Origin of the sequence: Pseudomonas monsensis (genome assembly GCF_014268495.2) — a bacterium.
Taxonomy (GTDB): domain Bacteria; phylum Pseudomonadota; class Gammaproteobacteria; order Pseudomonadales; family Pseudomonadaceae; genus Aquipseudomonas; species Aquipseudomonas monsensis.
In genome coordinates this window covers 1,286,699-1,343,319 of the sequence record NZ_CP077087.1, presented here as the reverse complement: position 1 = coordinate 1,343,319, position 56,621 = coordinate 1,286,699, and the positions used below count along the sequence as shown (strand labels likewise).

Genomic DNA, 56,621 nt, shown 5'->3' with positions numbered 1-56,621 from the left:
CCCTGGCTGAAATCCACGGCGATGGCGCTGTCGGCGTCCAGAGTCACTTGCGACTGATCGGCGAGGGTCACGGTGCGGATTTCGCCGGGCGCCGAGACATAGTCAGCGCCCAGATCAGCGATCCAGCGCTGCGGTTGCCAGCCGGTTCCAAGGCTGACCATCAACAACAGGCTCGCCGCCAGCGCCAGCACGCCGGCCCCGCGAACGAGCGACTTGCGGCGCGGGCGATCCATCGCGTTGAGGTAACCCTGAAGTGCAAAAGCATCTTCATCGGCCAGAGTGCGTGCCGGGCCTTCACTCAGTTCCCAGATCACCTGAGCCTGAGCATACGCCCGGGCGTGGGCCGGATCGGCGCGCAGCCATTGGCTGAACGTGAGTTGATCGCCAGCACTCGGCCGGTCGTGCAACAGGCTCAGCCAGGCCAGCGCAGCCTGCTCCTGCGCGGGCGTCGGGGGAATAGAATCGGATCGGTTCACGGTGCTTTCCCTGGCAGGCGTGGCGCGGGTTCGCGCAGGCTGGCCTTGCAGGCCTCAAGGGCGCGCATCATATGTTTTTCAACAGCGCTTTGGGACAGGCCCATGGCTTTGGCGATGTCCGCGTACTTGCGGCCGTGGATGCGATTGAGCAAAAAAATCTGCCGGGTGCGCTCGGGCAAGGCGCGCAACGCCGCTTCAACGTGGCGCAGATCGTTGCCGGCTTCGAGTGCGGCTTGCGGTTCGCTGCCGTGGCTGTGCGGTTCCTCCGGTTGCCAGCCTTCGTTGACCCGCACCCGCGTGCCTTCGCTGCGCAAATGGTCGATGGCGATGTTGCCCGCGCAGCGCAACAGATAGGTGCTGAGTTCTTCGACCTGCACCAGCGGCCGCCGCCAGAAACGCAGAAACAGATCCTGCACCAGGTCCGCCGCCGTCGCCCGGCACCCGACGCGGCGGTTCACCAGCGCTTCCATTTGCGAACGCTGGGACAGAAACACCTGAAGGAAATGCGCACGGGCGCCCTGCGGTTCGTCGTCGCGCGATTCCGGTGGATGACTGATCAGCATGTCAGACCAACGCCCATGCGGCGGCCGGGCTGGCCAACAGGCTCAGCCAGATCCTGCTGGCCAGCCCGGCCATCAACGGGTGCAAGCTCTCTTTCATGCGTAACCCAAGCCGCGCGCCGCGCCGGAGATGGTCGCGAGCATCACGCTCGGCACCAGCAAGCCGACCCACGCCGACCACGCCGTGCGGCAGGCAAAGCACCAGAGCACGGCAACCAGGTAGACCAGGAAGGAAATGGTCATGCCGGTCACCACCACTTCGGCACGGCTCAACGGCAGCCAGAGGGTCAGGGTGACACTGGCCAGTGCCGCGACCAGATAGCCGCCAAACACCGCGGCCAACACCCGCGAGGTGATAGCCAGACGATAGGACAATGGGAGTGCGGCGAGTTTGCCTTTCATGTTTCGACCCTGAAACGAAAAACGTCCGACCGATCGACCGAACCTACAGGCGAGCAATATTAATGATAAATATTCTCATACGCAAAAGCATCTGATTGCCGGCCGACAGCTTGAACCCCTACAATGCGAACAGTTCTTGTTCTCTAACGCATGCTCTTTACCGCGTCCCCCAGGCGCCCGGAGTCATACCGTTGTCGTCCGCCCATCCTGTCGAATCGCTTTATCAGGCCCACCACCCCTGGCTGACCGGCTGGCTGCGGCGCAAACTCGGCTGCCCGGACAGCGCGGCGGACCTGGCACAAGATACTTTCATCAAGCTGCTCAGCGCCCGCGAACCGCCGTTGATCATCGAGCCACGGGCCTTTCTCACCACGCTGGCCAAGCGAGTCCTGTTCAATCATTACCGTCGTCAGGACCTCGAGCGTGCCTACCTCGACACGCTGGCGCAGATGCCGCAAATGCTCGCGCCGTCGGAAGAAGACAAAGCGATCATCCTGCAAACCCTGATGGAGCTGGATCAGTTGCTCGACGGTTTGCCGCGCCCGGTCAAACGCGCCTTCCTGCTGGCGCAGGTCGATGGCCTGACGTATCCACAGATCGCTGGCGAATTGGGGATTTCCGTGGCCACGGTCAAACGCCATCTGAACAAAGCGGCAATGCGCTGCTATTTCGCCCTGTGAATCGCGTCCCGGATTTCTCTTCGCAGGTGGCCGAGCAGGCCGTGCACTGGCTGCTGGAAATGCAGCAAGGCACCTTTACCCCGCGCCAGCAGCAGGCGCTGCAACAATGGCTGGATGCACACAGCGAACACCGCCGCGCATGGGAACACATCCAGCGGGTCAACCAGCGCTTGCGCGGGGTGTCTTCGCCGCTGGCCCACGCGGCATTGAATGCGCCGCCATCCGCCGGCCGTCGTCAGGCGCTGAAACTGCTGGTGCTGCTCGGCGCCGGATCGGCACTCACCTGGGGGATGCGCGAGCACACGCCGCTGCCGGCGCTGCTCGCCGACTACCGCAGCCCGGTGGGGCAGCGGCGCAAGATTTCCCTGGGCACGGGGGATCAACTGCAACTCAACACCGCCAGTGCTGCCGATGTCGACGGTTCACAGCGATTGATCCGTCTGCTCGAAGGGGAAATGCTGCTGAACGCCGTGCAGGCATTCGAAGTGCGTACCGCGCAGGGCGTCCTGAAGACCCAGGGCGCTCGACTCAACGTGCGCCAGTTTGCCGATCGCACCCAGGTGGCATTGTTTGAAGGCCGGGTCGAACTGACCACCAACGATCGTGCGCCAATGTTGTTGCCGGTGGCCCGGCAACTGAGTTTCAGCGCGACTGCGGTCAGCGAGGCCACACCACTGGACGCCAACAGCGGCGCCTGGACCGACGGTATGTTGGTCGCGGCGCATATGCGCCTGGGCGACTTCCTCGATGAACTGAGCCGCTACCGTCGCGGGCAGCTGAACTGCGCGGCGACAGTTGCCGACCTGCTGATTTCCGGGACTTATCCACTGGATGACAGCGAACGGATTCTGGATGTGCTGGAAATCAGTTTGCCGGTGAAAGTCAGGCGCTTTACCCGGTATTGGGTAACCGTAGAAGCCAAAGCCTGAAAAGCTCCCTCGCCACAAAAACAGTCGAAAAAATGTTTGTAAACCATGAGCCGTTTTTCAGATCTGACGTGACAGAGAAGGAAAGCCCCTAGATTCAACCTTCTCAGGATCATCCGTCATGCACCCCACCCGCCTCACACCCCTGGCCCGCAGCCTGCGCAACCTCGTCCTCGGCGCCAGCCTGAGCTTCAGCGCCCTGCCCGCCCTGGCAGCCGAAACCAGGGTTTACCACATCGCCCCGGCGTCGCTGGAAAACGCCCTCAACCAGTTTGGCCGTGAAGCCGGCGTGCTGATTTCTTTCGGTTCGCAAGTCACCAGCGGTGTGCCAAGCCGTGGCCTGGAGGGCAGTTACACCGCCGCGCAAGGTCTTGATGCACTGCTCGAAGGCACCGGCCTGCAGGCCCGCGCCGAGGGCAACAATGCCTTCAGCCTGCAACCGGTGACCACCGGTGCTATTGAGCTGGACACGTCGAAAGTCGTCGGTGACTGGCTGGGCGATGCGGCGCAGGTCAACGTCTTCGAGCATCCGGGCGCCCGCGACGTGATCCGCCGCGAAGACTTCGAACGCCAGGGCGCGACGCAGGCGCGGGACGTGCTCAACCGCATTCCCGGGGTCAACGCCCCGGAAAACAACGGCACCGGCAGCCACGACATGGCGCTGAACTTCGGCATTCGCGGTTTGAACCCACGACTGGCCGCGCGCTCGACCGTGTTGATGGACGGCATTCCCGTGCCCTTCGCACCTTATGGCCAACCGCAGTTGTCCTTCGCGCCGATCAGCATGGGCAACATGGATGCGGTGGACGTGGTACGGGGTGGTGGCGCGGTGCGTTACGGCCCACAGAACGTCGGCGGCGTGGTCAACTTCGTGACTCGCGCCATTCCTGATGAGCCGACGGTCAAGGGCGGTTTCCAGACCGAAACCAGCCCGTCGTCGAGCCATGACGGCTTCAAGACCAGCGCCAATCTGCTGGCCGGCGGCACCAACGCCAATGGTCTGGGTGGCGCTTTGCTGTACTCCGGCACCCGTGGCGGCGACTGGCGAGAACACAGCGACACCGAGATCGACGACCTGATTCTCAAGGGCAAATACCAGCTCGATGAGGCCAACAGTTTCAACGCCATGGCCCAGTATTACGAAGGCAAGGCGGACATGCCGGGTGGTTTGAGCGTCGCCGATTACGACGCCGATCCGTATCAGTCGACGCGGCTGAAAGACCAGTTCTGGGGCCGGCGGACGATGTTCAACTTCGGCTATCGCTATCAGGAAGATCGACGCGAATTCACCGCCAACACCTTCTTCACCAAGACCCTGCGCAGCGGTTATCTCGATCAGGGCAGCTTCCTCTCGCTGTCGCCACGTGAGTATTGGGTGCGCGGTTTCGAAACCCGTTTCGCCCAGGGCTTCGACCTCGGCCCGACCAGCCATGAAGTCGGCGTTGGCTACCGCTACATCAACGAGGCCGGCCATGAGTTGCGCTATCGCACGCCGATCAGCAGCAACCAGTACCCGACCAGCAACAGCCGCAACGACCGCGACACTCGGGGCGGTACCGAGGCCAATGCGTTCTTCGTCGACGACCGCATCGACATCGGCAAATGGACCATCACCCCGGGCGTGCGCTACGAGATGATCGAGTCGCAGCAGACCAACAACCTGACCAACGCCAAATACCAGGGCGATTACAACACCGCGCTGCCGGCGCTGAACGTGCTGTATCACCTGACCGACAGCTGGAACCTGTACGCCAACACCGAAGGTTCGTTCGGCAGCGTGCAGTACAGCCAGATGCCCAACCGCGTGAGCAGCGGCGAAGTGAAGCCGGAAAAGGCCCGCACCTGGGAACTCGGCACCCGTTACGACAACGGCGCATTGCGTGCGGAAATCGGCGCGTTTTTGATCAACTTCGACAACCAGTATGAAAGCAACCAGACCAACGATTCGGTGATTGCCCGTGGCGAGACCCGCCATCAAGGCATCGAGACCAGCGTCAATTACGCGCTGGATGACGTGAGCCCGGCACTGGCCGGTTTCGATGTGTACGCCACTTACGCCTACGTCGACGCGACCATTCGCGAAGACGGGCCGAACAAGGGCAATCGCGTGCCGTTCTCCTCGAAACACAAAGGCACGATCGGCGTCGGTTACACCGAGGGACCGTGGAAACTCAACTTCGATAGCAGCTTCCAGAGCGACCAGTTCGCCGACAATGCCAACACCTCAAAAGAAAGCGCCGATGGCAGCACCGGCAAGATCCCGGGCTACATGCTGTTCAGCAGCCGTGCGGGTTATGACTTCGGCCCGCAACTGTCGGACCTGAATGTGGCGGTGGGAGTGAAGAACATCTTCAACACCCAGTACTTCACGCGTTCGTTCGATGACAACAACAAGGGCAAGTACGTGGGTGAGCCGCGCACGGTGTATGTGCAGACTTCTGTAGCGTTCTGACAGCGACACAAACAAAAACGGGCCTGCATTCGCAGGCCCGTTCTCATTCGGTGGCTTATGAAATCAGCGCATCAACTGTTGATCGCTGCCTGTTCGTTCTCGTCAAACTCTTCTGCCAACAGCTTGTCGTTGGCCTTGGCGGTGAAGGGCACGATGGCGGCGCGGGGTTTGCCTCGCAGTTTGCCAAACAGGTGCTCCAGCGCGTGTTCCAGTTTTTCGGCTGCACCGTCGATCGCCTGTTCCAGCGAATCGGCTTTATGAGTGACGGAGATCGGTTGATGGCCTTTTGGCCGCGCTTCCAGCTGGCAGCGCATGTCATGGGGACCTGGTTTGTCACCGTTCTCGTCGGCCAGATGGACTTCGACGCGGGTCAGGTCTTCTTCATAACGTTCGAGCGTGCTCTCAATGGTTGTACGTACCCACTCCTCCAGTCGTTGACTACTTTGAATATGGTTATCGCTGTTGACTTGGATTTGCATAGTTCATCCCTTATTTCAGCTAGCTCGCAAGAGGCCTTGAACAGGATTTCGTGACCTCTTGATTACAACAATCGGCCCGACCGACGAACATTTCAACCCCTGGAAAAAGATAAATATTCATTCGCAAAAAAAGCCGGACAACCGAGCAAGTCACTGGTAAGGTCGGGAGTTGGGTCGCCTCGCAACCCTGCAAAATCTGCTCACAATTGCCCGTCGTTCAACGGGTGCAAACTGCGGAAAATCCCCGCCTCCTCCACCAGCCAGTCATGCACCGCACGCACGCCCGGATGGCTCAGCGCCCCCGGCGCGTAGAGCAACACGTAGCGTTTGTGATTGGGCACCGACAGCCCGAACGGCACGATCAAGGTGCCGCGTTCCAGCTCATCATTGAGCAGTGTGCGCCGGGCAATCGCCACGCCCATGCCGGCGATCGCGGCTTCGATCGTCAAGTGATTGCGATTGAAGGTATGGCCGCGCCGGACATCGGCGCCCTCGAAGCCGATCGCGTTCAGATAAAACTCCCATTCCGCATATTCGTAACTGCCGCGCCAGGCCGTGATGTCGTGCAGCAGCGGGAAATGCACCAGATCCGCCGGCCCATGCAGCGGCGGGCGTCCACGCAGCAGACTCGGCGCACACACGGGGAAAATCTGCTCATCGAGCAAGGCTGTGGATAGCAGCCCCGGGTAGCTGCCGTCGTTCAGGTCAATCGCCAGATCAAAATCGCCCTCGTGCAACGGCACGCTGCTGTCCTCGGCCACCAGGCGTAATTGGATGTCGGGATAGCGCTGCTGCAGGCGCGGCAGACGCGGGGTCAGCCATTTGCTGAGGAACGATGGAATCGAACGTACCCGCAGAATCCCGCTGATCATTCCGGCATCCAGTCGGCGCAGTTCGGCATCGATGCTGCCGTAGGCCTCATTGACCGTAATCGCCAGCCGCTGCCCTTCCGCGCTCAGCTCCACACCCCGCGCCCGGCGATGGAACAGGCGAAAACCGAGGCGCTCTTCCAGTTGCCGGATCTGCTGGCTGACCGCCCCCGGGGTGATGTGCAGCTCTTCTGCACAGCGGGTGAACGACAAGTGCCGCGCGGCACAGGAAAACACCTGCAGCCAGACGTAGGTCTGGGCATGCAATTGACGGCTCATCGTTTAGTCCTGCTAAAGGCTTTCTTAGGAAGTTTCGTTGGTCACGTAGTACCGAGGTAGGCAGTATCGCCGACATTGCGCTTGGCCTACAAAAAATGGCAGCGATTCCTACTCCATTGCTTGTAAGGCTTTAGCATGGCTATCAGTGTTTTCGATCTATTCAAAGTCGGCATCGGCCCGTCCAGCTCCCACACCGTCGGCCCGATGCGCGCCGCTGCGACCTTCGCCGAGGCGCTGATTGATCAGCGTGTGTTGAACGATGTCCGTCGTGTGGAAATCCGTTTGTACGGTTCGTTGTCGGCCACCGGAGTCGGTCACGCCACCGACCGCGCCACGATCATGGGCCTGATGGGCGAATGGCCGGACCGTATCGATCCGTCGACCATCGACCCACGTATCCAGCAACTGCGCGAAACGGGCCGCCTGTCACTCGCCGGGCAAAGAGAAATTGCCTTCAACTGGCAGACCGATCTCCTGCTGCTCGACGAGAGCCTGCCCTACCACCCCAACGCCATGTCGCTGACAGCCTTCGGCGAAACCGCCGAGCTGTTCGCACAAACCTACTACTCGGTCGGCGGTGGTTTCATCATCGAGGCCGCAGAGGCGGAATCCGGTGTGGCGCCGGCTGGCGATGTGGTGTTGCCGTACGATTTTTCCAGCGCCGCCGAACTGCTGAGCCTGTGCAGGCAGCACAACCTGCGTGTGTCCGAGCTGATGATGGCCAACGAACGTGCCTGGCGTAGCGACGACGAAATCCGCCAGGGCCTGTTGCACATCTGGTCGGTGATGCGCGAGTGCGTCGAACAAGGCCTGCGCCACGAAGGGATTCTGCCTGGTGGCCTGAACGTGCCGCGCCGGGCGGCGAAACTGCACCGCAGCCTGCTGGAAATCGGCAAGCCGAATGTGATCAGTTCGACGCTGTCGGCAATGGAATGGGTCAACCTGTTCGCCCTCGCCGTCAACGAAGAAAACGCTGCCGGCGGGCGTATGGTCACCGCGCCGACCAACGGTGCAGCCGGGATCATTCCGGCAGTTCTGCACTACTACATGAAATTCAACCCGGACGCGTCTGACGATGATGTGGTCGCGTTCTTTCTCGGTGCCGCCGCCGTCGGCATTCTGTGTAAGAAAAATGCCTCGATCTCCGGCGCCGAAGTCGGTTGCCAGGGCGAAGTCGGTTCGGCCTGCGCCATGGCCGCAGCGGGCCTGGCCGATGTGCTCGGCGCCACCCCGGAGCAACTGGAGAACGCCGCCGAAATCGGCCTGGAACACAACCTCGGCCTGACCTGCGACCCGGTCGGCGGCCTGGTGCAAGTGCCGTGCATCGAGCGCAACGCCATCGCGGCGGTGAAGGCGATCAACGCCACGCAAATGGCCCTGCGCGGCGACGGCAAACACTTCATTTCCCTCGACCGGGTGATCCGCACCATGCGCGATACCGGCGCCGACATGCATGACAAATACAAAGAGACTTCACGGGGCGGCCTGGCCGTGAGCTGGGTGGAGTGCTGACGCGCATTCCCTGACCGCCCCGGCAGACCGCGCACAACGGTCTGCCAAACGTGAGCCCGAGCAAAAATAATAACGAGGCAAAAACGATGACCGATGTACGCACACCTGCTGCCGAAAATCCCGCTGTAGATCGCACACACAACACCGAAACGGCCCACAAGGGCTGGAGCAAATCCGACACCACCTGGATGCTCGGCCTGTACGGCACCGCGATTGGTGCCGGCACCTTGTTCCTGCCGATCAACGCCGGTGTCGGTGGTTTCTGGCCGCTGCTGATTCTGGCCGTGCTGGCCTTCCCGATGACGTTTTTCGCCCACCGTGGCTTGACCCGTTTCGTGTTGTCCGGACGCTCCGGGGACATCACCGAAGTGGTTGAAGAACACTTCGGTATCGGTGCCGGCAAGCTGATCACGCTGCTGTATTTCTTCGCGATCTTCCCGATACTGCTGGTGTACAGCGTCGCGCTGACCAACACCCTGAGCAGTTTTCTCGAACACCAGTTGCACATCGCTCCACCACCCCGGGCCATTCTGTCGCTGGTGCTGATCCTCGGCCTGATGGCGATCGTGCGTTGCGGACAGAACGTGATCGTCAAAGCCATGAGCGTGCTGGTCTATCCGTTCGTTGCCGCCCTGTTGCTGCTCGGCATGAGCCTGATCCCCAACTGGAACGGCGCGTTCTTCGCCAGCGCTCAAGAGGCGATGCCGCTGTCGGTGTTCCTCAAGACCTTGTGGCTGGCGATCCCGGTGATGGTGTTCTCGTTCAACCATTCGCCGATCATCTCGGCGTTCGCGGTCGACCAGAAACAGCGCTACGGCGCACAGGCCGAGCGCAAGAGCAGCGGCATCCTCGCCATGGCCCACGGCATGATGGTGGTGACGGTAATGTTCTTCTGCTTCAGCTGCGTGCTGGCGCTGTCGCCGACAGATCTGGCAGCGGCGAAGGCGCAGAACATTTCGATCCTGTCGTACCTGGCCAACCACTTCCAGACTCCGGTCATCGCTTACGCCGCGCCGCTGATTGCGCTGGTGGCGATCACCAAATCCTTCCTCGGCCACTACATCGGCGCCAGCGAAGGCTTTCAGGGCATGATTGTCAAAAGCCTGCGCAGCCGTGGCAAGGTGATGTCGGCGAGCTGGCTGAACCGGGCGACCGCGCTGTTCATGATCCTCAGCTGCTGGGCCGTCGCCACGTTCAACCCGAGCATTCTGGGGATGATCGAAACCCTCGGCGGCCCGGTGATTGCCTGCCTGCTGTTCCTGATGCCGATGTACGCCATCCGCCGTGTGCCAGCCTTGCGCCAGTATTCGGGACAGGTTTCGAACGTGTTTGTGGTGCTGATCGGCCTGATTGCACTGTCGGCGATCATCTACTCGGTTATGCCCTGAAACGGGCCATAAATGACAAAGGCGAGCCAGGTGCTCGCCTTTTTTATCCCGTATCCATTGTCCAACAATTTTCCCGGCACAGCCCTTGCTACATCCCTGCGGCAGCTCCTGCACAAAGCAACACACAGGCCACGGAATGGCCGATGGTCCGGTATGGCGAACCAACCCGATCACGGCCGGTCAACAACTGCACGTTCAATCAGGCGGTGACGCATCATGGACAATCCTTTTCAGATCATTACCGATGCCTTCGCGCCGGACTATCAGATCAACCTGAGCATTCAGGGCCTGGACGGCAGCATCATGCTGACCCTGTCGAACAGCGGCCGCATCGTGGCCAAACGCATGATCAGCAGCGAACAACGCAACGACCCACAACGCTTGCGGCGGCTGGTGCAAAGTATTCAATTCGGCATCGCCATCGAACAGGGCCACAGCGCCATGGCGATCCTCGAAGCGATGACCAGCGGCGACGGGCTGCCGCCGCCACCGCAGCAAATCGACAGCCAGTCTCGACCGTCGGCGGGCCTTTAGAGTTCGCCTTTCTCGATCTCCGGGTGTTCACCGGAACCGGCGCCCAGCTTGCGCTGCGGTTTCTCGATCTTCACCGAAGGAAATTGTGACGAGGCGTAACGCACCACCAGAATCGAGAACGCCAGCAGCAGAATGCCGCCGCACAGGTAGATGATGCCCATGTCCGGCGGATTGTGGTGCGAGACGTTGGAGATCAGCAAACGGGTCAGCGCAGTGATCGCCACGTAGATCAGGAAGCGCACAGGCATGTGGTTGGTCTTGAAATAAATCCCGACCATCGCCCCCAGTTCGAGATAGATGAACAGCAAAAGAATGTCATCAATCTTGATGTGGCCTTCCTCGAGCATCCCGAGAAACTCCATCACTGCCGCCCACGCCGTGACCGCACCGATGGCGAACAGCGCCAGGTAGTGGAAGGTTTCGACGAACAGGTTGCCCAGGGACTCGGCCAGTTGATGCACGTTTTGCCGCAGTTTCTCGGCCCAGTTGATTTTCACGATGATGTTCCTTAGCCCGACTCGGGCGGATGATGCGTGTTGGACGTGACGGTTTTTCTGCACGCGCTCTGTTTCATGCAGAAACGAGGCCACGCCATCATGGCGAGCCCCCGCAAAAGCTGCGCCGTGGCGTTTGGTCGCACATGCCAGCCTGCACCGAAGCCTGTGGGAGCGAGCTTGCTCGCGAATGGCCACCACGCGGTCATCCCCTGACAAACCCCGAATCCGGTCTACATTAAAAAGCCACTACCCAAAGCGCAGGGATTCGCTTATCCTTTCGCTGTATATAAATACAGTAGTCGCTAAGACAACTAAATGTGAAGGCATGTGAGGTGGTGAATGGCCGTCGAAGTGGTATACCGCAGCAGCCGAGATCTGGAGCGCTTGTTCATGGATAAAGCCGAAGCTGACCGTCATGACAAAATGCTCGAACTGGCTGAGATGCTGTCCGAAGTGTTGCAGAAAGCCGTGCCGTCGCTGAACGAGCAACAGGTTGAAGAAGTCGGGATCTACATGGCGAAGAACCGCGATGTGTTCGCCAAAGCCTTCAAGAGCCAGCCTGATGCGTTGTCGGAACTCATCAATGCACCGGCTGAGCCAGTGGCTGAAGTGGCTGATACGGCAGAGTCTGCTGAAGCACCGGCCAAACCGGCAAAAGCGGCGAAAGCTGCCAAGTAATCATCGCCTGATCAAAAGATCGCAGCCTTCGGCAGCGCCTGCAGGGAATACGTATTCCAATGCAGGCGCTGCCGAAGGCTGCGATCTTTTGCGTTTCAGCGATACAGAACCTTCTCCGCCAACTCATCGGCCACCCGCGCCGGCGAGCGCTTCTCGGCCTGGGCATGGGCGAACACTTCGGTCAGTCGCGAGGAAATCTTCGACAGGTGCGCGGTGATCGTCCCCAGCTCTTCGCCGCGATGTTTGAGCGAGACGTAGATCAGGCCACCGGCGTTGATCACATAATCCGGCGCATACAGAATCCCGCGCCGCTCCAGCTGATCGGCGACATCCAGGTGCGTCAGTTGGTTGTTCGCGGAGCCCGCGACTGCCGAGCAACGCAATTGTGTCACCGTGTGACTGTTGAGCACCCCGCCGAGACCGCACGGGGCAAGGATGTCGCACGGCGTGCTGAGCAATGCATCGTTGGCAATCGGATGCGCATTGAGTTGCTCCATCGCCAGTTGCACCTTGCCATGGTCGATGTCGCTGACCAGCAATTCTGCTCCGGCCGCGTGCAGTTGTTCGGCCAGTGCATAACCGACATTACCCAGGCCCTGAATGGCGATGCGCAGACCTTCGAGGTTGTCGCTGCCCAAGCGCGCCATCGCCGTTGCCCGAATCCCGGTAAACACGCCCATCGCCGCATGCGGCGCCGGGTCACCGGCCGACGTGGTGCTGGTGACATGCTGAGTCTGCTGGGCGATGCAATCCATGTCGGCGACCGAAGTGCCGCTGTCGATCGCCGTGATGTAGCGGCCATCAAGCTGTTCGATGCAACGCCCAAAGGCTTCGAACAGTGCGCCACGGTTTTCCACATGGGCCGGGCGCACGATGACCGCCACCCCGCCGCCCTGCGCCAGCCCCGCCAGCGCAGCCTTGTAGCTCATGCCCTGAGCCAGGCGAATGGCATCTTCGACCGCGGATTCATCATTGGGATAGGCAAGATAACGGCATCCACCCAAGGCTGGCCCGAGGCGACTGTTATGGATGGCAATGACCGCCTTCAACCCGGTAACCGGGTCAACGCTAAGGTGCAGCGATTCCAGGCGAGTGCTTTGCATGAGCGCAAACATCGTTGGGCTCCCGAATCACTTCTTGTAGAACGCCAGTATAGGCTCGCGCCCAAAAATTGCTGAAGCGCACCGGAATAAGCACCCGCGCAGACCGCGGCTTTGCGGCATAACCCGAGACTGGCGTGGCCCGGCACTGGACGAATGCCAAGGACGGGGCTAAAACGAGGCATGCCCCGGAGATTTCGATGAGTCCGCGCCAACGCTTTTTCGACTGCCTGCACCGTTCACCGCCCGCGCTGTTCGAAGGCGCGCTGTGGATCGCGGCCGAACACGAAAAAGAGCTCGACCCCGAGGCGCTGCTGCAGGATTTCAAGGAGCTGCAACAACGGGTCAGCTACGGGCTACCGATGCTGCCGGTCAATGAACTGGCCCAGCCCCTGTTGCGGCGAATGATTGAACTGGGGTTTGCCCAGGACGATTTCCTGCCGTTGCGCCCCCAGGCGGCGCTGCTGCACAAAGTGCTGCACACCCGACGCGGGCAGCCGCTGACACTGGCGCTGATTGCGCTGGAACTGGCACGCGGGCTGGAGATTCCCTTGGTCGGCGTCAACTTTCCCGGGCATTTCCTGCTGCGCGTGCCCGGCGCCGATCATTTGCTCGATCCCTGCGGTGGTCGACGTCTGTATCCGAATGACTGTCGCGAGCTGCTACAGCGTCAGTACGGGCCGAACATGCAACTCAACGGCGAGCATTTGCTGACAGCGACACCGGTGCAAATGCTCCAGCGCCTGTCACGCAACCTGCGTCAGTTACACCTGGCCCACGATGACTTCATCGCCGCGCTGGTCGATGCCGAGCGCGTACTCGAACTGGGGAATGCGGCGGCCGCCGATTATCTGGCCCGGGCCAGTCTGTATCAGCGACTCGACTGCCCGAATGCCGAGCGTTTCGATCTGGAGCACGCGCTGCTGCTGAGCGACGACCCGATCCAGCGCCTGCGTCTGACGGAGCGGCTCGGACACCTGCCGCCGAATTCCGTGGTGCACTGAGCGCCTTCGCGGGGAGTTCGCCTGCTCGCAAAGCAGGCACTTCCGTTTGTCCTGTCAGATCGCGTTATCGTTCTTCGCGAGCAGGCTCGCTCCCACAGGGGGCAGTGCGGCCTCTGCGGGCGATCGCACCTGAATGATCAACAACGCCGCCAGCACCGCCGGTATCGCACAAAAGAAGAAAATCTGCGCCACCGGAATGTGCATCGCCAACAACAGACTGCCGAACAGCGGCCCGAGAATCGAACCGAAACGCCCCACGCCCAACGCCCAGCCGGTGCCCGTGGCGCGCACCTGTGCCGGGTAGAAATTACTGGCGAAGGCGTTCAGCGTCAGTTGCCCGCCGATGATGCAGAACCCGGCGGCAAACACGCAGGCCACCAGATAGCGCGGATTGTCGTGATTCAAGCCCAGCAGAATGGTGCACAGCGCCGCGCCGGCCAGCACGCCGGACAACAACCGCACCTTGCGTTTCAGGCGGTCGGCGAACCAGGCCATGCAGATGGCGCCCAGGGTACCGGCGAAGAGGAACATCGACGTCACCAGGTTGGCCTCGTTGAGTTTCAGGCCACTTTCGAGCAGCAGCGACGGCAACCAGCTGATCATGAAATACAGCAGAATCAGGCTGACGAAAAACGTCGCCCAGATCAGTAAGGTCGGCCGTGCATAACCGTTGCGGAACAACTCGACCATGGTCAGTTTGCTGCCCTGCTCGCGCTCGTTCTGCGCGGCAGATGCAGGCGGTGGCTGCCAGTCCGGCAGCATCCGTGCGGTGACGTTGCGCAAGCGCGTATAGGGCGGCGCGTCGCGCAACAGCCGTGGCAGGGATTCCGGCAGCATCCACCAGAGAAACGGAAACAGCAGCAATGGCGTGACGCCACCGGCGAGGAACACCGCTTGCCAGCCAAACTGGTCAATGAAACCCGCCGCGACGAAACCACCCGCCGCACCACCGAACGAGAACCCGCACGCGGCCAGCGTCACCATCAACGTACGCAGGCGTGGTGGCGAGTATTCCGACATCAGCGCCATCGCACTCGGCATCGCACCGCCCATGCCGACGCCGCAAATGAAGCGCGCGATCATCAGCGTATTGAGGGAATCGGCGAACACCATCAGCACTGTCAGGCTGGCGTAGATCAGCACGCAGGCGAGCAGAATCCGCCGCACACCGAAACGGTCCGCCAGGGGGGTAACGGCAAGCGAACCGATAGTCAGGCCCAGCAGGTTGGCGCTGAAAACAGGCCCGAACGCGGCTTTCTCCAGGCCCCAGTCCTGAGCCAGTGCGGGCACGACGTAACCGAGCACCTGGGCGTCGTAGCCGTCGGTGACCAGCAACAAGGCGAGCAAGATCAAGAGCAACCACTGATAACGGGACACCGGACGGGCGTCGAGCGCCGCCCGGAAGCTGGCAATCTGGTTGTGCATCGCAAGGTACCTGTGTTGTTTTTATGATTTTCAGGCGTCGCCGAATCCCCACATTGGCATTGCGTGAAGCTTTACGGGGTATCTGGCTGGTTGGCCGGATGCGCCTTGATGAACGCCGGATGTTCAGCAGCCAGTGCGGCAACACGGCGGATTTTTGGATAGTCGTCCAGGCTGACGTTGAACCGCTCGGCCGCATACAACTGCGGAATCAGGTACACATCCGCCACGCACGGCCACTCGCCGAAACAGAAACCGCTGTCGCCAATCAACTGTTCCACTGTTGCCAGCCCCTGGCTGATCCAGTGACTGATCCACTCCACCACCTGTGGTTCGTCGTACCCCGATTGGCGCAGACGGTTGAGCACGCTGACATTGTGCAGTGGATGCACATCGCAACCGATCACCGCCGCAACGCCACGCACATGCGCGCGAGCGGCGAGGTCGGCTGGCAACAGCGGCGGTTGTGGATAACGTTCTTCCAGATACTCGATGATCGCCGGCGACTGGATCAGCAACTCCCCCTCGTCGGTACGCAAGGCCGGCACCCGGCCCTGTGGGTTGATCGCCAGATACGCCGTTTGCCGATGCTCGCCACCCGGCGGCGCGATCAGGTTGACCGGCAATGCCTGATAGTCGACGCCCTTCAGTGCCAGCGCGATGCGCACCCGGTACGACGAGGTCGAACGGTAATAGGTATAGAGATCCATCAATCGCTCCTGTCAGCGCGCCGCCAGCACGGTGCCGCGGCATTCGCCGAAACCGATGGAGGCGAAACCGTCACGGGCGCAACGGGCGCGCAGGATGATTTCGTCGCCGTCCTCAAGGAATTTGCGCACTTCGCCGGAGGCCAGTTCGATCGGCTTTTTGCCGCCCTCGGTGATTTCCAGCAAGCTGCCGAACTGACCGTTTTCAGGACCGGACAAGGTGCCCGAACCGAACAGGTCACCGGCCTGCAACTGGCAACCGTTGACGCTGTGGTGCGCGACCATTTGCGCCACGGTCCAGTACATGTAGCGGGTGTTGCTCAGGGTCAGGCGATGGGCCGGCAGATTCTGTTCGCGCATTTTTTCGGTGAGCAACAGCACTTCCAGTTCGATGTCGAACGCACCGCCCGCCTGATCGCGGTTGTCGAGCAAGTACGGCAGGGGTTGCGGGTCGCCTTCCGGACGCGCCGGTTGTGGCGTGCGGAACGGCGCCAGCGCTTCGGCGGTGACGACCCACGGCGAGACGCTGGTGATGAAACTCTTCGACAGGAACGGACCCAGCGGCTGGTATTCCCAGGCCTGGATGTCACGGGCGGACCAATCGTTCAGCAGGCAGAACCCGGCGATGTGCTCGGCCGCGTCGCCAATGGCGATCGGCTCGCCCATCTCGTTGCCCTGGCCGATCCAGATGCCCAGTTCCAGCTCGTAGTCCAGACGCGCACACGGGCCAAAGATCGGCTCGCTGGCGCCGGCGGGCAAGGTCTGGCCTTTCGGACGACGCACGTCGGTACCGGACGCCCGCACAGTGGAGGCGCGACCGTGGTAACCGATCGGCACGTGCTTGTAGTTCGGCAGCAGCGGATTGTCGGGACGGAACAGTTTGCCGACGTTCTGTGCATGCTCGATTCCCACATAGAAGTCGGTGTAATCGCTGATACGGGCCGGCAGATGCAGCTGGCAATCGGCGGCCAGTGGCAGCAGTTTTGCGCCCAGGGCTTCGATGGCACCGCGATGGCTGCTGCCCTCGCTGAACAACTCCAGCAAGCGTTCGCGCAAGGCTACGCGAGCTTCGCGACCGAGTTCGAAGAACGCATTCAACAGCCCGCCATGCATGGCTTCGACGGCACTGCGTGCGACGCCGTCGAACAGACCGGCCTCCAGCGCCACTTGCAGGTCGAAGATGTGCTCGCCGATCGCCACGCCCGCGCGCGGTGCCGAACCGTTGAGGCTGAACACCCCCAACGGCAGGTTCTGCAACGGGAAATCAGCGTGGCCATTGGCCGAAGCGACCCAACTGCGATTAATCGAATTCTGAGTCATGGGTTATCTCCGGGTCGGGTCGAACGTGGCGGGCAGCGTGGCCCAGCAGGCGTCGTAATTGGATTGCAGTTGCGGGCAGTCGAGGGCGAAGCGGCTTGGGCGCAGCACCTGACTGGTCTCGAACATGAAGGCCATGGTGTTGTCGATCTTCGCAGGTGCAAGCTCGGCGTTGATCGCTTTGGTGCAGGTTTCACCGTCAGGGCCGTGGGCGCTCATGCAGCTGTGCAGAGACGCACCGCCGGGCACGAAACCTTCGGCCTTGGCGTCGTACTCGCCCTGGATCAGGCCCATGAATTCGTTCATCAGGTTGCGGTGGAACCACGGCGGGCGGAAGGTGTTCTCAGCCACCATCCAGCGTGGCGGGAAAATCACAAAGTCGAGGTTGGCCAGACCGTGGACGCTGGTCGGCGAAGTCAGCACGGTGAAGATCGACGGATCCGGGTGATCGAAACTGACCGTGCCGATGGTGTTGAAACGGCGCAAGTCGTATTTGTACGGCACGTTGTTGCCATGCCAGGCGACCACATTCAGCGGCGAGTGATTAAGCTCGGTGGCCCACAGCTGACCGAGGAATTTCTGCACCAGTGTCGTCGGTTGCTGCAGGTTTTCGTAAGCGGCGACCGGGGTCAGAAAATCGCGTGGATTGGCCAGGCCGTTGCTGCCGATCGGCCCCAGATCCGGCAGGCGCAGCGGCGCGCCGTGGTTCTCGGCGATGTAACCGCGGGCTTGCGCGTCGAGCAGCTCGACGCGGAATTTCAGGCCGCGTGGCAACACGGCGATTTCCAGCGGCGCGACTTCCAGCATGCCCAGCTCGGTAGCGATGCGCAGACGGCCGAGTTGCGGCACCAGCAGCCATTCACCATCGGCATTGAAGAACACGCGTTCCATCGAACGGTTGGCGGCGTAGCTGTAGATGCTGATGCCGGCGGGTTTATCCGCACCGGCATTGGCCGCCATGCTCACCAGACCGTCAATGAAATCGGTGGGCTCGGCCGGGATCTCCAGCGGGTTCCAGCGCAACCGGTTAGGCGTCACTTCACCCAGCGGGCCGCCGGCCAGTTGCCGTTCCAGTTTGACGAAAGCCGGGTGATTGGCCGAAGGCTGAATCCGGTACATCCAGGTCCGCCGCGCTTCACTGCGGGTCATGGTGAATGCGGTGCCGGAAAACAACTCGGTGTAGAGACCGTAGGGGGCTTTTTGCGGAGAGTTCTGGCCGACAGGCAGCGCGCCGGGCAACGCTTCAGTACTGAATTCGTTGCCGAAACCGGACTGGTAAACCAGCGTCGACGCGGTTGAATCGAGGTTCATGGAGCCTCCTGAACAGGGAGTCGGCAGTGGCCCATCGCTCTGGCTCAGAGGTTTCGGCACGCCGGGGTTGTTATTATCGTAATTCGATTACGCATAACGTAATTTGCTCGCTATCCAGCGTCAAGCTATAAAGACGCCCATTCGTATCGGAACCCGACCGCACCATGGAAAAAACCAGCGACAGCAACGGCAAACAGAAAGTCCGCTCCGCCGAAGTCGGCACCGACATCCTCAAGGCCCTCGCCGAGTTGTCGCCGTCCACGTCGCTGTCGCGCCTGGCCGAACATGTGCAGATGCCGGCCAGCAAGGTGCATCGCTATCTGCAAGCCTTGATCGCATCGGGATTTGCCGAGCAGAACACCGCCACCAACCATTACGGCCTGGGTCGTGAAGCACTGCGTGTAGGCCTGGCCGCCCTCAACAGTATGGACGTGCTGAAAGTCGCCGCCCTGCCGCTGGCCGAGTTGCGCGACGAGTTGAACGAAACCTGCTTCCTCGCGGTGTGGGGCAATCAGGGTGCGACCGTGGTGCATATCGAACCGGCGGTGCGCGCGGTGACAGTGGTGACACAATTGGGCTCGGTCTTGCCCTTGCTCAGTTCATCGACCGGACTGGTCTTCAGCGCGTATCTGCCACACCGGGAAACCGATGAGCTGCGTGAGCAGGAAATCACCGTTGCCGATCACCCGCTGGCGGATGAAAAGGCCTATGCGACGTTGTGTGAACAGATCCGCGAACGCGGTCTGCATCATGTGCATGGTTTATTGATGCCGGGTGTGGATGCCTTGTCTGCCCCGGTGTTCAACGCCGTCGGGCAGATCGCCGCCGTATTGACCATCGTCGGCCCGACCTCGCTGTTCCACGCCGACGAAAACGGCCCGGCGGCGCAGCGCTTATTGGCTGCGACGCGGGCTGTGAGTTGGCGGATGGGCTATGAGTCCGAACATGTCTGAACCATGCCAACAGCACGAATGACCGAGAGCGGTGATTCGTGCTGTTTATCGCCTCAGTTGAGCAAGCGGGTCGTGCTATTCACCACCATAGACGGCGCGGCCACAGCCGTGACATAGCTGATACTGACCTCAACACCGGTCACTGCGCTCACCACGTCGGCAAAGTCTCTGACATTCGACAGTAAGGCAAGCGGATTCACGGGAGAACCAATGGCGCCGACCTTACCCACATACAGCATGATCGCGCCTCTCCAGGCCGATGCAAAATAAGCATTGGCCGCATCGTCGAGACCTTGGCTGGAAGCCACAATGCCTTGTACAACCGATGTCGTGATGCGCAACACCGACGCTGCAAGACCAAGGGGCGGAATAAACATTGAAGCCACGTCCAGTGCGAATTCAGCAAGAATCCTCGCATCTTTCCAGAATGCTTCTGATGGGCTGGTCGTCTGGAAGTCCGTATCGGCAATAAGATGGCTGATCTTTGCCCGGTACTGTTGTCGGAAACTAAGTATCGGATAGCTATTTGTCAGATCAGGCGTCGATGTGACCAAGGGCTTCGCGTCCCAATAGTTATCAATGAGACTTTTGACAATCTGCTGGTGCTCCAGACGCACCAGCCCCATGACAACCTTCCTGAAGGCAGAACCAGTCAATCGAGCAGCCAGCTGTTCAAGCGGGAAGAAGTCTTTGCCATCCGGAGTATTGGGCACGTAGACCATAAACTCGTCTCGGTTGTTGACTCTGCGCCCGAACACATAGGCGCCAGTCAGGGCCCGACCTTGGAGCGTGAACTCATAAACACCGATTCCCGGCTTGCCTCCCACAGCGATGACGTTTTCGCGAGGCAAATCATGATCAAAACCATCAATCAACCGCTGCAGCCAGTTGAACTGCTCTTGCGACAGCTCGCCCTTGATTTTCTGAATCAACGCGGCCCTGAGCATTTCATTCTGTTTTGTCTTTCGAAACAGCTTCACCTTCAAGTCGACATCAGATGGCTCAAGGAAGTTTTCTCTCAGATACTGAAGGTATTTTTCACCTGGCGTCAGACCGATCAGATCGTTGATGACTTTGGCATTCAACTGCTCGACAGGTTGGCCAGTAAACGTCCAGAAGCTTGCGGTTCTCAACTGTTCTGCGAGCGCTGTCAGATAGTTACCTGCGGGAGAAACCCAGGAAAAGAACTTCTGGAAGACACTTACATCACTGCGCCACAGCTGCCACTGAACGAACAGTTCAGTAAGGCTGATTTTCGAATCCGCATGAAATTTTACCCAGACTTCATCTGGATTAATTTCAGCAACAGTCCCCGAACGACCTAAGTATCGGTTGAGCTCCTGGCTGACCAACTTCCTCGAAAACTCTTTGAAAGGCACGATTTCGAGCTTTTCTTTAGCATGGTGGTAAACAGCCTTGAAATCATAGTTCAAACGATTAAGCAGGCGCTGATCCGCGACTTTGGCTTTTACATACCATTGCGGTGTAGCAACTTCAGCCTGATCGGCATCCCAACTGATCTGATTCTGAACCGCGCCCTTCAACGGACCGTCTTCGGAAAAGCTTTTCACCTCGATAGCCGACCACCACCATTCTTGAAGCATCTCATGAAGGCTATCGTGCAGGTAGTACCGCTCTATATTCGCGCTATCGCTTGCGTATGCCTGATCTTTCAAATAGGCCCAGCCTTCCTTGCTTACTACCCAGCGTGCAATCTGATGCTGTAAAGATTTCAGATCAGGAAACTGATACCACTCCTTCCCTGTGGTGAGTCCAGGCATATGAAGGACATGAAGGTTTCGTTCGGCATCGACACCTTTCCTGCGATACACCAGCAAATTCTTAAAGGGTTTAATCCAGCCCCGGAGTGACACGCCCATGGTTTCGATAGAGTCGTCACCAAAGTTATAACGCATTGCCAGATCTTGAGCGATCGAAGTCACATGTTTTTGCAATACAGCGGCAAACAATGTGAGTGCGGTCTTTCGCCCGAAAACTTCCCGCATGGATTCGACAACATCGGATTGCGAGTAAAGCAGGCGGCGCGCCGTGTTATAGGCCACACGGATGTTCAGCGTCTGAATCGCACGCATCAGATTCGTGGGTGTCATTTTTGGATTGTCAGTGAATACTCGCGGGATAATTTTATAACTCCCCGCATCATCATTGGCGCCGTGCATGAAAACCTGCGTCAGCGTTTTACGCTCAGTGAGCTCAATCTTCTGCCCGTTCACCAACGGTACGGTATGAATGATGTCTACGGGTACATTGTCCGGATTAACGCGCTCATCATCACCCGGGGATAAAAAATCCTCCACGGCCACACGAGAATAGTCCTTGAGCGACGTTATGCCATGGGTGGTCTGATGATGTTTTACTTCGGCTTCGAGAAGTCGCTGTTGCAGTGCAACGTACACTTCCTGATTGGTATCCGACGTAGTTTTCAACCAGTCTGGCCATGCATTCCGCTCCACAACCTTCAGAAGACCGGCCTGCCTTTTTTTGGCGTGATGAGTAATTTCCGGCAAGGACTGCGTCGACTCCACGGTCGCCATGCACCCATCCAGATCCGAACTGCCCCTGTTGAGTCGATCCAGGTGGTATTCGACGTCTCTGTAGGCCTTGTGCAACGTCTGCTCTGCGTAACGTTCGAACAGATTCCCATGGACTTTCAAAAAGCGAACATCGTAACCATAGGCAAACCCTTCTCGCTCATCGAGCGGCAGCGCCTGCAGAAACTCCTCCCGCGTGTCCGTCCACTTCAATCGCGAGACCAGGGCTTGCTGAAGTATCAGCGAGGAGGCGAACTTCTCGATCCCTCGATCTGGCGAATAGAGAACAACGGCACCCTCGCTTGCTGGAATCAGTTGTTCGTGAACCGGATTAGTCAGTGGCACCACAAACATTGAGTTTTGCTCAACATAACTGCCATTCCGGCCTTCGATATGGACGCTGTAACCCATGCCTGTCAAACCCGCTTGAACAGTAATACTGATGCGCGCCCTTTCCTCCTGAGTAATTTCACCGTGCGCCGTCCATGAATCGAGCTCCCGCTCAAACAAGACCGATTGAAGAACAGCCAACGCAGACTTGCGCGAAAGTTTTGGATACGCGTAGCCACTTTGGGAAACCTCGTTAATTTCCCAGTATCTTTTTAACGCGGAAACGTAACGGGTCGCAATATTCCCCAACAAATCAGACAGTATATTTTCGACCGCCGTAACATCCAGGCCCTTGATGATATCCCGTGAATCGGTAGAGCCAGGATAATCGTAAATCGCATAGATAGCCGGAGAGTAAACAGGTACTTCGCCGCGCTGCAAACACTCCAGAAAAACCTCAAGCAAACGTCCCATTGGCGCGTTTGCTTTTTGGCTGCCCCCCTCAAGAACATTGATATGAATTTTGCTAACCAATACTCCTGGCGCAATCTTCGCAACAGCTTCCCGCAAACAATCCTGCACGATCACTTTGAAAGCAGGTACCAGTTCCAACTCTTTCACAATATTGGACAATGCTTCGCCCTGGCGAGCAAGAGCCGTATTTTCAACTTTTTCAAAGTTCATCAATAAAAATTCCGATCAGTTTGATAATTGCAACGACTGCCTGTCGACTGCATTCGCAAATCAAACTAATACCGGCACACATACAAAAGATAGCTCGAAAACTTTTCCAAGCGTGTTTAACCCGACACGCCAATATACATCTGAATACAAAGCCACTCTGCCGTGTTTTATTTACAACTTAAAGCCAAGCAATCTCGCCTTGGCTACTGCGTGAGTCCGGCGTTCCACCGCCAACTTTGTATATATTCTTCGCACATGAGTTTTTACAGTGTGCAACGAAAGGAAAAGTTTCTCCGCGATTTGCCGATTGGAATCACCCAACGCAACAAGCTCCAACACCTGCTGCTCTCGCCGACTGAGCACGCTGGCACACTCAAAACTTTCGGAACTGGCTAAAAAAACCTCTTTTTCTTCAGGAAAAAAATTCGAAGGAAGTAAAGAGAACTGATGCCGCACGCCATCCAGGTTCGCTCGTTGCACAATCCTGCAACCAAGTTCCCGGTGTTCGATCAGCCGGAATGGCTGTTGCTGCAGCGATGCCACTTCGGCCAACGCAAAATGCAATTCCGCTTCCAGTGTCAAAGCTCCGCCGCTCTGCGCTTGTTTCAGCAGCGGCTCGAGCTGGCCCAATAGATCTTCTTCACAATGCATATAAGCCTTGGCCAGTATCAACAAGTATTGAATGCGCGGGATTAACTCCACAGTGGCGGGAGGTGCCTGCAGCGCCTCGGGTGGTTGATAGTGCCGCAATACCCGGCTCAACGCTTCTTGTGCCAACTGCGGCCGCCCCTGCTGCAACCAGAACTGGCTGCTGAGTTGCAAAAGCGCTCCGCGGTAGACCGTGTCCGGTATCTGCCGTTGCTGCATTACCCTCTCGGCCTCACGCAGACGTTCGAACGCCTGGGCATAGTCCATTCGATTGGCCGCCAGTTGTGCCTGGCCCAAATAGCCATACAACACGCGTTTGTCGTGACTGCGCAGGCAGTCCTCTATCCCCTTGCAAAAAAAATCTGCTGCCTGTTGCTCGCGCCCCATGTACAAGGCCAGCCGACCTCGACGCAATGCGATGCGGCCCAGCAATGGCGTGGGGCGCTCGGCTCTGTGAGAAAGCAATTGCTCGATGCTCAGTAACAGATTTTCGGCCCTTGCCGGCGCGCCACGCTGCTCAAGCACCTGAGCATGGTCGAGTTCAAGCAGACCTTCGAACAGCAGCGAGCCTTGAGCACGGGCCAGGCATAGGGCCTCCCGATTGATGCCATGGGCCAGTTCGAGGTCACCACACAACAACGCCTGTTGGGTCTGCCCCGACAGGCACAGCAACCTTGCCGGCCAGGCATCGACAGCCAGTTCGTCCAACGCTTGTCGAAAATATTCCCGCGCCGGAGCCATTTGTCCCTGCAAATGCATCAACCACCCTTGCAGCATCTGCCAACGCGCGATCAGTTGTTTCTCTTGTTGAGCCGAGGGTTGCGGCATGAACCGCGACAGCTGCCCGATACAATGTGCCGCCTGTTCAAAACGACCGGCAAAGAGCAAAGCGGCGGTGATCAAACCGATCAACTGGGGGGTGCTCAGGGTCAGCTCTTCGCTATGGCATTCATGCAGGCGCAGCAACAGCACCACCGTTTGTTCTTCGAACAGGTGCTCGAAGTTGAAATGCTGCAAAAGGCTGACCGCCGTCTCGTACTCCTCGGCCAGGAGCGCTTGCTCGAAGGCCGAGCGCCAGTCCTGCTCGGCACTGAACCACTGGCAGGCCCGACGGTGCCAGGAGCGGGCCGAGGGCCATTGTTCCTCGCGCATGACCCGGGCCAGCGGCGCAAAGATCTGTAACCAGTGCGGCGAGTCATTCCACGGCTCGATAAAACAGCCAAGCGCATGCAGCGTGCGCAGATGTTGCGCGCCCTCCCCGGCACCCAACAAGTGCTCACACAGTTCGGCATTGAAGCGCGGCAGATGCGCCAGTACCCGCCACGCCTCGGTCAACTCCGGGGTGAGGCTGCTGAAGAGTTCGTGTTGCAGATAATCGAGCAAGGTGTCGACGCGCTGTTGCGGCTGAATGCTTTGCGACCAGTCGCACTTCTGCAGCAGTGCCATGCGCACACCGGCGCACCAGCCACCGGTGCGCTGGACGATGCGCGTGGCGACATGGCCAGCCTGTTCCGGCGCCAGATGCCGCAAGGCACCGGCGATCTCGTGTTGCGTCAGCGCCAGTGTCGTGCTTTCACACTCGTACAATTCATCGCCAAGCAGCAGTCGCGGCCAATTGCATTGTGGACGTCGGCGCGTACCGATCCACCAGATCAGCGCCGGACTGCTGACAGCCAACAGGCGATCGAGCAAAGCGTCCAGCGCCGGATCCGGCAGTCGAGCGAAGTCATCAATAAACAGCCATGTGGGTGTCGACCAATGCGCCAGGGTCGTGATCAAACCCGACTCATCAACGCACTCCGCCAGCCCCAGCGCCTGGGTCAGACGCTGGCAGAATTCGCCGACACTCAGCGTGACGCCCGCCATTGGCAACCAACGCACCTCGCACGCCACAGGTGCCTGGAGCAAGCACTCGGTCAGCAGCGCGCTTTTGCCACTGCCAGCGGGGGCGCAAATCAGCCTGACCCGCGCCACCGAGGCCAGCAATGGCTCACTCAAGCGCGGGCGCGATTGATGATGGGAGGAGAGTCTGGGTAAAAATCCGGGGCGATCCAGACACAGCGTCATGGCGGTCATCGGGTGAGCCTTTTTATAGTTGTGGGTTCACCCTAGCCCTCTCCAGACCGCTTGTTGACGAGTATTCAGCACGCTGATTGGCGGCCATAAAAACGCGACCACCTGGTCTTATTCTGATCATCTGAACCGAACCGCTGTGGCGAGGGAGCTCGCCACAGGTTCACGGCTGTATTCGACGAATTACCGTACACCCTCAGCGCGCAGGGCCGATGGCGTGTAGTCGGCCGCCTTGGCTTCGAAGCCGAATTCGAAGCTGTGCTTCTCTTCGTTCTTCATCCCCAGTGCAATGTAACGGCCGGCAATGATGTCGTAGAGCGCCTCGAGGGTGTAGGCCTGGGCCTGGTGATCGTAGTAGTACTGAGCATGCCCCTCGGCGACACGCCACAGTTGCCCGCGACCGTCATAGTGGTCGGCAAGAGCCACCTGCCAGCTGTCTTCGTCGATGTACATGTGGCGCTTGGCGTAGATGTGCCGCTCGCTCGGTTTGACCGTGCCGATCACTTCCCACACGCGGTGCAGTTCATAACGCGTCAGATCCTGATTGATATGCCCGGCCTTGACGATGTCGTCGTACTTGAGCTTCGGCGAATCGAGCTTGTAGCTGTTGTACGGAATGTACATTTCCTTCTTGCCGACCAGTTTCCAGTCGTAGCGATCCGGGGCGCCGGAGAACATGTCGAAGTTGTCCGACGTGCGCAGGCCATCAGCCGCAGTGCCCGGGCCGTCATAGGCCACTTGCGGTGCGCGGCGCACCCGGCGCTGACCGGCGTTGTAGATCCATGCCAGACGCGGCTCCTTCACCTGATCGAGGGTCTCGTGCACCAGCAGTACGTTACCGGCCAGACGTGCCGGCGCAGTCACCGACTGCTTGAAGAAGGTCAGGACATTGGCGGCTTTTTCCGGATCGAGATCCTTCATCAGTTGCGGCACGGCGATCTCCTCTTCGAACCGGATCGGCGTGTAGCTGCCATTGGTCTGTGGCGTCACCTGAGTGATGATCCGCCGCAGGTTGCCACCGTGATAGCGGGTGATGTGGTTCCACAACACCTCAACGCCATTCTTCGGAATCGGAAACGCGTAATAACGGTTGCCGGTGAAATTGGCCAGGCCGTTGCCCTCATTGATGCTGGTCACGTTGAGTGCGCTGCGCTTGGCCGACTCATAGATTTCCGGCGGCACCGCGACCGTGCGGTGGGTCGGGTAGACCGGGATCCTGTAGGTTTCCGGGTAACGTTTGAACATCGCCACCTGGCCGTCGGAGAGCTTGCTTTTGTACTGATCGACGTTCGCCGCGGTAATGGTGAACAAAGGTTTTTCATTGGCAAACGGGTCAGCGAGGAAGCCTTTGCTGTCTACCGCCCCGGCATTTTTCGGAATGCCGCCGGTCCAGGCCGGAATCGAGCCGTCAGCGTTGCCGGCCTTCTCGGCACCCAGCGGAGTGAGGCTGGTACCCAGCTTGTTGGCCTCATCCGACGACACCGCCGCCATCACGTTGGCCGCCAGCAGACTGAGGGCGAGGACACCACATTGCAGAATCATTTTGCGCATTGCATTCATCCTTCTCGGGCAGATCAGAAGTTCACGCCGAAGCTCAGGGCCACGAAGTCACGGTCTTCGAGGACGTTGTAGTCACCGCCGAAAAAGTCGGTGTAACTCAGGCTTGCGGTGTAGGTGTTGCGGTAGTCGGCATCGACGCCGACGCTGATCGCTTTCGCGCCTTCGTTGAACAGGCCGTTGGGGCCGTAACCGGCAACGTCATGCGACCAGGACAGGTTGGGTTTGAGGTTGATCCCGCCGATCACGTTGGCGTAATCGAGGATGGCCCGCGCGCGATAGCCCCATGAGGTCGAGGTGACGAAACCGTCGGTATCGCCGCCGAAACCGTACTGCCCATACACCGAGTCACGGCCATAACGCAGCTTGTTGCGCGACTCCAGGCCGCCGACCCGCACCACCGCGGCTTCACCCACCAGGGTCAGACGTTGAGCGCCCCAGACCTGATCGAAGAAGTGCGTGAGTGTGCTCTGGATTTGCGTGACTTCTTTACGGCGATAGCCCTTGTTGTCAGAACCCGGTGTGGTGGCGATCGGTGACGCGGCACCGCCGGCAATCGGGTTTAGCAGCGCCAGTGTCAGGTCGTTGGTGTTGACCTGCACCGGAGCGTTGGGCCGGTAGCTGATCTCGCCGGTCCACGCGGTGCCGGTCGGCAACGTGGTCGAAAAACTCGCACCGTACAGACGAATGTCTTCAGGGTATTCGAGGTAGTACTGGCCACGTCCGAGCATCACACTTTGCGCCAGTCCCGAACCGCTGCCGGGGGCCAGACGGTTGGCGATGCCGACCATACCCGGCAATGCCGCCAGGGTCGAAAGCCCCGCGGTGGTGGTCCCCACCGTGGGTGTGCGGCTGTGGTAATTCATGAAGTAGAGGCCGTACTCGGTGTCGTCACCGAGCCAGCGCAATGCCGTGCCCCACTGGCCGGAATCCCGTGCATCGCGGTCGCCGCCACGGGGTACCACCACGCCTTCGCGAGTTACCTGAATGCCTTGACCAAAGGCTTGGGTCAACGGCACAAACGGTGCAATCGCAGGGCTGCCGACGGTGTAGTTGTTATTGCACCCGTCCGACGCCACATCGACACCGAAGAACGTGCCGCAGTTGTCGAGAACCGTCTGATCCCACTCCAGTTGATAGAAACCTTCCACCGAGAGTTTGTCGGTGAGGCTTTGCGAGCCGAACAGCATGTTCACCGGAATCAGGCCTTCCTTGATCTCGGCACCGGGGCGCCGAAACGCCGAAACGTCGATCGGGTTGATGCTGTTGATCGAGTTGCCGATGAAGGTACTTTCACCCCAACTGACCACTTGCTTGCCGGCGCGCACAGTGCCCGGCAAGTCCGCGATGGAATAGTTGTGATAAACGAACGCATCGAGAATCTGCGCCCCGGAGGACTTCGCGCCTTCCTTGCGGCCGCTGTCGCTGATCGGCTTGAACTCGCGGTCTTCGTCCTTGAGTTCGAAGTCGTACCAATACTTGCCACGCACGAACACACCGGTGTCGCCGTACTTCAATTCGAGGTCGTGGATGCCTTTGAAGATCTTCGAAAAGGTCTCACCCTTCTTGAAGTTCAAGCGTCCGTCATCACCGGTCGAGGATTGTCCGGTCCCACCGTTGACTGTGCCGACCAGCGACTTGTCGGCATCGCGCATGCCCCAACTCGCACCGATCGACAGCGACGAGTCGAACGTCCCCTCGATTTCCCCGATATTGAACGAAACCGCCTGCGCCTGAGCACAGCAACCCAAAGCCACCGCGGCTGCCAGCGCCTGCGGTGTGAAGATGGCGCGCATTGTTTTTGTTGTCATGCGTCTTCCCCGGTGAGTGACAGAAGGCCCCACCCTACTGCCGGGTGACCGGGTCGATAAGCGCACCAAGGAGGTATTCGTGTTGTCGCTCGAAAGGATGAATGCCCTTGCGGAACGGGCCTTTGCGCGAGCCATGGATTGGCTGGATGGAGGATCATCAGTACCGCGCATGAAGCCGGTGGGGCGAGATGACTGTTACATGCCCCGTAACAGTGCATGTCAGAGATCGGTATTTTTCCTACAGGCTCAACACCTTATTCTGAGCGCGCTTTCAGGCAATACGCCGAAAAGCACGAAGCCAGCTACGCTGAGTCATGGAAGCGACTGGCAACAGATTTCAGATGAATCGAGATGTCGGTTCATCGCCCCGGTGTTCACTGACGTTGATTTGTAGCTCCTTGATCCAACGTCTTACCTTGGCCGCTGCGTTTGCAGCGGCCTTTTTTATGGCTGTTGAAAAACCATTCCCTAAGACCTGCAAACACTTTCCGAGAACAACGTCGGACCTTTCCTGCTGCGTAGGCGAATTCTCCCCGCTTTGTGATTAGTCGGCGAAAATCCTCTCAAAACAACACCCTGTTACTTACGGGCTTCTCAGATTTTGTAACAGCGACTCTGATGTAACTTGAAACACCTCAATCACTCGCTGGTGACACGGACGTCACTATCGGCCGCGCTGACTTGCCAGCAAGTTATCACGCACATTCAAAAGGACATGAATATGCAAAGACCTCCACCCCTGATGCTTGATGAAATCCGCAAGCAAGATGAAGTGTTTTTCAAGAATCTGTTGAAAGGAGGTCAGCAATGAGCATCGTCGAGCAAATAGTAAAAAATGAATCTGTAGAAGATGTACTAACCGTGTTCGCACTCGGCTCCGCTATACCATCCCTAGACAGAATGTTCGGACGCTACAGGTCCGAAGTTATTGCAAGCGGCGAATTGCTTGAAACCTATGCACGACTCTTCGAGCGAGGCATTTTAGCCAATGGCAGCGGACCAGTCGCCGTCAAAGGGCCTAACTGGCGAGCGCCCAGATTCATGACTGACAACACGTATTCTTAAGTAGCAACGCAGGCCACCAAGCCCAAACCTGGTGGCCTCCCCTCTTAAAGCGAATACTTCTGCAAATTCGCCATCATTTCCTTCAGCGCCTCAATATTGTCCTTCGGATGCGCCGCCCCCTCGAAATCGCAAATCTGCTGCCAGTGCGCCGCGACATCTTCCGGCGAGAAACCCACCCGCGGATCAAACCCGGCCCCGAGGCTGCGCTCCCAGCGCACCTTGCCCATCCAGCCGCCACCGACCTCGAACAGCCCGGAGGTTTCCTGGCATTGCTCGCTGGCCAGATACACCACCAGCGGGCTGACCAGTTCTGGCTTCAATTGCTCGAATACTTGCGGCGGGATCAAGCCTTCGGTCATGCGCGTGCCGCCGGTAGGCGCGATGGCGTTGACCAGGATGTTGTTCTTGCGACCCTCGATGGCCAGCGTGCGCGTCAGGCCGTAGAGGCCGAGCTTGGCCATGCCGTAGTTGGACTGGCCAAAGTTGCCGTAGATGCCCGAGGTCGAGGCGGTGAAGATCACCCGGCCGTAGTTTTGCTCGCGCAGGTGCGGCCATGCGGCGCGGGTGACTTTGTAAGCGCCTTCGACATGGACGCGATAGACCAGATCCCAGTCGGCATCGTCCATCTTGTGAAAGGTCTTGTCGCGCAGGATCCCGGCGTTGTTGACCACCACATCGACGCGACCGAAGGCATCGAGGGCGTTCTGCACCAGTTTGTCGCCGTCGGTGACGGAGTCGTGGTTGGCTTCGGCAATGCCGCCGGCCTCGCGGATTTCCGCCACCACGCGATCAGCGGCGGAAGCGTTGGCGCCTTCGCCCTGAGTCGAGCCGCCAAGGTCGTTGACCAGCACTTTGGCGCCTTGTCTGGCGAACAGCAGCGCGTGAGCCCGTCCGAGGCCACCACCGGCTCCGGTGACGATCACGACTTTATCTTCGAAACGCACAGACTCATTCATCGGGGCAACTCCAGCAGGCCAATGGGACATTGACCCCGAGTGTCAGGCACGGGGCTTCGGGTCACAATGAACACGGCTGAGGCTGAATGGTGCGCGATAAGGTTGGGGGATAGTGAAAAGGATGAGACACCCTGTGGCGAAGGCGCCTGCTTCCGCCGGGGCGCGGAGCAGCCCCCGATCCTGCGCTCGCAATTGAAAAGGGCCAGAAGATTACGACGGCGGCGCAGCCAAGCGGGACGGTGCGGCAAGCTCCCTCGCCACAACCGTTCGCTCAAGCGAACGGAGATTTCATGAACACGCCACCTTGCGCGGCGGCAACACCAGGCGATCTCGGAACGCCAGATAGTGCTTGAGCACCTGCACCGGCGCTTCGGTCTGCGGATAGTGGCCGATGCCTGGCAGCAACACCGTGTCGGCGTCCGGAATCAGTACGCGGTAACGCTCGACCATGTGCGCACCGGAGATCGGATCGAACTCGCCATCAATCACCCGCATCGGCACTTCACCACGTTGCATCGCAGCGACCCAGCGATCACGTTGCATGCGACGTTCGGGAATGTAGCCGATCAGCTTGTGCATGATCCATGGCCCGTGATTGCTGTCGATCAGACTCCAGAAATCGTCCAGCTCACTTTCACTCGGAGCGGTCTGCGGACCGAAGATCTGGCGGAAGCTTTTCACCAGTGCGTCGCGGGTGAACGCGCGCCCGATCATCCAGCCCAGCGGGCTGAGCAGTAACTTCTGCATCAACACCGGGCGATGGGTTTCCGGGAACAGGCCGCCGTTGAGAAATACACAACTGGCCATCTCGAACGTGCCTTCGCCATGACGGGCGAGCAGTTCCTGAGCGACGCTGTCGCCGTAATCGTGTGCCAGCACATGCACCGGTTGCTCGACCTGCAAATGCACGAGCAAGGCCTGCTGCAGATCCGCCTGCTCCAACAGGCTGTAGGTGTGATTCAGGGGTTTGGCCGAATCGCCGAAACCGAGCATGTCACAGGCAATCACCCGATATCGCTGAGCCAATGGCTGCCACAGGTAATGCCAATCCCAACTGGCGGTCGGAAAACCGTGGATCAACAGCAGCGGTTCACCCTGCCCCGCCACCCAGTAGCGGATCGAATGCCCACGAAAGACAAACGTCTGGCTGCGTTTACGCCAGACACACAGAGGAATCTCGGCAAGAGGCATTAGAGTTTATATCCGGGGTCTTGTTTATCGAGTTTGCGTAGCAGCGCCGGCCAGGCCAGCGCGCCACCCATGCCTTGAGCGCTTTTGGTGACGCCGGCGATCATCGCTTTGGCGCCCGCCAGAATCTGCGGTTCGATGGCGATCAGTTGCGCCCCGCCGGTCTGCGCCATGACCTGAATGTCGCAGGCGCGCTGGAAGGTGAACATCATCAGAAAGGTATCGGCGATGGTGCCACCGCAGGTCAGCAGACCGTGGTTATGCAACATCAGGAAATTGCTTTCGCCGAGGTCGGCCTGCAACCGCGCCTTCTCTTCGTGATTCAGCGCGACCCCTTCATAAGCGTGATACGCAAGGCTCGAAAGGACAAACAGCGACTGCTGACTGATCGGCAACACGCCCTGCTTTTGCGCCGACACCGCAACACCGGAGGCGGTGTGCGTATGCAGCACGCAAACCACATCGTGCCGCACTTCGTGCACGGCGCTGTGGATCGTGTAGCCGGCCGGGTTGATTTCGTAGGGACTGTCCATGAGTTTGTTGCCGGCCTGGTCGACTTTCACCAGGCTTGAGGCAGTGATCTCGTGAAACATCAGGCCGAACGGATTGATCAGGAAATCTTCGGTGCCCGGGACCTTGGCGGAAATGTGGGTGAAGATCAGATCGTCCCAGCCATGCAGCGCGACCAGACGATAACAGGCGGCGAGATCGACACGGGTCTGCCACTCGGCAGCACTGACCTGGTCTTTGACATTAAGGGACGATTGGACGGGGGCTACGCTCACTGTATGCACCTCTGCGTTCTTATTGTTCTGCACGTGTCAGCAGTCTAGTCAGGCGCAAAGGATCGTGTAGTTGCATTGCCAGCCAGCTTGATGACTGAGCGGGTCAGCCATGCAAACACCTTGGATCCATGTCAAAGCAACGACGCCAGCAAAGGCGCGGCAAACAGATTCAACAGCCCGGTAAGCACCATCACCAGCCCGGCGACAGAACCTTCTTCACCGCCGACTTCGTGCGCCCGGCTGACCCCGGCACCGTGGGCGCCGACACCGAACAAGGCGCCGCGTGCGAGCGCACTGCGCAACGGCAACCACTTCAACAGAACGCCGCCGAGCATGGCGCCGAACACGCCCGTAAACATCACGAACACCGCCGTCAGTTCCGGCACGCCACCGAGATCCTGCGCCAGTGGCATGGCGAATGGCGTGGTGATCGAACGAGGCACCAGCGACAGGGTCACCGAACTGTCCAGCGCCAGCGCCCTGGCCAGACCGAACGAGGTGGCGATCGACGCCGCACTGCCGGCGACCATGCCGAGCAGCAACGCCGACCAATGCCGCATCAACAATCGCCGTTGCTGCCAGATCGGCACGGCGAAGGCCACAGTCACCGGCCCCAGTACAAGCATCAGCCAATGGGTGTTGCTCGCATATTCGGCATACGCGGTGTGCAGCGGCACCGCAAGCGCCAGCAACAACCCCGGCACCAGAATCAGCGGCGACAGCACGTAGCGTCCGGTGCGTCGATAAATCCAGCGGCTGAACAGGTACGCCAACAGAGTGAAGACGAGCCAGAACATCGGCATCCATTCAAGCTTCATGGGAACGCCTCATGCGCACGGCCAGTTCCACGGTGAACGCGGTGACCAGCATCACCATCAAGGTACTGGCGGCGATCACCAACAGGATGCGCCAGCCGTCATGGCGCAGCAGCGCGCCGTAATCGAGCAGGCTCATCAACGCCGGAATAAAGAACAACAGCATTTCCGCCATCAGCAATCCGGCGCCCAATTGCAGCGCCGCCGGTTTCACCCAGCCGCAGGCGAACGCCAGCAGCAACAGGGCCATGCCGATGACGCCACCGGGAATCGGCCACGCCAGCCACGCGGCCAACTGGCAACCGAGCAGATAAAGACTCAGCAACACGGCGAGTTCGGCGAGCAGACGGAAAAGGTGTTTGAGGGCGACGGTATTCATGCTTTTGCTCCTGACAGGCCGTTATTTTACGAATCGGCCTGCCATCCCAAAAGCGAATTGTTAGACTTGCAGCCATTCCACTTTGGAATCACAGCTATGGAATTCAAACAACTGCGCAGCTTCGTCGAAGTCATGCACCAGGGCGGTTTTACCCAAGCCGCAAAAACCTTGCACATCAGCCAGTCAGCGGTGAGCAAGCAGGTGGCCCAACTGGAACAGAGCCTTGGCACTCCGCTGCTCGAACGGCTCGGTTCACACCTGCGCCTGACAGCCGCCGGCAGCGTGGTGCTGCAACGGGCCGAAGGCATGTTGCGTTTGCGCAATGAGCTGCTGAACGAACTGGATGATCTCAGCCATCTGGCGCGCGGCGAGTTGCGCCTGGGCTTGCCGCTATTGGGCAGCGATGCGCTGTTTGCCGGGGTGTTTGCCGAATACCGGCGGCGTTATCCGAACATCAGTATTCAGTTGCTTGAAGGCGGTAGCCGCCATATCGAGCAAGCGGTGTTGAACGGTGAACTGGAACTGGGCGGCAGTCTGTTGCCCAAGGACCCACAGTTCGACTGTCAGCCTTTTTGTGATGAGCGACTGGACGCCTTGCTGCCCGCTGATCACCCATTGGCTGCACACGGCGAGATTGGCCTGGAAGAATTGGCCGATACGCCCTTCCTGCTGTACCAGCGCAGCTTCGTGCTCAACGACCGTTTACTGCAGGCCTGCCAGCAAATGGGCTTTACCCCGAAAGAAGGAGGCCGCAGCGGTCAGGCGGATTTTCTCGCCGCACTGGTGGCCGCCGGACAAGGCGTGGTGCTGTTGCCCAGCGTGGTGGCGCGCGGTCTGGTGCGGCCAGGCGTGGTGCGCCTGACCTTGCGGGCGCCGGATTATCTGCGCTGGGACATCGCGTTCATCTGGCGCCAGGGGGCTTATCTGTCAAAAGCGGCTCAGGCATGGCTGGCGCTGTTGCGCGAGCGCGGGATCAACCCTTGAGTGCAGCGATCAACTCCGCCAGCCAAGGCTCTGAGTCGGTTTCCGGGGTGACGCTTTCGCTGGCGTCGATGCGCAGCATGTCTTGCACTTCACGCACGCCCAACTCGGCAAACAACTCACGTATTTGCTCACCGCCGCCGCAGAACGTGTCGCCATAACTGGCGTCGCCCAAGGCGATCACCGCGCCCGGCAAACCACGCCACGCGGCGGGCAATTGATCGCGAATCGTCGAGTACAGCGGTTGCAGGTTGTCTGGCAACTCGCCCATGCCGGTGGTCGAGGTCACGGCAAGAAACGCTTGCGGGCCGAACGCCTGGATATCGGCCAGACTGGCGCGGGCGTTGTAGAAGGTTTCAAAACCGGCTTCTTTCAGCAAGTTCTGAGCGTGGCGGGCGACTTCTTCGGCGGTGCCGTAGACCGAACCGGAGAGGATGGCGACTTTCATCAATCTGATCCTGAAACTGAAAAAAAGAGCGGCGATAGTAACAGTCTGGACGCCGAAGTTACGATTGGCTCTCAATAGGGGCTGATGGCCTATAGACAGCCTCTACCGATCTTCTAGAATGCCTGCCACTGATAACTCTGAAAGGATTCAAAGATGATCAACGCCAGTTTGCTGCAAATGGTGATCAACGCATCGAATGACGGGATCGTGGTCGCCGAAAAGGAAGGTGAGCAGGACAATATCCTGATTTATGTGAACCCCGCTTTTGAGCGCCTGACCGGCTACACCAGCGAGGAAATTCTCTATCAGGACTGCCGCTTCCTGCAGTCTGGAGACCGTGACCAGGAAAACCTGGCGCTGATTCGCGACACCCTGCGCAACGGTGGAGCGTGCCGCGAGATCCTGCGCAACTATCGCAAGGACGGCACGCCATTCTGGAATGAACTGTCACTGTCGACGGTGAAAAACGCCGATGACGGGCAGACCTATTTCGTCGGCGTGCAAAAAGACGTGACGGTGCAGGTCAAGGCGCAACAGCGTGTTGCACAATTGGAGGCCCAGGTCGCCGCTCTGCAAACCGAACTGGCAGCGGTGAAAGCGACGAACGGCGCAAACAAAACTGCGAACTAATGGTCATTAACTACAATCACCAATGACTTTGTAACTATTCCCTTCGAGCTAACCATGCAGCGCGACGCCCTCCTGACCCAGGATGAGCTGGATTTCATCCAGACCATGCAGCACAACCCGCAACTCAATGTGCGGGATGCAACGTCGAGCCTGCTGGTCAATGGTGGTTCGCAGATTCGTGATTTGCTCACGCGCCTGGCCGCTCATGAGCAAGTCACCATTCAGGCCAACTTCGAAAACCAACAGATGACCTTCCCGTTGCATCTGGTCGAAGACGAGTTTCACGCGCTGCATCTGCGTCTGGGTGTGCCGAGCATTTACGAAGACGGACCGATGGTGCGCCCGTGGCGCCTGACGCTGGAAGAACCGGTGGCTCTGGAAAACGCCAAAGGCCAGCCGGGAACGATGTGGGTGCACGAGGTTTCGCACAAAGGCGTGCTGCTGGAGATGCGCAACAAGACCAAACCGCCCAAGCATTTCGCCCTGTGGTTCAGCCCCTCGGGGTATGAGCGGATTTCATTGCGTGGCAACTTCGAGCGTGAAACCGAGCACGGTTTCTACGCCTACGAACTGAGTCAGACCGATGCCGATGAAACCGAGCGTCTGCGCCAGTTCATCCTGCAACAACATCGTTTGACCCACCCCGCCCTGCACACCTGATTTCAGGTATCGAGTGTCCCCGAGAGAAACTGGTTCAGACGCTGACGCATGGTTGCCCCTTCGTTGCCAATACAGCCGATCGAGCTGCCCGCCAGACTGTCCTGCGCCAGATCCGACGCATCCCCCGCCAGCAGCAACTGACAATCGAGACTCAATGCCAGGCGGTTCAAACGCCTTGGCAATTCGGCACCCGGCGCGTGATTGGAAAACAGCACCAGAACCTGCGGTTTGATTTTCTCGCAGACCAGGGTCAATTCGTCGAACGGCTGGCCGGTGGTCAATACCCGCACACCGGATTCACTGCTGCTGAGAAACAGCGCGGCCACCAGCAACTCGAGTTCACGACACTGACCGGCCAAGGCACTGACGATGATCTTGCGCGGTTGTGAGCCACGCAACACGATGATTCGCTGCAACACCCGTGAGCGCAGATAGCCATCCAGAAACAGCCACTCGCTGGTTTGCCCGAACGCTTCCTGACGCTGCAACAGTTGCCGCCACAGCGGCATCAGAATGTCCTGGAACACCACCGGCAACGCGTACGAGGAAAAGATCTGCCCATAGACCCGATCCAGCTCGATGTCGTCGAACGCACTCACGGCACTCTGCAACTGGTGCTGCCATTGCTGGTAGTCGGCCTGGACCAGATCATCGGGAATAATGTGCGCCAGCGCTTTCAAGGGCTCGGTCTTGGCGAGGATCTTGCCGATTTTGCTGACGGCCACCCCGCGGTCGATCCATTCGACAATGTTGCGAACACGCTCGATATCGGTCATCGAATACAGCCGATGCCCACTTTCGGTGCGCGTGGGCTGAATCAGACCATAGCGCCGTTCCCAGGCACGCAGGGTCACCGGGTTGACGCCCGTCAGGCGCGAGACCTCACGTATGGGAAACAGGTCTTCGCGCTCAAGCGCAACAGATGCCTGGGAAACAGGGCTAAGGTCCGTCATGACAGGCATTCTGCATCTACGTCCATACTATTTAATTGGATCCTATTCTAACCCCGCACACCTGATTGCGTTCAAGTGTCGATCTGCGACGAAAGTCGCTGGTTAAATCGCTAAATTCAGGAATAATCCTTGCTTGTTGCAAAACGCAGGCCTCTACCCCGGCCTGCGTCAGGCGAAATTCCTACCCGGAGTGACGCATTCGAAATACGGAGATACATAATGTCTACTTCCCCCGTTACGCTGATGGTCGCGCGTCGCGTTGCTGATGGTCGCTATCAGGACCTGATCGCCTGGCTTCGTGAAGGCGAACAACTGGCGACCGACTTTCCCGGTTACCTCGGCTCCGGTGTATTGGCGCCTCCACCCGGCGACAACGAATTCCAGATCATTTTCCGCTTTGTCGACGAGCAGACCCTGCATGCATGGGAGCACTCGGCGTCGCGCACCGCCTGGCTGGAACGCGGCAGCGATCTGTTTGCCCACCCGAAAGAACACCGGGTCAGCGGCATCGAAGGCTGGTTCGGCGCCGCCGGCCAGCGTCCGCCGCGCTGGAAGCAGGCTGTCGCCATCTGGCTGGCATTCTTTCCCGTGTCATTGCTGTTCAATTTCGTGCTGGGCCCTGCGCTCGCGCCAATGGGCCTGCTGCCGCGCGTATTGATCAGCACGGCGTGCCTGACGCCATTGATGGTTTACTTCTTCATTCCGCTGTCGACGCGGTTGCTGGCCGGCTGGCTGAATAGCATTCCGGCACGCCGACTGCCGGTGGAACCGGTATCTGAAAACCGTTGACTCCCCGCTCCCACTCAAGCCACAAAGCTCGTCCTGCAATAGGAGTACAAGGCACGTCGCTGTTATAGTTTTTGCTCTGACTGCGACGTGAGCCGTTCATGACCTCAACCTCCGCCCCGATTCTCATCACCGGTGCCGGCCAGCGTGTCGGTTTGCACTGCGCGCAACGTTTGCTTGAAGACGGCCACTGCGTCATCTTCACCTATCGCACTGAACGTCCGGGGGTGCAGGCATTGCGGGATCTGGGCGCCGTCGCAGTGTTCGCGGACTTTTCCAGCGAAGCCAGCATTCTCGCCTTCATCCAGGCACTGAAAACCCACACCGACCGTCTGCGCGCCATTGTCCACAACGCCTCCGAATGGCGGGCGGAAACCCCGGACCACGAAGCCGAAGCCTTCGTGCGGATGATCAACGTGCACATGCTTGCGCCGTATCTGATCAATCTGCACTGCGCCGACCTGCTCAAGCAATCGACGCCAGCGGACATCATCCACATCAGTGACGACGTCACCCGCAAGGGCAGCAGCAAGCACATTGGCTATTGCGCGAGCAAAGCCGGGCTCGACAGCCTGACGCTGTCGTTCGCCGCGCGTTATGCGCCGGCGATCAAGGTCAACGGTATCGCTCCGGCCCTGCTATTGTTCAATCCCGACGACGATGCGGCGTACCGTGCCAAGGCACTGGCGAAATCCGCGCTGGGCATCGAGCCCGGCAGCGAAGTGATCTACCAGAGCCTGCGCTATCTGCTCGACAACCCTTATGTCACCGGCACAACCCTGACCGTCAACGGCGGAAGGCACGTCAAGTAAGCCTTGCTGCGAGGATGATCCATGACCCGCTCCCTGCCCGAGCACTACCGCGACATCCTGATTGGCCTCGGTGAAGATCCCGACCGCGAAGGATTGCTCGACACACCGGTGCGTGCGGCCAAGGCCATGCAATACCTGTGTCACGGCTATGGGCAGAGCGTCGACGAGATCGTCAACGGCGCACTGTTTGCCTCGGACACCGACGAGATGATCATCGTCGCTGACATCGAGTTGTACTCATTGTGCGAACATCACCTGCTGCCCTTCATCGGCAAGGCCCATGTGGCTTATATTCCGACAGGCAAGGTGCTGGGGCTGTCGAAGATTGCGCGACTGGTGGACATGTTCGCCCGACGCCTGCAGATTCAGGAAAACCTCACCCGGCAGATTGCCGATGCGGTGCAACAGGTCACCGACGCCGCCGGTGTCGCGGTGGTCATCGAGGCCAGACACATGTGCATGATGATGCGCGGTGTCGAAAAACAGAATTCAACCATGAACACCTCGGTCATGCTCGGCGCCTTTCGCGACTCGAGCAACACCCGCCAGGAGTTCCTGCAATTGATTGGACGGAGCAAGTAAATGCCACAACTTCAACCAGGAATGGCGCGCATCCGGGTCAAGGATCTGCGCTTGCGCACCTTTATCGGGATCAATGAGGACGAGATCCTCAACAAGCAGGATGTGCTGATCAACCTGACCATCCTGTACGCCGCGCAGGAAGCGGTACGCGACAACGATATTGATCACGCGCTGAACTACCGCACGATCACCAAGGCGATCATCGCCCACGTCGAAGGCAACCGCTTTGCGTTGCTGGAGCGCCTGACCCAGGAATTGCTCGATCTGGTGATGAGCAACACGTCGGTGCTGTACGCCGAAGTCGAAGTCGACAAGCCGCACGCGCTGCGCTTTGCCGAATCGGTGTCGATCACCCTCGCGGCAAGCCGCTGAGCTTCAAGCTTCGAGCTGCAAGCGTTAAGCTAACGGCCGACCCCGATCCAATCTTGCAGCTTGAAGCTTGCCGCTCAAAGCTGTCTCGCAGAGATTCCCATGACTGAGCAACAACGCCTCGAACTCGAAGCCGCCGCCTTCCGCCGGCTGGTCGCCCACCTGGACGGCCGCAAGGACGTGCAGAACATCGACCTGATGAACCTCGCCGGGTTCTGCCGCAACTGCCTGTCCAAGTGGTACAAGGCTGAAGCCGACGAGCGCCAGATCGAGGTCAGCCTCGACGACGCCCGTGAAGTGGTTTACGGCATGCCGTACGCCGAGTGGAAAGCCCAATACCAGCAAGAAGCCAACGCCGAACAACAGGCGGCGTTCGCCAAAGGAAAAAACCATGAGTGATTTGAATACCCTGCGCGCCAGCCTCAAGAGCGGCGAACACGTTTTCGCCGACACCCTGGCCATCATCGCCGCCGGTTACGACTACCAGCCGCAAGCATTCAACAACGGCGGCGTGGAAAACGCCGCCGGGCAGAACGAAGGCTCGTGCAAGACCCTGGGTCTGGCACTGCTGGAAGGTCTGAGTGACGAAGAAGCGCTGCTGGCGTTCGGCGAGCATTACCGCTCGGTGCTGGCGACGCCTGAGGGCAGTGATCACGGCAATATCAGGGCGTTGATCCAGCACGGGCTGGCCGGCGTCAAATTCACCGCTCAACCCCTGACCCGTCGCTGATTCCTACAATGTAACTGCGTTGCGCCATAAATAACGGGCATAAAAAAACCGGCCGAAGCCGGTTTTTTTGTGCCTGCGATTTAGAACGAAGCGTTCTGCAGACCGTCCAGGTAACGCTCGGTGTCCAGTGCCGCCATGCAGCCGGCGCCGGCCGAGGTGATGGCCTGGCGGTAAACGTGGTCAGCCACATCACCGGCGGCGAAGATGCCTTCAACGCTGGTGGCAGTGGCGTTGCCATCGCGGCCGCCCTGCACCACCAGGTAACCGTCTTTCAGGGTCAACTGGCCTTCGAACAGCGAAGTGTTCGGGGTGTGGCCGATGGCGATGAACACGCCGTCGACCTTGATTTCGTCGAAGCTGCCGTCGTTGTTCTTCAGGCGCGCACCGGTCACGCCCATGTTGTCGCCCAGCACTTCGTCGAGGTTGGCGTTCAACTTGAGGATGATCTTGCCTTCGGCCACACGGGCGTTGAGCTTGTCGATCAGGATCTTCTCGGCGCGGAAGGTTTCGCGACGGTGGATCAGGGTCACGGTGCTGGCGATGTTGGCCAGGTACAGTGCTTCTTCAACAGCGGTGTTGCCGCCGCCGACCACTGCAACAGGCTTGTTGCGGTAGAAGAAGCCGTCGCAGGTCGCGCAAGCCGAAACGCCTTTGCCCATGAACGCCTCTTCCGACGGCAGGCCCAAGTAGCGAGCGCTGGCACCGGTGGCGATGATCAGGGCGTCGCAGGTGTAGGTCGCGCTGTCGCCGGTCAGGGTGTATGGCTTGGCGGCAAAGTCCACGGCGTTGATGTGATCGAAAACGATCTCGGTTTCGAAACGCTCGGCGTGCTCGCGCATCCGCTCCATCAGCGCCGGGCCGGTCAGGCCGTGAACGTCACCCGGCCAGTTGTCGACTTCGGTCGTGGTGGTCAGTTGACCGCCGGCCTGCATGCCGGTGATCAGCAGTGGCTTGAGGTTGGCACGGGCGGCGTAGACCGCAGCGCTATAACCGGCAGGGCCGGAACCGAGAATAATCACTCGCGAATGACGGACTTCAGACATGACCTGCTCCTGTTGACCGGGCCGAAACATTGGCGCGGAACGCCGGACTGCCGGCGGGAATAAAAAAGGACTGTGGATAACCTTGGGGAAGGCATGAACTCGACAGTCCTGTAAAAAGTTGGGTGCAGCGTATCGAGGGGGGCAAGATTAAGGAAATACGGTTTAACAATCCAGCTCATAGGTGGTCTCTATGCGCAGACACTGACGAGTTGGACGTCTTTGTTACAGTGAATGTCGATCGCTCTGCCGCGCTTTCCCGCTTGGTGCAAAGTCGGTAAGGTCGGCGCGTTTTCCCTTGCTCGGAGCACCTTATGCCCGCACCCGTTCTGTCCGGCCCGCAATACCTGCGCGAAGGCCTCAAACTGGTTCTCAGCCCGGGCCTGCGCCTGTTCGTGTTGTTGCCACTGGCGATCAACCTGGTGCTGTTCGTCGGATTGATCTATCTGGCCGGCCATCAGTTCAGCCTGTGGGTCGATACGCTGATGCCATCGCTACCCGAGTGGCTGAGTTTCCTCAGCTACATTCTTTGGCCGTTGTTTGTGGTGCTGGTCGCACTGATGGTGTTTTTCACTTTCACCATGCTGGCCAACGTCATCGCCGCGCCGTTCAACGGTTTTCTCGCGGAAAAAGTTGAAGTGGTGGTGCGAGGTACTGATGATTTCCCGGCGTTCAGCTGGGGCGAACTGATCGCGATGATCCCGCGCACCCTTGCCCGGGAAATGCGCAAGCTCGGCTACTTCCTGCCCCGGGCGATCGGCCTGTTCATCCTCTCGTTCATCCCGGTGGTGAATATCATTGCTGCACCGCTGTGGCTGTTGTTCGGCGTGTGGATGATGGCGATCCAGTACATCGACTACCCGGCGGATAACCACAAACTGGGCTGGAACGAGATGCTCGCCTGGCTGCGGCAAAAGCGCTGGCAGAGCATGAGTTTTGGCGGGATTGTCTATCTGGTGCTGCTGATTCCGGTGGTCAACATCCTGATGATGCCGGCGGCAGTGGCCGGAGCGACGTTGTTCTGGGTGCGTGAGCGAGGTGGCGAGGTTCTGGCTCAGGAAAAGGCCTGAGCCAGACGCTGTTGTTTTGTCGCTGCTTCAGTGGAGAAAGCTCCACGTCCCGATCAGCACCAATGCCCACAGGGCGATGCCTGGAACGATGATCAAAAAATTCCAGGCATTCAGGCGGTTGTTGCCCAAGCCTTGCGGATCGTTGGCGGCCAGGTTGATCAGTTGCTGGCCTTCACTGGCGACATAGGCCCTGAGCGGCAGCAGTGCCGTGGCAAACAAACTCAGGTACAACAAGCCTTCGAAATGGCTCGATAGTTTATCGAGCACCACTGCAAGCAACGTCAATACAACAAACACCGTTGCCCACTGTTCAAGATCCCAGCTGGATTTTCGGCCGCTGTCGTGAATGATTTTGTCTGCATGGCGATACAGCCTGTGCACGAAAAATATATAGAAGATACCGCGCGCCACTGGCCACAGCTCTTCCTGCGTCCGTTGTTTGTACAGGCTCCAGTTTTTGTACGACCAATAATAGAAATACAGGCCAAAACTGAGCACCGACAGCAGAATGAATTTCCACCGGGCGACCACGTAAAATCCCGCAGCCTGCACATCTTCGTTCAACAGATTCGCCTCAGGGGGCGCGTAGACATTTTCCGACATAGCCATTTTCTTGGTTCAAACGTTCAATCAAGGGTAACGACCGACTGGCGAAAATATTGAGCCCGGCGGGGCCAGTGGCTGTCATCAATCCATCATCAACTCGACACAATGACGACATGGCCTCAGTCGACACTGAGGTCATGACGACAGCTCTACATATCACTCTGATCAGCGAAACCTTCCCACCGGAAATCAACGGGGTGGCCAATACCCTTGGCCGCTTGTGCGATGGCTTGCGCGCGCGCGGCCACCAGGTTGAACTGGTGCGCCCGCGTCAGGCCGGTGATCCGCAGCGCAGTGAAGATGACGCGCTGCTGCTCTGCCGCGGCTGGCCGTTGCCGGGTTATCCGGGGCTGCAATGGGGCCAGTCGTCGATGCACAAACTGCTGCGACGCTGGAAACGTCAGCGCCCCGATGTGCTGTACATCGCCACGGAAGGCCCGCTGGGGTTGTCGGCACTGCGTGCGGCGCGCCGTTTGGGGATATCGGTGGTCAGCGGTTTTCACACCAATTTCCAGCAATACACCAGCCAGTACGGCCTCGGCCTGCTGACGCGGATGCTCACGCATTATCTGCGCTGGTTTCACAATCGCTCGGCCATGACGTTGGTGCCGAGCGTCAGCCAGCGCCTGGAACTGGAGCGGCGGCATTTCGAGCGTTTGGCGCTGTTGTCGCGCGGTGTCGACAGTCAGTTGTTTCATCCGAGCAAGCGCCTGAACGCCCTGCGTGAGCAATGGGGACTGAGCGAGCACGACGTTGCCGTCATTCACGTAGGACGACTGGCGCCGGAGAAGAACCTGGGTCTGCTCAAACGCAGCTTTGAACAACTGCGCAGCACCTATCCACAGCGCAATCTGAAAATGATCGTGGTCGGCGACGGCCCGCAGCGCACGGCCCTGGAAAAGGACCTGCCCGAGGCGATTTTCTGCGGTTCGCAGCGCGGCGAAGCGTTGGCCGCGCACTATGCATCCGGTGACATGTTTCTGTTTCCGAGCCTGACCGAAACCTTTGGCAATGTCGTGCTGGAAGCCTTGGCTTCAGGCCTTGGCGTGGTGGCTTACGATCAGGCGGCTGCCGCGCAGCATATTCGCCACGGTTACAACGGCGTGCTGGCCATGCCCGGCGATGAGCAGGCCTTTTGCGAAGCAGCGGCGTGGTTACTGGAGGAAGAAGAGACGTTGCGTTGTGTGCGCCTGAATGCGCGGCAGCACGCAAGTCGCCAGGGCTGGCCGGCGGTTATCGAGCAGTTTGAAAAGCATTTGCGCGGGGCTTGTGTGGGGGAGCAAGTGGTGCCGAATGCGCAGACATTGCCCTGATTCTTTGCTGACGTTAGAACCGCCTTCGCGAGCAAGCTCGCTCCCACAGGGGATCTCCAGTGAACACAAATTTTGTGAACAGCAGAGAAACCTGTGGGAGCGAGCTTGCTCGCGAAGGGGTCAGTGAGAGCGCCGCTTAAACCAGCGTCATCAACGCCTCACGGCTGAACGGCAGAATGTCCTGTTCACGCCCCTCGCGGACTTTCTGCGCCCAATCCGGATCCACCAGCAGCGCACGCCCCACCGCGACCAGATCGAACTCTTCCTTATTCAAACGCTCCAGCAAGTTCTCCAGACTGGCCGGCTGCGCGACCTTGTCGGTGTTGACCATGAACTGCAGGAACTCGCCATCCAGGCCGACGCTGCCAACGGTGATGGTCGGCTTGCCGGTCAGCTTGCGGGTCCAGCCGGCCAGGTTCAGTTCGGAACCGTCGAACTCCGGCTCCCAGAAGCGGCGCGTCGAGCAATGGAAAATATCCACGCCGGCGTCAGACAGCGGCTTGAGGAACTCACCCAGCGCTTCCGGGGTTTGCACCAGACGCGCCGTGTAGTCCTGCTGTTTCCATTGCGAGAAACGGAAGATGATCGGGAAGCCTTCACCGACCGCTGCACGTACTGCCTGAATCAGCTCGATGGCGAAACGCGAACGGTTGGCCAGGCTGCCGCCGTATTCATCGGTGCGCTGGTTGCTGCCTTCCCAGAAGAACTGGTCGATCAGATAACCGTGGGCGCCGTGGATCTCCACGCCGTCCATGCCGATGCTTTTGGCGTCTTTGGCCGCTTGGGCGAACGCAGCGATCACGTCCTGAATGTCTTGTTTAGTCATGCCGTGCACAACGACCTGACCGTCCTTGAGTTTTTCCGACGGACCGTAACCCGGCACGCTGGCATCCGGCTCGGTACCGATGCGACGTACGCTGCCGACATGCCACAGTTGCGGAACGATCTTGCCGCCTTCGGCGTGAACCGCATCGACGACCTTCTTCCAGCCGGCCAATGGCGCGTCGCCAAAGAATTGCGGCACGTTCGGATAGCCGTTAGAGGCAATGTGGGCGACGGTGGTGCCTTCGGTGATGATCAGGCCAACGCCGGCCGCGGCACGACGACGGTAGTACTCGATGACTTTCGAATTAGGTACGCCGCCCGGGGAAAACGAGCGAGTCATCGGCGCCATGACCACGCGAGTCGGCAGTTCGAGGGCACCGAGGTGGAACGGTTTGAACAAGGCTTGGACCGGCATTGGAAACTCCGCAGGGAATGGCTTTATGACGGCGATAATATGGAGTGTTACAAGCCTTGAACAGCATTATTGATTTGGGTGATCAAGGATCAGAAACGAAAAGATCTCAGCACCGACAAGCCCCTGCAGGCGCCGCCGAAGGCTGCGATCTTTTGATCTTGCTGTGTCAGCTCAGCGCTTTTTCAATCGCATGCACAATGGTCGGATCATCCGGCGCCGTGCGCGGCGAGAACCGGGCCAGCACGCGGCCGTCCTTGCCGAGCAGAAACTTTTCGAAATTCCAGGTGATGTCACCGGGAAACTCCGCACCCTCGCCCGCCAGCAAGCGGTAGAGCTGATGACGATCGTGACCGTTGACTTCGAGCTTGCTCGACAAAGGAAACGTCACGCCGTAGTTGAGGCTGCAGAACTCTTTGATTTCCTGCTCGGTGCCCGGCTCCTGGCCGGCGAACTGGTTGCACGGCAGGCCCAGCACACTGAAGCCCTTGCCCTTGAATTGCTGATAGAGGTTTTCCAGCGCCGCGTACTGAGGGGTCAAGCCGCATTTGGAGGCGACGTTGACCACCAGCACGACTTGGCCCTTGAAAGGCGCCAGCGGTAGCTCCTGACCATCCAGGGCTGTCAACTTAAGGTCGTGAAAAGCACTCATGACGTACTCCAGGATTCCCGTGTTCTACTCGAAACAGCCACTTGGCGAGACCACCAAGGACAGCCGCGGACTAAAAAGGCGCCCACAGGCGCCTCTCCAGTACTCGAAGCTTAGCGCAGAAAATCAGTGGTGATGGCCACCTTCGCCATGGACGTGGCCATGAGCGACTTCTTCCTGGCTGGCGTCACGCACAGCAACGACCTTCACCTTGAAGTTCAGGCGCTGACCGGCCAGTGGGTGGTTGCCATCAACCGTCACGTCATCGCCGTCCAGATCACGGATGGTCACGATCTGCATCTGGCCGTCCGGCGCCGAAGCGTGGAACTGCATGCCGACTTCCAGCTCGTCGACGCCTTCGAACATGCTGCGGCTCAGGGTGCTGACCAGTTCGGCAGCGTATTCGCCGTAAGCGTCTTCCGGCTCGACGGAGACTTCCAGCTCGTCACCGACAGCTTTGCCTTCCAGGGCTTTTTCCAGGCCCGGGATGATGTTGCCTGCGCCTTGCAGGTAGACCAGCGGAGCGCCGCCGGCGGAGCTGTCGATGACCTCACCAGCGTCGTTGGTCAGGGTATAGTCGATGGAGACAGCCTTATTGGCGGCGATCAGCATGGGGCGAGACCTTTTGCATAAGAATATAGAAAGGCCAAGTTTAGCGAAGCAATCGCGCGAAAGCGAACACAACCCGGACAAACGGGATTCGACGATTGCCGGCTTCCATCAGGATGAGGACGGCCATTGGGTCGTTGAGCTTTCCTGCGGCCACACGCAACACCTGCGTCACCAGCCGCCGTGGCAATCACGGGCGTGGGTGCTCGACCCGGCGCAACGTATTGAAAAAATAGGCCAACCCTTTGCCTGCGGTTGGTGCGCACAAGGCGTGGTTAGCGATAACCTTGGCAACTGAATTTCGGCAGATTGTCAGAGATAGATGATCGCCATTGCCATGCACCCTTAGAGAATCCGCATGCAAACTTTTTTTATCGCGCCCACCGATTTTGGTGTGGGTCTGACCTCCATCAGCCTCGGGCTGGTACGTACGCTTGAGCGCGCCGGGCTGAAGGTCGGCTTCTTCAAACCGATTGCCCAGCCGCACCCGGGCGACACCGGCCCCGAGCGCTCCACTGAACTGGTGGCGCGCACCCACGGCCTGAAACCGCCGCAACCCTTGGGCCTGGCCCACGTCGAGCGCATGCTGGGCGATGGGCAGCTCGATGAACTGCTCGAAGAAATCATCACCCTCTATCAGCAAGCCGCCGTCGGCAAGGACGTGCTGGTCGTCGAAGGCATGGTGCCGACGCGCAGCGCCAGTTACGCCGCGCGGGTCAACCTGCACCTGGCCAAGAGCCTGGATGCCGAGGTGATTCTGGTCTCGGCGCCGGAAAACGAAGTGCTCGCCGAACTGTCCGGCCGCGTCGAGTTGCAGGCGCAATTGTTCGGTGGCCCGAAGGATCCGAAAGTCCTTGGCGTGATCCTCAACAAGGTCAAGACCGAGGAGAGCATGGACGCCTTCGCCGCACGTCTGAAGGAACATTCGCCGTTGCTGCGCAGCGGTGATTTCCGCCTGCTCGGCTGCATTCCGTTTCAGCCGGAACTCAACGCGCCGCGCACCCGCGACGTCGCCGATCTGATGGGCGCACAAGTGCTCAACGCCGGCGACTACGAAACCCGGCGCATGACCAAAATCATCATTTGCGCACGGACCATGCGCAACACCGTTGAGCTGCTCAAGCCCGGCGTGCTGGTGGTGACCCCGGGCGATCGCGACGACATCATCCTCGCCGTCAGCCTCGCGGCGATCAACGGCGTGCCGCTGGCCGGCCTGCTACTGACCAGCGACACCCTGCCCGATCCGCGCATCATGGACTTGTGCCGTGGCGCGTTGCAGGCCGGTCTGCCGGTATTGTCGGTGAGCACCGGCTCGTACGACACCGCCAACCTGCTCAACGGCCTGAACAAGGAAATCCCGATTGATGACCGCGAGCGCGCGGAGATCATCACCGATTTCGTCGCCAGCCATCTCGATGCCAAGTGGCTGCACCAGCGTTGCGGCACCCCACGGGAAATGCGCCTGTCGCCGGCGGTGTTCCGCTATCAGTTGATCCAGCATGCGCAAGCGGCGAACAAACGCATCGTCCTGCCCGAAGGCAGCGAACCGCTCACCGTGCAGGCAGCGGCGATCTGCCAGGAACGCGGGATCGCCCGTTGCGTGTTGCTGGCAAAACCTGCAGACGTCGAAGCTGTGGCGCGCGCGCAGGGCATCGTGTTGCCGCCGGGGCTGGAAATCCTCGATCCGGATCTGATTCGCGAGCGTTACGTCGAACCGATGGTTGCCTTGCGCAAGAGCAAAAGCCTCAACGCACCGATGGCCGAACAGCAACTGGAAGACACCGTGGTGATCGGCACCATGATGCTCGCCCTCGATGAAGTCGACGGACTGGTGTCCGGGGTGATCAACACCACCGCCAACACCATCCGCCCGGCCCTGCAGCTGATTAAAACCGCACCGGGCTGCACGCTGGTGTCGTCGGTGTTCTTCATGCTCTTTCCTGAAGAAGTGCTGGTCTACGGCGACTGTGTGATGAACCCGCACCCAAGCGCTGCGGAACTGGCCGAGATCGCCCTGCAAAGCGCCGACTCGGCAGCGGCCTTCGGCATCACCCCGCGCGTGGCGATGATCAGCTATTCCAGCGGCGAATCGGCCAGCGGTGAAGAAGTCGAGAAAGTCCGTGAGGCCACCCTGCTCGCCCACGAACAACAGCACTCGTTGCTGATCGACGGCCCACTGCAATACGACGCCGCCGCCAACGCCGATGTTGCCCGGCAACTGGCGCCGAACAGTCAAGTGGCCGGTCGCGCCACGGTGTTCGTGTTCCCTGACCTGAACACCGGCAACACCACGCACAAAGCCGTGCAGCGCAGCGCCGATTGCGTCAGCCTCGGCCCGATGCTGCAAGGCCTGCGCAAACCGGTGAACGATCTGCCGCGCGGCGCGCAGGTCGATGACATCGTCTACACCATCGCCCTGACCGCGATTCAAGCCGCCAACCGACCTATGGATGTGTAAATGCTGGACTTTCTCCCTGCACCGTTGCGCGGTGTGATCGCCTCGCTGCTGTTGGCACTCAATACGATTCTGCTGTGTTCGTTTCTGTTCTGCGTGGCGCTGATCAAAGTGCTGCCGTTCGACCTCGCACGACGCGCCTCGTTGTGGCTGATGAGCCACACCCACGAAGCCTGGATCAGTAACAACAAGGCCTGGATGAACCTGGTACGGCGCACGCGCTGGCATATCAGCGGCCTGCAAGGTCTGGACTACCAGCACTCGTACCTGATCACCAGCAACCACCAGAGCTGGGTCGACATTCTGGTGCTGCAATACGTGCTCAACCGCAAGATCCAACCGCTGAAGTTCTTCCTCAAGCAGGAGCTGATCTGGGTCCCGGTGATCGGTCTGGCGTGGTGGGCGCTGGGCTTTCCGTTCATGAAGCGCTACTCCAAGGCCTACCTGGAAAAGCACCCGGAAAAGAAAGGCAAAGACCTGGAAACCACACGCAAGACCTGCGCGAAGTTTCGCGACAATCCGGTGGGGATTTTCAACTTCGTCGAGGGCACACGCTTCACTGAAGGCAAGCATGCGCAGCAGCAGTCGCCGTTCAAATATTTGCTCAAGCCCAAGGCTGGCGGGATCGCCTTTGTGCTGGATGCGATGGGTGAACAACTGGAGTCGATCGTCAACGTGACCATCCACTACCCGGCCGGCCGTCCGGGGTTCTGGGATTTGCTCTGCGGCAATGTGCGCGATGTGGTGGTGCACTTTGAAGAACTGCAGATTCCGCAGCAGTTCATTGGCAAGAACTACGACCAGGACGGCGAATATCGCCTGCAGTTTCAGGGCTGGATCAATCAGCTTTGGCTGGACAAGGATGCGTTGCTCGAACAGATGCACCGCGAATACCCAGCGAGGTCTTGAGGCGCCTTTTCCGGCCTCATCGCTGGCAAGCCAGCTCCCACAGGTTTCTCTGCCTTACACAATATTTGAGTGCGCTGAAAATCCCTGTGGGAGCTGGCTCGCCAGCGATAGCAATCTCAAGGCAATAAAAAACCCGCCGATGATCACTCATCGGCGGGCTTTTTCTTGCAGCTTGAAACTAGAAGCTTGTCGCTGCTTTATTGCTTAGATCGCGCCACGCTTGCGCAGCAGATCCAGCACTTGCTTGACGCTTTCTTCCAGCGACAGCGACTGGGTGTCGATCACCAGGTCGGCGTTCAGCGGCACGTCATACGGGAAGGATTCGCCCGGGATGTTGTCGCCACCGGCGGCATACAGACCCTGCGGATCACGTTCGGCACACACGACCGGCGAGGCCTGCACGTAGACCGTCAGCAGACGATCCTTGCCGATCAGTTCCTTGGCCTGCTCGCGACCTTCAGCGCTTGGCGCGACGAACGCTGCCAGGGTCAGCAGACCGGCTTCGTTGAACTGACGCGCGACATGCGCGGCACGGCGCCAGTTCTCGGTGCGACCGGCGCGATCCTGCGGCAGACCTTTGTTGAGGTCATGACGCAGATTCTGACCATCCAGAACAAACACCGCCCGGCCCATGTCGAACAACTTACGCTCGACCGCATAGGCCAGCGTGCTTTTGCCCGCGCCCGACAAACCGCTGAACAACACGGTGGCCGGCTGCTGACCGAAACGCTGAGCGCGTTCTTCGGTGGCAACATGGGCGAGTTTGCCGTGATGCGTGGCAGTGCCATGCGTCACTGGCTGAGCAACGATCATGCCCGCGCCGACGGTGCCATTGGTCAAACGGTCGATGACGATGAAGGCGCCAGTGGTGCGGTTGCTCTCGTAACCGTCGAGGGCGATCGGCGCGTCGAGCGCGATCTTCACCTTGCCGATTTCGTTGAGCTGCAACGCGCTCGCCGGGCCTTCTTCCAAGGTGTTGACGTCGACCTTGTTGACGATGCTGGCGATCGAGCCCGGCACGTAACTGGTAGCGCGTTTGATGTCGTATTTCTTGCCCGGCAGCATCGGCTCTTCAGCCATCCACACCAGCATCGCTTCGAAGCTGTCGGTGACCGGCGGCACGTTGTCGGCATGCACCAGCAGGTCGCCACGGGAGATGTCGATTTCGTCTTCCATGGTCAGCGTCACCGCTTGACCCGGGCCGGCGTGCTCCAGTTCACCTTCGAAGGTGACGATGGATTTCACGCGGCTGCTCTTGCCCGACGGCAGCACCACCACTTCGTCGCCCTTCTTGACGATGCCGCTGGCGAGGGTGCCGGCGAAACCGCGGAAGTTCAGGTTCGGACGGTTGACGTACTGCACCGGGAAACGCAGATCGGTGAAGTTGCGGTCGCCCGCCACTTCCACGGTCTCGAGGATTTCCATCAGCGACTGGCCGGTGTACCACGGCGAGCGCTCGGACTTGTTCACCACGTTGTCGCCCTTCAGCGCCGACATCGGCACGAAGTGCATGCTGGTCGGCTTCATCTTCAAGCCTTCGGCGAACTTCAGGTAATCGGCCTTGATCGACTCGAACACGCCTTCATCGAAGTCCTTGAGGTCCATCTTGTTGATGGCGACGACGATGTGTTTGATGCCCAGCAGGGACGCGATGAAGCTGTGGCGACGGGTCTGGGTCTGCACGCCGTAACGCGCATCGACGAGGATGATCGCCAGGTCACAGGTGGACGCACCGGTGGCCATGTTGCGGGTGTACTGCTCATGGCCGGGGGTGTCGGCGATGATGAATTTGCGTTTGGCGGTGGAGAAATAACGGTAGGCGACATCAATGGTGATGCCCTGCTCACGTTCGGCCTGCAGACCGTCGACCAGCAACGCCAGGTCGATGTCGTCACCGGTGGTGCCGACTTTCTTCGAATCACGGGTGATGGCTTCCAGGTGATCTTCGTAGATCATCTTGGAGTCGTGCAGCAGGCGCCCGATCAGGGTGCTCTTGCCGTCATCGACGTTACCGCAGGTCAAAAAGCGCAGCAGCTCTTTACGCTCGTGCTGGCCCAGGTAGGCGAGGATGTCCTCGCTGATCAAATCAGATGCGTGGCTCATTGCATTCAAGCTCCGAGCTGTAAGCTTCAAGCGGCAAGCTTGTCGGCGTACAGCTAGTCAGAAATTTTGTTGATCAACCCGACCAGCATTCTAGAAAGCTCTCGGGTTTCCATAATCCAATTTTCAGCCAGCGGTTCTGCGATGTAAGCGATATCTCGGCCTATCAGGATCTGGGTTCGCAACTCTCCACAAGACGCCTTAGCGATCCAAAGAAAGTGGATCTTTTCTTTGCAACTCCGGCGCTCCATGCCTTCAGCAATATTGGAAGGCACTGACAGTGCAGAGCGGGTGATCTGATCCTTGAATCCAAAATCCCCGCATCGCGAAAACTCTCTAAAAATCCTCACCGCCAGACATTTGCTTCGCTGCCACACAACCAGTTTCTCGAAATCCATTACGAGTCATCCGATTCCGGCTCGCAGCAACCGGCCGCAAGCGCCAAACCGCGAAGTTACGCATACTGCCTTTAACTTGCAGCTTGCCGCTTGTAACTTGAAGCTTAAAAGTATCCTTGACGTTTTTTATCTTCCATCGAGCCTGCGCCATCGTGGTCGATGACCCGGCCCTGGCGCTCGGAAGTTCGCGTCAGGAGCATTTCCTGAATGATGTCCGTCAGGCTTTCGGCCTCGGACTCTACCGCGCCCGTCAACGGGTAGCAGCCAAGGGTGCGGAAACGCACTTTCTTTTTGACGATGCGTGCCTTGTCCTCATCGGACAGGTGTTCGAGGATACGGTCGTCGTCGATCATGATCAGCGTACCGTTCTTCTCGATCACTTCACGTTCGGCGGCGAAGTACAGCGGCACGATCGGGATGCCTTCGAGGTAGATGTACTGCCAGATGTCCAGTTCGGTCCAGTTCGACAACGGGAACACACGAATGGATTCGCCCTTGTTGACCTTGCCGTTGTAGACGTTCCACAGCTCCGGACGCTGGTTTTTCGGGTCCCAGCGGTGCTTGCTGTCGCGGAACGAGTACACGCGCTCTTTGGCGCGGGATTTCTCTTCATCGCGACGGGCACCGCCGAAGGCTGCGTCGAAACCATGCTTGTCGAGTGCCTGTTTCAGGCCCTCGGTCTTCATGATGTCGGTGTGCTTGGCGCTGCCGTGGGTGAACGGATTGATGTTCTGTGCCACGCCATCGGGGTTGATGTGGGTGATCAGGTCCAGGCCCAGTTCTTCGACCATCTTGTCGCGGAACTTGTACATCTCCTGGAATTTCCAGCGGGTGTCGACGTGCATCACCGGAAACGGCAGTTTGCCCGGGAAGAACGCCTTGCGTGCCAGGTGCAGCATCACGGCGGAGTCTTTACCGATGGAGTACAGCATCACCGGGTTATCGAACTCGGCGGCCACCTCGCGGATGATGTGGATGCTTTCCGCCTCCAGCTGTTTCAGATGCGTCAGTTTGTCGACCATGGCTACTCACGAAAGCTTTCTTATGAACGGCCAGCGGGCCGTGTTCGAGCGGGGAATCCTAGCACAGCGTCCTTCTTCTAATCAGGGCGCAAGCTAGAACGAAAGGGCATATGAATATGCCCACTCGTTTGGGCGCGCGCGCCCCCCTGTATGAGCGAGCAGGCTCAGTCCTACAGGAGAAATGCGGAGTTCATCAGATCGGGTTGGGGCAGTCGATGAAGATGTGTTCGACGGCGAAGCGTTTCGCCAGATAGTCGCCCAGGGCCTGTACGCCGTAGCGTTCGGTGGCGTGATGACCGGCAGCGATGAAGCTGATGTCGTTCTCGCGGGCGCTGTGGAAGGTCTGCTCGGACGCTTCACCGCTCAGATACAGATCGACACCTGCCGCGACCGCCTGATCGATATAGCCCTGCCCGCCGCCGGTGCACCAGCCGACCCGACGAATCATCGGGCTGCCTTCGATCAGCAGCGGTTCACGGCCCATGACGTCTTTTACCTTGCGGGCGAAATCACGTGCCGTCATTGGTTCGTTCAACGACCCGACCAGGCCGACAATCTTCAGGTTGTCCGGGTCCAGCGGCCCTTCGACGGTGATGTCCAGTTGCCGCGCCAGTTGCACGTTGTTGCCGACCTCCGGGTGCAGGTCCAGCGGCAAGTGGTAGGCGAGCAGACTGATGTCGTGCTTGAGCAAGGTCTTCAAGCGACGCTGCTTCATGCCGGTGATGCAGGGGTTCTCGCCCTTCCAGAAGTAACCGTGGTGCACCAATATCAGATCGGCCTCGGCTGCGACGGCGGCATCGAGCAATGCCTGACTGGCGGTGACGCCGCTGACAATGCGCATCACCTGTGGCCGGCCTTCGACCTGCAGGCCGTTGGGGCAATAATCGGCAATTTTCGCACTGCCAAGGTAACGGTCGGCTTCTTCAACGAGGGTGCTGAGGGCAACGGCCATGAAAGACTCCTAAATATCCCGTTCAGAGGCGCGCGCGGCCTCGTATAATGCGCGACATTATGGGCGGTCTGACCCCGCCTGCAACTTTTCCAGGACGTGCTTAATGCTCAAGGCGCTGCGTTTTTTCGGCTGGCCGCTGTTGGCCGGTGTGCTTATCGCTCTGTTGATTATTCAGCGTTACCCGCAGTGGGTCGGGCTCCCGAGCCTCGACGTCAACCTGCAACAGGCCCCGCAAACCACCAGTGTGCAGCAAGGGCCGGTGTCCTACGCCGATGCGGTGACCATCGCCGCGCCGTCGGTGGTCAACCTTTACACCACCAAAGTCATCAACAAACCCGCGCATCCGCTGTTTGAAGACCCACAGTTCCGGCGTTTTTTCGGTGACAACTCGCCCAAGCAGAAGCGCATGGAGTCGAGCCTCGGTTCCGGCGTGATCATGAGCCCGGAAGGCTACATTCTGACCAACAACCACGTCACCAGCGGCGCGGATCAGATTGTCGTGGCGCTCAAGGATGGTCGCGAGACATTGGCCCGGGTGATCGGCAGCGATCCGGAAACCGACCTCGCCGTGCTCAAGATCGATCTGAAAAACCTGCCGGCGATCACTATCGGTCGCTCCGACAACATTCGCATCGGTGACGTCGCGCTGGCCATCGGCAACCCGTTCGGCGTCGGCCAGACGGTGACGATGGGCATCATCAGCGCCACCGGGCGCAATCAGCTGGGCCTGAACAACTACGAAGACTTCATCCAGACCGACGCCGCGATCAACCCGGGCAACTCCGGCGGTGCGCTGGTGGATGCCAACGGCAACCTGACCGGCATCAACACCGCGATCTTCTCCAAGTCCGGCGGCTCGCAGGGCATCGGTTTTGCGATTCCGGTGAAACTGGCGATGGAAGTGATGAAGTCGATCATCGA

56 protein-coding genes and 1 pseudogene (2 of these 57 running past the window's edge) are annotated in these 56,621 nt (G+C 59.4%); 26 read left to right on the top strand and 31 right to left on the bottom strand.

From position 1 onward, the window contains the following. The 3 genes from HV782_RS05705 to HV782_RS05695 all read right to left on the bottom strand — a co-directional run. Positions 1–476 carry the 5' end (the start) of a FecR family protein gene (locus HV782_RS05705; RefSeq protein ID WP_186745535.1) on the bottom strand. 514 nt of this gene lie to the left of the window's left edge, so 476 of the gene's 990 nt are visible here — the first part of the coding sequence; its start codon is at positions 474–476; its stop codon lies off the left edge, out of view. Continuing rightward, positions 473–1,039 (bottom strand): RNA polymerase sigma factor, encoded by a 567-nt coding sequence (locus tag HV782_RS05700; protein ID WP_128616494.1) that lies wholly within the window; start codon positions 1,037–1,039, stop codon positions 473–475. The genes HV782_RS05705 and HV782_RS05700 overlap by 4 nt, the downstream gene beginning before the upstream one ends. 93 nt (positions 1,040–1,132) lie before the next feature. Continuing rightward, positions 1,133–1,438, bottom strand: coding sequence for a DUF3649 domain-containing protein (locus HV782_RS05695; RefSeq protein ID WP_123464793.1), 306 nt, complete (start codon positions 1,436–1,438; stop codon positions 1,133–1,135). A 191-nt stretch (positions 1,439–1,629) separates the two neighbouring features. Here HV782_RS05695 and HV782_RS05690 point away from each other — a divergent pair, with 191 nt between their 5' ends. The 3 genes from HV782_RS05690 (at position 1,630) to fecA (ending at position 5,496) form a co-directional block, all read left to right on the top strand. Then, positions 1,630–2,118: a sigma-70 family RNA polymerase sigma factor gene (locus HV782_RS05690; RefSeq protein WP_186745537.1), complete on the top strand. Its 489-nt coding sequence runs from the start codon at positions 1,630–1,632 to the stop codon at positions 2,116–2,118. Beyond that, on the top strand, positions 2,115–3,047 hold the full coding sequence (locus tag HV782_RS05685) for a DUF4880 domain-containing protein (RefSeq protein WP_186745539.1): 933 nt from the start codon (positions 2,115–2,117) through the stop codon (positions 3,045–3,047). Before HV782_RS05690 ends, HV782_RS05685 begins: the two co-directional genes overlap by 4 nt. Before the next feature lie 118 nt (positions 3,048–3,165). Further along, positions 3,166–5,496 (top strand): TonB-dependent Fe(3+) dicitrate receptor FecA, encoded by a 2,331-nt coding sequence (gene fecA / locus HV782_RS05680; RefSeq protein ID WP_186745542.1) that lies wholly within the window; start codon positions 3,166–3,168, stop codon positions 5,494–5,496. Between the two features lie 71 nt (positions 5,497–5,567). Here fecA and HV782_RS05675 read toward each other — a convergent pair whose 3' ends face one another. Then, positions 5,568–5,975, bottom strand: a complete 408-nt coding sequence (locus HV782_RS05675; RefSeq protein ID WP_123464785.1) for an HPF/RaiA family ribosome-associated protein — start codon at positions 5,973–5,975, stop codon at positions 5,568–5,570. A 200-nt stretch (positions 5,976–6,175) separates the two neighbouring features. Next, positions 6,176–7,123 (bottom strand): LysR substrate-binding domain-containing protein, encoded by a 948-nt coding sequence (locus tag HV782_RS05670; protein ID WP_007914183.1) that lies wholly within the window; start codon positions 7,121–7,123, stop codon positions 6,176–6,178. Between the two features lie 135 nt (positions 7,124–7,258). Here HV782_RS05670 and HV782_RS05665 point away from each other — a divergent pair, with 135 nt between their 5' ends. From HV782_RS05665 to HV782_RS05655, 3 genes are all read left to right on the top strand, one after another. Further along, on the top strand, positions 7,259–8,635 hold the full coding sequence (locus tag HV782_RS05665) for an L-serine ammonia-lyase (protein ID WP_186745544.1): 1,377 nt from the start codon (positions 7,259–7,261) through the stop codon (positions 8,633–8,635). An 86-nt stretch (positions 8,636–8,721) separates the two neighbouring features. Next, complete coding sequence (locus HV782_RS05660; protein WP_186745546.1) at positions 8,722–10,023, top strand: HAAAP family serine/threonine permease; 1,302 nt, start codon at positions 8,722–8,724, stop codon at positions 10,021–10,023. A gap of 216 nt (positions 10,024–10,239) precedes the next feature. Continuing rightward, complete coding sequence (locus HV782_RS05655) at positions 10,240–10,557, top strand: DUF3509 domain-containing protein (RefSeq protein WP_123464779.1); 318 nt, start codon at positions 10,240–10,242, stop codon at positions 10,555–10,557. On the opposite strand, the gene HV782_RS05650 is transcribed toward HV782_RS05655, so the two are convergent. Further along, entirely contained in the window at positions 10,554–11,054 is a 501-nt protein-coding gene (locus HV782_RS05650) for a phosphate-starvation-inducible protein PsiE (protein WP_003221775.1), read from the bottom strand. The two genes, HV782_RS05655 and HV782_RS05650, sit on opposite strands and share 4 nt — an antisense overlap. A gap of 339 nt (positions 11,055–11,393) precedes the next feature. Between HV782_RS05650 and HV782_RS05645 the strand changes: the two are divergent. Next, positions 11,394–11,648 (top strand): annotated as a pseudogene (locus tag HV782_RS05645) (YebG family protein); the annotation flags it as partial. Between the two features lie 179 nt (positions 11,649–11,827). Here HV782_RS05645 and HV782_RS05640 read toward each other — a convergent pair. After that, complete coding sequence (locus HV782_RS05640; protein ID WP_123464767.1) at positions 11,828–12,847, bottom strand: Glu/Leu/Phe/Val dehydrogenase family protein; 1,020 nt, start codon at positions 12,845–12,847, stop codon at positions 11,828–11,830. A 185-nt stretch (positions 12,848–13,032) separates the two neighbouring features. On the opposite strand from HV782_RS05640, the gene HV782_RS05635 reads away from it, so the two are divergent. Beyond that, complete coding sequence (locus tag HV782_RS05635; protein WP_186745548.1) at positions 13,033–13,836, top strand: SirB1 family protein; 804 nt, start codon at positions 13,033–13,035, stop codon at positions 13,834–13,836. A 54-nt stretch (positions 13,837–13,890) separates the two neighbouring features. Here HV782_RS05635 and HV782_RS05630 read toward each other — a convergent pair whose 3' ends face one another. The 4 genes from HV782_RS05630 to hmgA form a co-directional block, all read right to left on the bottom strand. Then, positions 13,891–15,261, bottom strand: coding sequence for an MFS transporter (locus HV782_RS05630; protein ID WP_123464763.1), 1,371 nt, complete (start codon positions 15,259–15,261; stop codon positions 13,891–13,893). 71 nt (positions 15,262–15,332) lie between these two features. Further along, positions 15,333–15,968 carry a maleylacetoacetate isomerase gene (maiA, locus tag HV782_RS05625; protein ID WP_186745550.1) on the bottom strand — a complete coding sequence of 212 codons (636 nt, stop codon included), beginning with the start codon at positions 15,966–15,968 and terminating at the stop codon, positions 15,333–15,335. 12 nt (positions 15,969–15,980) lie between these two features. Next, positions 15,981–17,285, bottom strand: coding sequence for a fumarylacetoacetase (fahA, locus tag HV782_RS05620; protein WP_186745552.1), 1,305 nt, complete (start codon positions 17,283–17,285; stop codon positions 15,981–15,983). 3 nt (positions 17,286–17,288) lie between these two features. Beyond that, entirely contained in the window at positions 17,289–18,593 is a 1,305-nt protein-coding gene (hmgA, locus tag HV782_RS05615; RefSeq protein WP_123464757.1) for a homogentisate 1,2-dioxygenase, read from the bottom strand. A 164-nt stretch (positions 18,594–18,757) separates the two neighbouring features. Between hmgA and HV782_RS05610 the strand changes: the two genes are divergently transcribed. Then, entirely contained in the window at positions 18,758–19,546 is a 789-nt protein-coding gene (locus HV782_RS05610; RefSeq protein WP_186745554.1) for an IclR family transcriptional regulator, read from the top strand. A 53-nt stretch (positions 19,547–19,599) separates the two neighbouring features. Here the strand turns inward: HV782_RS05610 and HV782_RS05605 are convergent, their stop codons facing one another. Both HV782_RS05605 and HV782_RS05600 read right to left on the bottom strand, forming a co-directional pair. Continuing rightward, positions 19,600–23,112 (bottom strand): dermonecrotic toxin domain-containing protein, encoded by a 3,513-nt coding sequence (locus tag HV782_RS05605; RefSeq protein ID WP_186745556.1) that lies wholly within the window; start codon positions 23,110–23,112, stop codon positions 19,600–19,602. Positions 23,113–23,283: 171 nt separating this feature from the next. Continuing rightward, complete coding sequence (locus HV782_RS05600) at positions 23,284–25,290, bottom strand: LuxR C-terminal-related transcriptional regulator (protein WP_225931060.1); 2,007 nt, start codon at positions 25,288–25,290, stop codon at positions 23,284–23,286. A gap of 241 nt (positions 25,291–25,531) precedes the next feature. Between HV782_RS05600 and HV782_RS28525 the strand changes: the two genes are divergently transcribed. Further along, positions 25,532–25,774, top strand: a complete 243-nt coding sequence (locus HV782_RS28525) for a hypothetical protein (RefSeq protein ID WP_225931059.1) — start codon at positions 25,532–25,534, stop codon at positions 25,772–25,774. 242 nt (positions 25,775–26,016) lie between these two features. Here HV782_RS28525 and HV782_RS05595 read toward each other — a convergent pair whose 3' ends face one another. Then, positions 26,017–27,384, bottom strand: a complete 1,368-nt coding sequence (locus HV782_RS05595) for a DUF1329 domain-containing protein (protein WP_186745560.1) — start codon at positions 27,382–27,384, stop codon at positions 26,017–26,019. A 23-nt stretch (positions 27,385–27,407) separates the two neighbouring features. Beyond that, complete coding sequence (locus tag HV782_RS05590) at positions 27,408–29,201, bottom strand: DUF1302 domain-containing protein (RefSeq protein ID WP_123464747.1); 1,794 nt, start codon at positions 29,199–29,201, stop codon at positions 27,408–27,410. A gap of 807 nt (positions 29,202–30,008) precedes the next feature. On the opposite strand from HV782_RS05590, the gene HV782_RS05585 reads away from it, so the two are divergent. Further along, on the top strand, positions 30,009–30,266 hold the full coding sequence (locus tag HV782_RS05585; protein ID WP_186745563.1) for an immunity protein: 258 nt from the start codon (positions 30,009–30,011) through the stop codon (positions 30,264–30,266). Positions 30,267–30,310: 44 nt separating this feature from the next. On the opposite strand, the gene HV782_RS05580 is transcribed toward HV782_RS05585, so the two are convergent. From HV782_RS05580 to HV782_RS05560, 5 genes are all read right to left on the bottom strand, one after another. Then, positions 30,311–31,222, bottom strand: coding sequence for an SDR family oxidoreductase (locus tag HV782_RS05580; protein ID WP_123464741.1), 912 nt, complete (start codon positions 31,220–31,222; stop codon positions 30,311–30,313). Between the two features lie 288 nt (positions 31,223–31,510). Next, positions 31,511–32,413: an alpha/beta fold hydrolase gene (locus tag HV782_RS05575; RefSeq protein WP_128615107.1), complete on the bottom strand. Its 903-nt coding sequence runs from the start codon at positions 32,411–32,413 to the stop codon at positions 31,511–31,513. Beyond that, positions 32,413–33,195: a class II aldolase/adducin family protein gene (locus tag HV782_RS05570; protein WP_128615108.1), complete on the bottom strand. Its 783-nt coding sequence runs from the start codon at positions 33,193–33,195 to the stop codon at positions 32,413–32,415. The genes HV782_RS05575 and HV782_RS05570 overlap by 1 nt, the downstream gene beginning before the upstream one ends. Positions 33,196–33,326: 131 nt before the next feature. After that, positions 33,327–34,013 carry an LrgB family protein gene (locus HV782_RS05565; protein ID WP_128615109.1) on the bottom strand — a complete coding sequence of 229 codons (687 nt, stop codon included), beginning with the start codon at positions 34,011–34,013 and terminating at the stop codon, positions 33,327–33,329. Continuing rightward, on the bottom strand, positions 34,003–34,389 hold the full coding sequence (locus HV782_RS05560; RefSeq protein WP_123464733.1) for a CidA/LrgA family protein: 387 nt from the start codon (positions 34,387–34,389) through the stop codon (positions 34,003–34,005). The genes HV782_RS05565 and HV782_RS05560 overlap by 11 nt, the downstream gene beginning before the upstream one ends. Before the next feature lie 96 nt (positions 34,390–34,485). On the opposite strand from HV782_RS05560, the gene HV782_RS05555 reads away from it, so the two are divergent. Then, the gene (locus HV782_RS05555; protein ID WP_186745565.1) at positions 34,486–35,373 is read left to right on the top strand and encodes a LysR family transcriptional regulator; all 888 of its coding nucleotides are present in this window, start codon (positions 34,486–34,488) and stop codon (positions 35,371–35,373) included. Here the strand turns inward: HV782_RS05555 and HV782_RS05550 are convergent. Further along, positions 35,363–35,818 (bottom strand): flavodoxin, encoded by a 456-nt coding sequence (locus tag HV782_RS05550; protein WP_186745567.1) that lies wholly within the window; start codon positions 35,816–35,818, stop codon positions 35,363–35,365. The two genes, HV782_RS05555 and HV782_RS05550, sit on opposite strands and share 11 nt — an antisense overlap. A 153-nt stretch (positions 35,819–35,971) precedes the next feature. On the opposite strand from HV782_RS05550, the gene HV782_RS05545 reads away from it, so the two are divergent. Next, entirely contained in the window at positions 35,972–36,448 is a 477-nt protein-coding gene (locus HV782_RS05545; RefSeq protein ID WP_186745569.1) for a PAS domain-containing protein, read from the top strand. 54 nt (positions 36,449–36,502) lie between these two features. Then, positions 36,503–37,108, top strand: coding sequence for a hypothetical protein (locus tag HV782_RS05540; RefSeq protein ID WP_123464725.1), 606 nt, complete (start codon positions 36,503–36,505; stop codon positions 37,106–37,108). 2 nt (positions 37,109–37,110) lie between these two features. Here HV782_RS05540 and HV782_RS05535 read toward each other — a convergent pair whose 3' ends face one another. Next, the gene (locus HV782_RS05535) at positions 37,111–38,070 is read right to left on the bottom strand and encodes a MerR family transcriptional regulator (protein WP_123464723.1); all 960 of its coding nucleotides are present in this window, start codon (positions 38,068–38,070) and stop codon (positions 37,111–37,113) included. A 210-nt stretch (positions 38,071–38,280) separates the two neighbouring features. Here HV782_RS05535 and HV782_RS05530 point away from each other — a divergent pair, with 210 nt between their 5' ends. The 6 genes from HV782_RS05530 to HV782_RS05505 all read left to right on the top strand — a co-directional run bounded on the left by HV782_RS05530 (position 38,281) and on the right by HV782_RS05505 (position 41,340). Next, positions 38,281–38,850 carry an antibiotic biosynthesis monooxygenase gene (locus HV782_RS05530; protein ID WP_128615112.1) on the top strand — a complete coding sequence of 190 codons (570 nt, stop codon included), beginning with the start codon at positions 38,281–38,283 and terminating at the stop codon, positions 38,848–38,850. A gap of 98 nt (positions 38,851–38,948) precedes the next feature. Beyond that, entirely contained in the window at positions 38,949–39,659 is a 711-nt protein-coding gene (folM, locus tag HV782_RS05525) for a dihydromonapterin reductase (RefSeq protein ID WP_128615113.1), read from the top strand. Between the two features lie 21 nt (positions 39,660–39,680). After that, a complete protein-coding gene (gene folE, locus HV782_RS05520) occupies positions 39,681–40,241 on the top strand; it encodes a GTP cyclohydrolase I FolE (protein WP_123464717.1) in 561 nt (186 codons plus the stop codon). Beyond that, on the top strand, positions 40,242–40,613 hold the full coding sequence (folX, locus tag HV782_RS05515) for a dihydroneopterin triphosphate 2'-epimerase (protein ID WP_123464716.1): 372 nt from the start codon (positions 40,242–40,244) through the stop codon (positions 40,611–40,613). It abuts the gene before it with no gap. A gap of 99 nt (positions 40,614–40,712) precedes the next feature. Beyond that, on the top strand, positions 40,713–41,009 hold the full coding sequence (locus HV782_RS05510; RefSeq protein ID WP_186745571.1) for a DUF1244 domain-containing protein: 297 nt from the start codon (positions 40,713–40,715) through the stop codon (positions 41,007–41,009). Beyond that, entirely contained in the window at positions 41,002–41,340 is a 339-nt protein-coding gene (locus HV782_RS05505; RefSeq protein ID WP_186745573.1) for a HopJ type III effector protein, read from the top strand. Before HV782_RS05510 ends, HV782_RS05505 begins: the two co-directional genes overlap by 8 nt. A gap of 80 nt (positions 41,341–41,420) precedes the next feature. Here HV782_RS05505 and trxB read toward each other — a convergent pair whose 3' ends face one another. Then, complete coding sequence (gene trxB, locus HV782_RS05500) at positions 41,421–42,383, bottom strand: thioredoxin-disulfide reductase (RefSeq protein WP_003221727.1); 963 nt, start codon at positions 42,381–42,383, stop codon at positions 41,421–41,423. A 311-nt stretch (positions 42,384–42,694) separates the two neighbouring features. On the opposite strand from trxB, the gene cysZ reads away from it, so the two are divergent. Further along, entirely contained in the window at positions 42,695–43,450 is a 756-nt protein-coding gene (gene cysZ / locus HV782_RS05495; RefSeq protein WP_186745575.1) for a sulfate transporter CysZ, read from the top strand. A 27-nt stretch (positions 43,451–43,477) separates the two neighbouring features. On the opposite strand, the gene HV782_RS05490 is transcribed toward cysZ, so the two are convergent. Continuing rightward, positions 43,478–44,053 carry a hypothetical protein gene (locus HV782_RS05490; protein WP_186745577.1) on the bottom strand — a complete coding sequence of 192 codons (576 nt, stop codon included), beginning with the start codon at positions 44,051–44,053 and terminating at the stop codon, positions 43,478–43,480. 116 nt (positions 44,054–44,169) lie between these two features. On the opposite strand from HV782_RS05490, the gene HV782_RS05485 reads away from it, so the two are divergent. Continuing rightward, positions 44,170–45,369: a glycosyltransferase family 4 protein gene (locus HV782_RS05485; RefSeq protein ID WP_123464706.1), complete on the top strand. Its 1,200-nt coding sequence runs from the start codon at positions 44,170–44,172 to the stop codon at positions 45,367–45,369. A gap of 136 nt (positions 45,370–45,505) precedes the next feature. On the opposite strand, the gene HV782_RS05480 is transcribed toward HV782_RS05485, so the two are convergent. The 3 genes from HV782_RS05480 to HV782_RS05470 all read right to left on the bottom strand — a co-directional run bounded on the left by HV782_RS05480 (position 45,506) and on the right by HV782_RS05470 (position 47,867). Continuing rightward, positions 45,506–46,609, bottom strand: a complete 1,104-nt coding sequence (locus tag HV782_RS05480) for an NADH:flavin oxidoreductase (RefSeq protein WP_186745579.1) — start codon at positions 46,607–46,609, stop codon at positions 45,506–45,508. Positions 46,610–46,775: 166 nt separating this feature from the next. Beyond that, on the bottom strand, positions 46,776–47,258 hold the full coding sequence (locus tag HV782_RS05475; protein ID WP_123464702.1) for a glutathione peroxidase: 483 nt from the start codon (positions 47,256–47,258) through the stop codon (positions 46,776–46,778). A gap of 123 nt (positions 47,259–47,381) precedes the next feature. After that, the gene (locus HV782_RS05470; protein WP_003221719.1) at positions 47,382–47,867 is read right to left on the bottom strand and encodes an FKBP-type peptidyl-prolyl cis-trans isomerase; all 486 of its coding nucleotides are present in this window, start codon (positions 47,865–47,867) and stop codon (positions 47,382–47,384) included. Here HV782_RS05470 and HV782_RS05465 point away from each other — a divergent pair. Genes HV782_RS05465 through yihG form a run of 3 tightly spaced genes read left to right on the top strand, consistent with a single transcriptional unit; the run spans position 47,836 to position 51,228 of the window. Next, positions 47,836–48,162: a DUF3565 domain-containing protein gene (locus HV782_RS05465; RefSeq protein ID WP_123465978.1), complete on the top strand. Its 327-nt coding sequence runs from the start codon at positions 47,836–47,838 to the stop codon at positions 48,160–48,162. The two genes, HV782_RS05470 and HV782_RS05465, sit on opposite strands and share 32 nt — an antisense overlap. Positions 48,163–48,222: 60 nt before the next feature. Next, positions 48,223–50,322, top strand: coding sequence for a phosphate acetyltransferase (gene pta, locus HV782_RS05460; protein ID WP_123464700.1), 2,100 nt, complete (start codon positions 48,223–48,225; stop codon positions 50,320–50,322). Then, positions 50,323–51,228, top strand: coding sequence for a 1-acylglycerol-3-phosphate O-acyltransferase, YihG family (yihG, locus tag HV782_RS05455; RefSeq protein WP_123464698.1), 906 nt, complete (start codon positions 50,323–50,325; stop codon positions 51,226–51,228). Positions 51,229–51,432: 204 nt separating this feature from the next. Here the strand turns inward: yihG and cysN are convergent, their stop codons facing one another. The 4 genes from cysN to HV782_RS05435 form a co-directional block, all read right to left on the bottom strand. After that, entirely contained in the window at positions 51,433–53,331 is a 1,899-nt protein-coding gene (cysN, locus tag HV782_RS05450) for a sulfate adenylyltransferase subunit CysN (protein ID WP_186745581.1), read from the bottom strand. Positions 53,332–53,384: 53 nt separating this feature from the next. After that, positions 53,385–53,726, bottom strand: coding sequence for a four helix bundle protein (locus tag HV782_RS05445; RefSeq protein WP_128615205.1), 342 nt, complete (start codon positions 53,724–53,726; stop codon positions 53,385–53,387). Between the two features lie 104 nt (positions 53,727–53,830). Beyond that, positions 53,831–54,748 carry a sulfate adenylyltransferase subunit CysD gene (cysD, locus tag HV782_RS05440; protein ID WP_098967227.1) on the bottom strand — a complete coding sequence of 306 codons (918 nt, stop codon included), beginning with the start codon at positions 54,746–54,748 and terminating at the stop codon, positions 53,831–53,833. Between the two features lie 193 nt (positions 54,749–54,941). Beyond that, entirely contained in the window at positions 54,942–55,700 is a 759-nt protein-coding gene (locus HV782_RS05435; protein WP_186745592.1) for a Nif3-like dinuclear metal center hexameric protein, read from the bottom strand. A 103-nt stretch (positions 55,701–55,803) separates the two neighbouring features. Between HV782_RS05435 and algW the strand changes: the two genes are divergently transcribed. Beyond that, positions 55,804–56,621, top strand: partial view of a Do family serine endopeptidase AlgW gene (gene algW / locus HV782_RS05430; protein WP_123464691.1) — the 5' portion only. Its footprint extends 340 nt past the window's final position; only the first 818 of its 1,158 coding nucleotides appear in the window; its start codon is at positions 55,804–55,806; its stop codon lies off the right edge, out of view.

Bases quoted from the DNA above. Each gene is read 5' to 3' on its own strand.
- fecA (WP_186745542.1), top strand. From the start codon at position 3,166: ATGCACCCCACCCGCCTCACACCCCTGGCCCGCAGCCTGCGCAACCTC.
- trxB (WP_003221727.1), bottom strand. From the start codon at position 42,383: ATGTCTGAAGTCCGTCATTCGCGAGTGATTATTCTCGGTTCCGGCCCT.
- HV782_RS05545 (WP_186745569.1), top strand. From the start codon at position 35,972: ATGATCAACGCCAGTTTGCTGCAAATGGTGATCAACGCATCGAATGAC.
- HV782_RS05590 (WP_123464747.1), bottom strand. From the start codon at position 29,201: ATGACAACAAAAACAATGCGCGCCATCTTCACACCGCAGGCGCTGGCA.
- HV782_RS05485 (WP_123464706.1), top strand. From the start codon at position 44,170: ATGGCCTCAGTCGACACTGAGGTCATGACGACAGCTCTACATATCACT.
- HV782_RS05585 (WP_186745563.1), top strand. From the start codon at position 30,009: ATGAGCATCGTCGAGCAAATAGTAAAAAATGAATCTGTAGAAGATGTA.
- HV782_RS05630 (WP_123464763.1), bottom strand. From the start codon at position 15,261: ATGCACAACCAGATTGCCAGCTTCCGGGCGGCGCTCGACGCCCGTCCG.
- HV782_RS05475 (WP_123464702.1), bottom strand. From the start codon at position 47,258: ATGAGTGCTTTTCACGACCTTAAGTTGACAGCCCTGGATGGTCAGGAG.
- HV782_RS05675 (WP_123464785.1), bottom strand. From the start codon at position 5,975: ATGCAAATCCAAGTCAACAGCGATAACCATATTCAAAGTAGTCAACGA.
- hmgA (WP_123464757.1), bottom strand. From the start codon at position 18,593: ATGAACCTCGATTCAACCGCGTCGACGCTGGTTTACCAGTCCGGTTTC.
- cysD (WP_098967227.1), bottom strand. From the start codon at position 54,748: ATGGTCGACAAACTGACGCATCTGAAACAGCTGGAGGCGGAAAGCATC.
- HV782_RS05435 (WP_186745592.1), bottom strand. From the start codon at position 55,700: ATGGCCGTTGCCCTCAGCACCCTCGTTGAAGAAGCCGACCGTTACCTT.
- HV782_RS05665 (WP_186745544.1), top strand. From the start codon at position 7,259: ATGGCTATCAGTGTTTTCGATCTATTCAAAGTCGGCATCGGCCCGTCC.
- cysN (WP_186745581.1), bottom strand. From the start codon at position 53,331: ATGAGCCACGCATCTGATTTGATCAGCGAGGACATCCTCGCCTACCTG.
- HV782_RS05640 (WP_123464767.1), bottom strand. From the start codon at position 12,847: ATGTTTGCGCTCATGCAAAGCACTCGCCTGGAATCGCTGCACCTTAGC.
- HV782_RS05505 (WP_186745573.1), top strand. From the start codon at position 41,002: ATGAGTGATTTGAATACCCTGCGCGCCAGCCTCAAGAGCGGCGAACAC.
- HV782_RS05695 (WP_123464793.1), bottom strand. From the start codon at position 1,438: ATGAAAGGCAAACTCGCCGCACTCCCATTGTCCTATCGTCTGGCTATC.
- cysZ (WP_186745575.1), top strand. From the start codon at position 42,695: ATGCCCGCACCCGTTCTGTCCGGCCCGCAATACCTGCGCGAAGGCCTC.
- HV782_RS05530 (WP_128615112.1), top strand. From the start codon at position 38,281: ATGTCTACTTCCCCCGTTACGCTGATGGTCGCGCGTCGCGTTGCTGAT.
- HV782_RS05700 (WP_128616494.1), bottom strand. From the start codon at position 1,039: ATGCTGATCAGTCATCCACCGGAATCGCGCGACGACGAACCGCAGGGC.
- folM (WP_128615113.1), top strand. From the start codon at position 38,949: ATGACCTCAACCTCCGCCCCGATTCTCATCACCGGTGCCGGCCAGCGT.
- HV782_RS05490 (WP_186745577.1), bottom strand. From the start codon at position 44,053: ATGTCGGAAAATGTCTACGCGCCCCCTGAGGCGAATCTGTTGAACGAA.
- folX (WP_123464716.1), top strand. From the start codon at position 40,242: ATGCCACAACTTCAACCAGGAATGGCGCGCATCCGGGTCAAGGATCTG.
- HV782_RS05550 (WP_186745567.1), bottom strand. From the start codon at position 35,818: ATGAAAGTCGCCATCCTCTCCGGTTCGGTCTACGGCACCGCCGAAGAA.
- HV782_RS05655 (WP_123464779.1), top strand. From the start codon at position 10,240: ATGGACAATCCTTTTCAGATCATTACCGATGCCTTCGCGCCGGACTAT.
- HV782_RS05445 (WP_128615205.1), bottom strand. From the start codon at position 53,726: ATGGATTTCGAGAAACTGGTTGTGTGGCAGCGAAGCAAATGTCTGGCG.
- folE (WP_123464717.1), top strand. From the start codon at position 39,681: ATGACCCGCTCCCTGCCCGAGCACTACCGCGACATCCTGATTGGCCTC.
- HV782_RS05610 (WP_186745554.1), top strand. From the start codon at position 18,758: ATGGAAAAAACCAGCGACAGCAACGGCAAACAGAAAGTCCGCTCCGCC.
- HV782_RS05580 (WP_123464741.1), bottom strand. From the start codon at position 31,222: ATGAATGAGTCTGTGCGTTTCGAAGATAAAGTCGTGATCGTCACCGGA.
- maiA (WP_186745550.1), bottom strand. From the start codon at position 15,968: ATGGATCTCTATACCTATTACCGTTCGACCTCGTCGTACCGGGTGCGC.
- HV782_RS05605 (WP_186745556.1), bottom strand. From the start codon at position 23,112: ATGAACTTTGAAAAAGTTGAAAATACGGCTCTTGCTCGCCAGGGCGAA.
- HV782_RS05465 (WP_123465978.1), top strand. From the start codon at position 47,836: ATGGAGACAGCCTTATTGGCGGCGATCAGCATGGGGCGAGACCTTTTG.
- HV782_RS05670 (WP_007914183.1), bottom strand. From the start codon at position 7,123: ATGAGCCGTCAATTGCATGCCCAGACCTACGTCTGGCTGCAGGTGTTT.
- HV782_RS05635 (WP_186745548.1), top strand. From the start codon at position 13,033: ATGAGTCCGCGCCAACGCTTTTTCGACTGCCTGCACCGTTCACCGCCC.
- pta (WP_123464700.1), top strand. From the start codon at position 48,223: ATGCAAACTTTTTTTATCGCGCCCACCGATTTTGGTGTGGGTCTGACC.
- HV782_RS05540 (WP_123464725.1), top strand. From the start codon at position 36,503: ATGCAGCGCGACGCCCTCCTGACCCAGGATGAGCTGGATTTCATCCAG.
- HV782_RS05575 (WP_128615107.1), bottom strand. From the start codon at position 32,413: ATGCCTCTTGCCGAGATTCCTCTGTGTGTCTGGCGTAAACGCAGCCAG.
- HV782_RS05565 (WP_128615109.1), bottom strand. From the start codon at position 34,013: ATGAAGCTTGAATGGATGCCGATGTTCTGGCTCGTCTTCACTCTGTTG.
- HV782_RS05480 (WP_186745579.1), bottom strand. From the start codon at position 46,609: ATGCCGGTCCAAGCCTTGTTCAAACCGTTCCACCTCGGTGCCCTCGAA.
- HV782_RS05510 (WP_186745571.1), top strand. From the start codon at position 40,713: ATGACTGAGCAACAACGCCTCGAACTCGAAGCCGCCGCCTTCCGCCGG.
- HV782_RS05560 (WP_123464733.1), bottom strand. From the start codon at position 34,389: ATGAATACCGTCGCCCTCAAACACCTTTTCCGTCTGCTCGCCGAACTC.
- yihG (WP_123464698.1), top strand. From the start codon at position 50,323: ATGCTGGACTTTCTCCCTGCACCGTTGCGCGGTGTGATCGCCTCGCTG.
- HV782_RS05535 (WP_123464723.1), bottom strand. From the start codon at position 38,070: ATGCCTGTCATGACGGACCTTAGCCCTGTTTCCCAGGCATCTGTTGCG.
- HV782_RS05555 (WP_186745565.1), top strand. From the start codon at position 34,486: ATGGAATTCAAACAACTGCGCAGCTTCGTCGAAGTCATGCACCAGGGC.
- HV782_RS05660 (WP_186745546.1), top strand. From the start codon at position 8,722: ATGACCGATGTACGCACACCTGCTGCCGAAAATCCCGCTGTAGATCGC.
- HV782_RS05595 (WP_186745560.1), bottom strand. From the start codon at position 27,384: ATGCGCAAAATGATTCTGCAATGTGGTGTCCTCGCCCTCAGTCTGCTG.
- HV782_RS05470 (WP_003221719.1), bottom strand. From the start codon at position 47,867: ATGCTGATCGCCGCCAATAAGGCTGTCTCCATCGACTATACCCTGACC.
- fahA (WP_186745552.1), bottom strand. From the start codon at position 17,285: ATGACTCAGAATTCGATTAATCGCAGTTGGGTCGCTTCGGCCAATGGC.